This is a genomic window from Arthrobacter sp. Soil736 (assembly GCF_001428005.1).
In the GTDB taxonomy this organism is placed as follows: Bacteria; Actinomycetota; Actinomycetes; order Actinomycetales; family Micrococcaceae; genus Arthrobacter.
In genome coordinates this window covers 115,257-171,100 of the sequence record NZ_LMSB01000012.1, presented here as the reverse complement: position 1 = coordinate 171,100, position 55,844 = coordinate 115,257, and the positions used below count along the sequence as shown (strand labels likewise).

Here is a 55,844-nt window from a genome sequence, read left to right as displayed (position 1 = left end):
ATCGTCCTGCGCCCGCAGGATTACGCCTGGCTCCGGGTTGTGCCCGCCGGCTAGGCGCCGGCCTTGCTGCGCGCCTTCCTCACCTTGCCGGCCGCAAACACGGCAACCAGTGCCGCCGTCGCGGCAATCACCACGCCCTGAAGCACACCGGCGTACTGCTCAACCAGCGGCCAGCTCTCGCCCGGAAGTATCCGGCCAGCACGAGCACCGAATTCCACACCAGGCTCCCGGCCAGGGTCAGCCCCAGGAAGGGCAGGAGCGGCATGCGGTCGATGCCGGCGGGAATGGAAACGAGGCTCCGGAAGAGCGGAACCATCCGGCCGAGGAAGACCGCCTTGTAGCCGTGGCGGGCAAACCACGCCTCCACCTTGTCGACGTCTTCGACGGCGACGAAGGGAATCCTGCCGATGAGCGCACGCGTCCGGTCCCGCCCGAGCCATCTGCCCAGGATGTAGAGCACGTACGCGCCCAGCAGCGATCCGGCAGTCGTCCAGAAGATCGCTTCCAGAAGGGTGAAGCCGCCGCGGCTGGCGGTGAGGCCGGTCAGCGGAAGGACAACCTCGCTCGGGATGGGCGGGAACAGGTTCTCCAGGGCGACGACGAATCCGACCCCCGGCGCGCCGACCGCCTCCATCACGTTCGACAACCCACCGGGAGATCCCGTCCAGGCCGGAGGCAGCGCCGGACGCCGCGGCCACGGCAACGGCCATCACGCCCGCACCTCCGTGCCTGCCTGCGTGGCTTCGGCGCCGAAGGCCGCGGTGCCCAGGAAGGCGGCAGCAGCCATGGCGGCAAGAATCGAGCGGAGCGTTCCGCTGCCAACAGTCAACGGCGCAATGGGACGGTACGTGATCATGGTGGTTTCCTCCAGGCGGATCGGGCTTATGCGTCCACTCTCCCGCCCGGAGCTAGCCGGAGACTTTCACTGGTCTGTGTGCAGGCTGTGCACGCCAATCCGGCATTATTGACTCATGCCCATCGCTGAATTCCCCGTCACCATCGCCGTCGGTGACGTCCAGGTTTCCGGAGCCTATGCCCGGCCGGACGCCCCCTTCGCCACCCTGGTTGTTGCCCACGGAGCGGGCGCCGGCATGGAGCATCCGTTCCTGCGCGGCTTCACCCGCGCGCTCAACGACGACGGCGTCGCCACCTTGCGCTTCAACTTTCCGTACCGCGAAGCGGGCAGGAAGTTCCCGGACCGGCCGCCGACGGCGATCGCCGCGTGGCGGGCGGCCATGGACGAGGCCGCGGCCCGTTCAGCCGCCTCTTCCGAAGCGGAGCCGCTCTGGGCCGCCGGCAAGTCGTTCGGCGGGCGCATGGCGTCGATGGCGGTAGCCGAGGGCATGCCCGCCGCCGGCCTCGTCTACCTCGGCTACCCGCTGCATCCGCCCGGCAAGCCGGAGAAGCTCCGCGACGAGCACCTGTACGGACTGACGCCGCCGATGCTGTTCCTGCAGGGGACGCGGGACACCTTTGCGACGCCGGCGTTGCTCGAGGACGTGGTCTCGCGTATCGGCCCGGCCGCGACGCTTCAGTGGTGCGACGGCGGCGACCACTCCTTCGCAGTCGCCGGCACCAAGCGCAGCGCCGAAGAGATCGGGGCCTCGCTGGCAGGTCCGGTGGCGGCGTTCATGCGCGCCAACAGCTGAGCGCGGAGTCACACATTCGCCGCCGCCGGCGCCACATTGCCCGGGACGGGTTCGTGCCGCAGGTACGTGCGGCGGAACCGGCCGGTACCTGACGTCAGCCCGCGCAGCTGGACGGCGTAGCGCAAGAGTTCCTCGTCCGGCACCTCGGCGGTGACTTCCGTGATTTCCCCGCCGGCCGACGTCGTTCCCGTCACCCGCCCCCGGCGGGAGGACAAATCACTCATCACGGAGCCGACGTACTCGTCCGGGGTGCTGATGGTCACCGCCGAAACGGGTTCCAGCAGCTGAATCCGGCCGGCGGCCGCGGCCTCCCGCAATGCGAGCGCACCCGCCGCCTGGAACGCGGCATCCGATGAGTCAACGCTGTGGGCCTTGCCGCCGACGAGCGTCACGCGGATGTCCACCACCGGGAATCCCGCCGAGACGCCTTTCTGCATCTGGGCACGGACGCCCTTCTCGACCGACCCGATAAACGTCCCCGGTATGACTCCGCCCACGGTCTTGTCAATGAACTCGAAGCCGGCGCCGCGTTCGAGCGCCTCGACTTCGATGTCACAGATCGCATACTGGCCGTGGCCTCCGGACTGTTTGACGTAGCGCCCATGCCCGGCGGCCGGCTCCGCAAACGTCTCCCGCAACGGCGTCACCACCTGGACAGTCTGGAGCTTCACGCCCTGATCGCGCAGCCGGTCCAGCACCACCTCGCCATGGGCCTCGCCCATGCACCACAGGATGAGCTGGTGGGTTTCCGAGTTGCGTTCCACGCGGAGGGTCGGATCGCCGGCGGCAACCTTGCCCAGGCTCTTGGCGAGGGCGTCCTCGTCGCTGCGGGTGGCGGCTTCGACGGCAACAGGCATCAGCGGCTCGGGCATTTCCCAGGCCGCCACCAGCAGCGGTGTTTCCTTGGCGGAGACAGTGTCGCCCGTCTCGGCGTTGCCCAGTTTGGCGATCGCGCAGATGTCGCCGGCCACGCAGTACGGCACCGGCCGCAGGCTCGCCCCCAGCGGAGAGTACAGGTGTGCCAGCCGCTCGTCGCTGTCGTGGTCCTCATGGCCCCGCTCCGCCAGTCCGCGGCCCCCCACGTGCACGGCCGAGTCCTCCCGCAGGGTGCCCGAGAAGATGCGCACCAGGCAGACCCTTCCCAGGAACGGGTCGATGGTGGTGCGCACCACCTCCCCCACGAGGGGCCCGCCGGGGTCGCAGCTCAGCGGGCCGGCCGCAGAGCCGGCAAGATCCGTCACGGCCGGCAGGTCACGCTCAAGCGGCGGCGGGAACGCCCGGATGAGCATGTCGAGGAGCTCCGTCATGCCCAGGCCGGTCTCTGCAGAGGCGGCCAGCACGGGAAAGAACGATCCGCGGGTAACGGCCGTTTCCAGGTCGCCCACCAGCACGTCGACGTCGATCTGCTCGCCGCCGAGGTAGCGGTCCATCAGCGACTCGTCCTCGCTCTCGGAGATGATCCCTTCGATCAGCGTTCCGCGCGCTTCCTCCGAGGCGGCCAGTTCCTCCGGGGTGGCGTCGCGCACGGCCGGCTCCGCACCGTTCTGGGCATAGTCCGACACAGTCCCGGAGAGAAGCCCGAGCAGGCCGGTCATCGTGCCGTCCGTGCGGACGGGCAGGTAGGCAGGCACCACCGAGTCGCCGAAGGCACGCTGGCACGCGGCGACGGCGGCTTCGTAGTTTGCCCGCGGATGATCCAGCCGGCTGACCACCACCGCCCGGGGCGTCCCGAGCTGATCGCACTCCGCCCAGAGGGCAGTGGTGGCCGCGTCGATGTCATCAAGGGCCGACACCACGAACAGGGCGGCGTCAGCGGCCCGCAGCCCGGCGCGCAGTTCGCCGGTGAAGTCCCCGTAGCCCGGGGTGTCGAGCAGGTTCACTTTGATGCCGTCGAAAACGAGGGGCGCCACGGAGAGGACCACGGAGCGCTGCTGGTGAACCTCGGACGGTTCGGAGTCGCTGACGGTGGTGCCGTCAACGATCGAGCCCATCCGCGTTATGGTTCCGGCGGCAGCGAGCAGGGCCTCGAGCAGCATCGTCTTGCCGGCACCCGAGTGCCCCACGAGCGCCACGTTGCGGATCTTCTCAGGTCTGTCTGCCGGTGCACCCGCGGACGCATCGGGCCGCCGGAGATCGGAACTGCCGCGGCCGGGGCCCTTGCCCCGGCCATTTGCGCCTTTCACAGACATCGTCGTCTCCTGGCATCTTGGTCGTCAGCCGCCGTGCGGCCTTTGTAAAAGATTCGACACCCTCGGACGGCGTTGAGCAAGAGGGGAACGTTGTGTACGCTCGTACACATGGCTGATTACTTCGCGGATGATCCGCGCACAAACCGGGAGCGCATGCTCGCAGGGGACCTTTACATTTCCGATGACCCGGACAACGAGCGCGAATCCAAACGGGCCGTGAAGCTGCAGTCGCAGTACACGGCTGCCTATGCGGAGGACCCGGACGGGGCGCGGCCCATCCTGGCGGACCTGCTGGGTTCCCTGGGCGAAGACGCCCATATCAAGCCGCCGCTGTACGTCGACTACGGCACGTTCGTCACGGTCGGGGCCCGCACTTTCATCAATTACAACCTCACGGCCCTGGACGTGGCCCCGATCATCATCGGGGAGGACTGCCAGATCGGTCCGAACGTGCAACTCCTGACCCCGACGCACCCTGTCGAACCCCGGCCGCGGCGGGACCGGCTGGAGGCCGCAAAGCCGATCACCATCGGCGACAACGTGTGGCTCGGCGGCGGCGCGATCGTCCTTCCCGGCGTCACCATCGGCGACAACTCGGTGATCGGTGCGGGAGCCGTTGTCACCAGGGACGTCCCGGCGAACTCGATTGCGGTAGGCAACCCCGCCCGCGTAGTCCGCGAAATCTGACCGCGGTGCCAACGCGCCGGTTTGATCCGGACAGGCGGGACCGGATCATTGATGCAACCCTCGAGGTGATCGCTGCCCGCGGAGTGGCGGGCACGTCGCACCGCAAGATCGCGGACCACGCCGGCGTGCCCCTCGGCTCCATGACCTATCACTTCACGAACATGGACCACCTTCTGGGAGAAGCATTCAGGCGCTTCGCGGATGCGATCGCCGACAGTTTCGAGGTCCGGCTAAGCAGCGCCGCCAGCGCCGATGCGGCACGGCAGGCGGTGGTGGACCTGATTCACGTTGACCTGCTGGATAGCCAGCGGGACCTGGTCCTCACCCTCGAGCTCTACACCCTCGCCGCCCGCGAACTGGTCTTCCGCCAGATCACGCGGGACTGGATGAGCCGGAGCCGGCACGCCCTTGAACGCCACTTTGACCCTGCCACCAGCCGGATGCTCGACGCGCTGATCGAAGGCCACTTCATCCACGCCGCGCTCGATACCGAACCCCATGACCGCTCGATCACGGTGGACGCCGTCAACCGCATAACCGCCGTACCGCCAGGCCCACACGTCTCCGCGAAAGTTCTGACCGAATGACCCTCACCTTGAACACCAAACACCATCCGTGGCGCCGGACTGCTCGCGGCCGCCGCTGGGCGGGCATCGCGTTCGCCCTCATGGCCGGTTCCGTGGCCGCCACTGCCGTGGCCCTTTTCTTCTACGGGGTGGGGATCGGGCTGTGGGACGTGACCCAGAACATCGAAGGTGCCGACGTTGAGCGCCCACTGGGCCGCACCGTCATGCCCCAGTTCCATGCCGCCTTCAGCGGCGGAGCCTTCCTCGGCGCCGTGATCGGGGCGGGCCTGTCCACCCTTGGCGTCGGGCTTCCGGAGCACCTGCTGGTCATCGCAGTCATCGTGGTTGTCCTGACCCTGACCGCGCCGCACTACTTCCTGCCCGCTCAACCGGCCAGCGTTCCCGACCCTGCCGCGGCGGACACCGTAACGCGGCCCGGCAAGGCCCCCACCGCCTGGAAGGACGGCCGCACCCTGCTCATCGGCATCGTGGTGCTCGGCGCCACGCTCACCGAGGGCGCCGGGAACGACTGGATCGCCAAGGCCGCCGTGGACGGCCTGGGCGCCATGGAGTCCACCGGCGCGCTGCTGTTCGCCCTGTTCGTTGCGGCAATGACGCTCATGCGCTTCCTCGGCGACCTCACCGGCATCCACCTGGCCCTGCTGGCCATCGGTGCGCCGATCCTCCTCGCCCTGTGGCTGGCCCGCGCGGCGGAGCCGCTGGCCTCCGAGGCAGCCGTACGTTGACGCCGGCCTGACCGATATCCCGGCCTGACGCAAACGGCTCAATGCGCCCGCCAGGACGCTGAAATCCCGCGCTGAATACCGTGTTGACACCCCGTGTGCACGGGTCAAGACTGATCTTAGATCGGCGTCCTGCGGCGTGCCGGACGTCCGGCCCTAAGGGGTGCATTGTGCAGATTCCGGCTGCATTTGACTATGAGCGCGCGAGCGATGTGGCGAACGCGCTGGCACTGCTAGAACGCCACGGTCCCGAGTCCAGAGTCATTGCCGGCGGACACAGCCTGCTGCCGATGATGAAGCTGCGGCTGGCCCGGCCAGACTGGCTGATCGACATCAACGACCTCACAGAACTGGACTTCATTCTCCGTGAAGGGGACCAGTTGCGGGTGGGCGCCCTGACCCGGCACACGGCGCTGCTGGAGTCCACCGACGTCGCCGGTCTCTTTCCGATAATTAGCGACGCCGAGCGGGTGATCGCGGACCCTGTGGTCCGCAACCGTGGCACTATCGGCGGGTCGCTCTGCCAAGCGGATCCGGCCGAAGACCTGTCTACTGTCTGCGATGTTCTGCGCGCCCACGCCGTGATCCGCGGGCCTAGCGGCGAACGGATCGTCTCCATGTCGGATTTCCACCGCGGCCCCTACGAAACCGCCGTGGCGCAGAACGAGCTGTTGTACGAGATCCGCTTTACGATCCGCCCGCGCTCGGGCAGCGCCTATGAGAAGGTGGAACGCCGGGTCGGCGACTGGGCAGTCGTCGCGGCCGGGGCCGCCGTCACGCTTTCCGCAGACGGCACAGTCGAAGAGGCCGCGATCGGGCTGACGGCGGCTGGGCTGGACGGCACCGTCCCTGAGGCCGAAGCCGTGCTCCGCGGACGGCAGCCGCATGAAGACCTGTTCGTCGAGGCCGCCCGCATTGCAGCCGCCGCCTGCGACCCTGTGGCCGACCAGCGCGGACCGGTCGACTACAAACGGCATCTGGCCGACGAACTCACACGCAGGGTCCTGCGGCGTGCGTGTGCGCGCGCTGCCGGTGCACAGGAAGGCTGAAAGCGATGCAGATCAGCATGACGGTCAACGGGGACAAGGTGACCCGGGACATCGAACCCCGCGTGTTGCTCGTCCACTTCATCCGCGAGAACCTTGGACTGACCGGCACGCATTGGGGATGCGACACCAGCAACTGCGGAACTTGCGTCGTCCTCATGGACGGACAGCCGGTGAAATCGTGCACCGTGCTGGCAGCCATGGCCGACGGACACGACATCCGGACCGTCGAGGGTCTGGCCGTCGGCGGCACGCTCGATCCGGTGCAGCAGGGGTTCATGGAAGAACACGGCCTGCAATGCGGATTCTGCACGCCGGGCATGATGCTCACCGCCAGGGCTCTGCTGGACCGCAACCCCCATCCCGACGACGCCGAGATCCGCCAAGCCATTTCCGGCCAGATTTGCCGGTGCACCGGGTATGCGACCATTGTCCGTTCGGTGCAATGGGCCGCCGCCCACCCGCTCGGTACAGACACTGAAGCGGATGGCGCCGGCGCCGAGGCGACCACTTCTGAAGAGGTGACGGCATGACCACCACGCAGGAGCATGCACCCAACCCGGCGGCCGGAGACCCAAGCCGCCCGATCGGGTACGGCCGCATCCAGCGCAAGGAAGACCCGCGGTTCGTCCGCGGCAAGGGCAACTACCTCGACGACATCGTGCTGCCCGGCATGCTGCACGGCGCCGTCCTGCGCGCCCCGGTTGCCCATGCCCGGCTGGTTTCAATCGACACCACCGAGGCGCTGGCCCACCCCAAGGTGCTGGCCGTCATCACGGGCAAGGACCTGCAGGCCCTCAACCTCGCCTGGGCACCCACCCTGTCCGCCGACGTCCAGGCAGTCCTCGTCACCGACAAGGTGCGCTTCCAGGGGCAGGAAGTGGCGTTCGTGGTCGCCGAAGACCGCTACGCCGCGCGCGACGCCCTGGAGCTGATCGACGTCGAATACGACGTGCTGCCGCCGGTGATCGATGCCCGCCGCGCCCTGGACCCCGACGCCCCCGTCATCCGTGACGACATCGAGGGACGGACGGACAACCGGATCTTTGACTGGGAGATAGGCGACGCCGCCGAAACGGAGGCGGTGTTCGCCGCCGCCGACGTCGTGGTGTCCCAGGAGGTGGTGTATCCGCGGGTGCACCCCGCGCCCATGGAGACCTGCGGTGCCGTGGCGGACTTCGACCCGGTCGACGGCAGGCTGACGCTGTACGAAACAACACAGGCCCCGCACGCGCACCGGACGCTGTACGCGATGGTGGCCGGCATCCCGGAACACAAGATCCGCGTCGTCTCCCCCGATATCGGCGGGGGCTTCGGCAACAAGGTGGGCATCTATCCCGGCTACGTCCTCGCCGTGGTCGGTTCGATCGTCACGGGCAGGCCGGTGAAGTGGGTAGAGGACCGCTCCGAAAACCTGATGTCGACGTCGTTCGCCCGTGACTACATCATGCAGGGCGAGATCGCGGCCACCAAAGAGGGCAGGATCCTTGCCGTCCGGACCAGCGTGCTGGCCGACCACGGCGCGTTCAACGCCACGGCGCAGCCCTCGAAGAACCCGGCAGGATTCTTCTCCATCTTCACCGGCAGCTATGACCTGAAAGCGGCCTACTGCAAGGTTACGGGCGTCTACACCAACAAGGCGCCTGGCGGTGTGGCATATGCCTGCTCCTTCCGCGTGACGGAAGCGGTCTACCTGGTCGAGCGCATGGTGGACATCCTGGCCAGGAAACTGGAGATGGACCCCGCGGAACTTCGGCTGAAGAACTTCATCAAGCCGGAGCAGTTCCCGTATGCCAACAAGACGGGCTGGATCTACGACTCCGGCAATTACGAGCCGGCCATGCGGCTGTCCATGCAGATGGCCGGGTACGACGAGCTCCGGCGCGAGCAGCTCGAAAAACGCGAGCGCGGCGAGCTGATGGGCATCGGCGTGTCTTTCTTCACGGAAACCGTCGGCGCCGGCCCGCGCAAGCACTTTGACATCGTCGGACTCGGGATGGCCGACGGCGCCGAACTCCGCGTCCACCCGACCGGCAAGGCCGTGGTCCGGATCTCCGTGCAGACCCAGGGACAGGGGCACGAAACCACGTTCGCCCAGATCGTGGCCGAGGAACTCGGCATCCCGCCGGAGAGCATCGACGTCGTCCACGGCGACACCGACCAGACACCGTTCGGCCTGGGTACCTACGGCAGCCGCTCGACGCCGGTCAGCGGCGGGGCGGTGGCGCTGGTGGCGCGCAAGGTCCGCGAAAAGGCGAAGTTCATTGCCGCCGCCATGCTTGAGGCGCGGCCCGAGGACCTCGAATGGGAAAAGGGCCGGTGGTTCGTCAAGGGCGATCCGGGCGTTGGCAAGACCATCGCCGAGATCGCCTTGGGCGCCCACGGCACCGTGGCGCTGCCCGAGGGCATCGACGGCAACCTGGACGCCGAGGTGACCTATGACCCGCCCAACCTGACGTTCCCGTTCGGTGCCTACATCTGCGTGGTGGACGTCGACGCCGGGACCGGCGCCGTCAAGGTCCGGCGTTTCATTGCGGTCGACGACTGCGGGACGCGGATCAACCCGATGATCATCGAGGGCCAGGTGCACGGCGGGCTGACCGACGGCGTCGGCATGGCGCTGATGGAGATCATCGCCTTCGATGAGGACGGCAACTGCCTCAGCGGCTCCTTCATGGACTACCTCATCCCGACGGCGATGGAAGTCCCCGACTGGGAGACCGGCTACACCGTCACGCCGTCGCCGCACCACCCCATCGGCGCGAAGGGCATCGGAGAGTCAGCCACGGTCGGGTCGCCGCCGGCCATCGTCAACGCCATCGTCGATGCCCTGGCCCCGTACGGCGTCACCCACATGGACATGCCCTGCACGCCCGCCCGGGTCTGGGAGGCCATGCAGGGGCGGCCGAGGCCACCGGTCTGACATGCCGGCGCGCGGAGAAGCCCTGGCGGCGAGGGCCCGGGAACTCACGGAACGCCGGGAGCCGTTTGTGCGCGCCACGGTGGTGCGCGCCCAGCATCCCACCAGCGCGCACGCCGGAGACACGGCCCTGGTACTGGCCGACGGGGAAATCGACGGGTTCCTCGGCGGAACCTGCGTCGAGGCCTCGGTCCGCGAGTACGGCCTGCAGACGCTGTCCAGCCAGGAGCCCCTGCTGCTGCGCGTCGTACCCGGCGAGCCCTCCCGCATCCGGGAAGATGGCGCCGTGTCGGTCGCAAACCCGTGCCTCAGCGGCGGCGCGGTGGAGATTTTCCTTGAGCCGCAGGTGCCTGCGCCGCGGATCCTGGTGGTCGGGACCACCCCCGTGGCACAGGCCCTGGCCGCGCTGGGCGCCGTCCTGGACGTCGACATGGTGCTCACGAACGGGACTGCCGCGGAACCGCGGCCCGGCGACGCCGCCCTCATCGTCGCCTCGCAGGGCCGGGACGAGGAGCCCGCGCTGGAGGCCGCCCTGCGCGCCGGCGTGCCGTACGTCGCCCTCGTCGCCAGCCGCACGCGCGGCACCGCCGTGCTGGCCTCCCTCGACGTCGACGACGAACAGCGCTCGCGGGTGCACAGCCCCGCGGGCCTGCCGCTGGGAGGACAGACAGCCGGCGAGATCGCCTTGTCGATCCTGGCTGAACTGGTGTCGCTGCGCTCCGCCCGCCGGGTAGCCGCGGCATCGGCCGCGGACACGGCGGCTTTGGCTGCATCTGCGGCAAATGCGTCGGCGGCGAGCGCCGTGGATCCGGTCTGCGGAATGACTGTTGCCGCCGTGGACGCCACGCCCCATGCCGACTACGCCGGGGCGACCTTCTACTTCTGTTCTGCCGCGTGCAGGACTGCCTTCCTCGCTGATCCGTCTCGCTATGCCACTGCCTCCTGAGCCGCGGATCGCCGGAGTTATCCTGGCCGCCGGAGCGTCGCGGCGCCTGGGCCGGCCCAAACAGCTCCTCCCCTACGGTGACGGGGTGCTGCTGGACGCCGTGCTGACTACCGCCCGCGGATGCGGCTTTTCGCAGATTGTCCTGGCGCTGGGAGGCTCCGGAGACGACGTGCGCCGGACTGTCGACACCGGCGGCTGCGACGTGGTGGACAACCCCCGCTACGAGGACGGATGCTCGTCGTCGATCGCTGCCGCGATTCCGGCACTTCACCCGGGGACCGACGTCGTGGTCCTGCTCCTGGGCGACCAGCCGGGCGTCCGGCCGGAGACCGTTCGCCGGCTGCTCAGCGGCCGGAACGGTGCTGCCCTGGCGGTATGCCGCTATGAGGACGGCATCGGCCATCCCTTCGCTTTCGCCCGCGCGCTGCTGCCCGCACTGTCCCGGTTACACGGTGACAAAGCCGTGTGGAAGCTCCTGGAACAGCGGGCGGGAGAGGTTGCCGAAGTCGCGGTGGCGGGCCGGATCCCTCCCGACGTCGACACCGAGGCTGATTACGCGCAGATCCTCGCCCGGCTGGAGGGCGTCCCGTGAGCACTGCGGCCCGGGCGGGCGCGGAGGACGATGTGCGGCGGCTGGTCCCGGACGTTGCCGCACTCATGACAGCACTGGACGACGCCGACTACCTGGCCGACGCCGGGCTGGCCACCGCCCTGTTTCTGTCCGTCCGGCTGCCGCAGCCCATCCTGCTGGAGGGCGAGGCCGGCGTCGGGAAGACCGAGGCGGCCAAGGCCCTGGCCCGTGTGCTCGACACGCCCCTGTACCGGCTGCAGTGCTACGAGGGCATCGATGCGGGCGAGGCGCTCTACGAATGGAACCACCAGCGCCAGCTGCTGGGGATCCGGCTGGCGGAGGCGCGAAACGTGAACGTGGACGAGGCCGATCTCTTCGCGGAGCAGTACCTGCTGCGCCGGCCGCTGCTGAAGGCGATCGAGCATCCCGGCCCGCGCCCGGCCGTCCTGCTGCTCGACGAGATCGACCGGGCCGACGCCGAGTTCGAGGCGTTCACCTTCGAGCTGCTGGCCGAGGCCGCCGTGACCATCCCCGAACTGGGCACCATCCGCGCCACGCACCCGCCCGTCGTCGTCCTGACATCCAACCGGACCAGGGACCTGCACGACGCACTGACCCGCCGCTGCCTCTACCACTGGATTGACTACCCCCGGCCCGAACGCATCGCAGCGATCGTGCGCCGCAAGGTGCCCGGCAGCGCCGAACCGCTGGCCCTGGACGCGGCCTCCGCCATCACCCGGCTGCGGTCCCTGGACATGGCCAAACCGCCCGGCATCGCGGAAGCCATCGACTGGGTGTCGGCACTGACGGTGCTCGGCGTCGAGCGCCTCCACCCCGCCGCGGTAAAGCAGACCTGGGGAACGGTCCTGAAGAACCGCGACGATCTGGAGCTTGCCTGGGCCCGCGGGCCCGCCTGGGTGGCCGGCGGCGGCCATGACTGAGGGCGCGCCCAGGAACGGCCGGACCGGCATCGACGCCGCTTCGCTGGCGGTCGGATTCAGCACGGCCCTGCGCCGGGCGGGGCTGCCGGGCTCGCCTGACCGGGCAGCATGGCTGGCCCGGGCACTCAGGATCGTCCCGCCAACCGCCCGCGACGCCCTGTACTGGACCAGCCGCGTGGTGCTGGTCTCGTCGCGGGACCAGCTGCCCGTGTTCGACGCCGTCTTCTCGGCCGCGTTCGACGGGACTTCCGATCCCGCTGACAGCCGCGGCGATGCCAACAGTCCGCCGGCAATCGGCGCCGAGGAGCGGATACGGGCGGCGCCGGCCGACCAACGCCCCGCCACCACGGCCGGAGAGGACGGCGAGCTGCGGGCTCCCGCCACGTCCGCCGCCCGCGGGAGTTCCGACCTGCCCCCGGAACCCGGGCGGGACGCCATATTGGCCATGGCCTCGGCCGAGGAGCACCTGCATGGGAAGTCCTTCGCCGAGCTGACCCCCGACGAAGCCGCCCACATACGGCGGCTCGTGCGGCGCATCGTGCTGTCCACGCCGGAACGCCGAAGCCGCCGCACACGCCAGTGGGCGCACGGCGGCGCCACGCTGGACATACGCCGCACCATCCGTGCGGCACGGCGCACCGGCGCCGATGCCGCCTGCCTGGTCTACGCCCGCCGTCGTCCGCGTCCGCGCCGGCTGGTGTTCCTGTGCGACGTGTCCGGCTCCATGGAACCGTACACGCAGGTTTTCCTGTCACTGCTGCAGGGCGCTGTGGCCGGAGCGCGGGCCGAGGCATTCGTGTTCTCCACCCGGCTCACCAGGCTGACCCGGCAGCTCTCGAACCGGAATCCCGACCACGCCCTGGCGCTCGGGGCTGCCGCCGCCCCGGACTGGGCCGGCGGAACGCGGCTGGCGGAGAGCCTCCGCCACTTCATTGATGGGCACGGCCGCCGCGGGCTCGCCAGGGGCGCTGTCATCGTGGTGCTCTCCGACGGCTGGGCTACGGACGAGCCGGACCAGGTGGATGCCCAGATGGCACGGCTGCGGCGCCTGGCCTACCGGATCGTCTGGGTCAATCCGAGAAAAGCCGGCACGGACTTCCAGCCGCTGGCGGGAGGCATGGCCGCGGCGCTGCCGTACTGCGACGCCTTCATCAGCGGCCACAGCTACGCCGCACTGGCCGAAGCAGCCGCCGCCATTCGCGCCGACCGGACAGAATCAGACCGGGCAGACACCGCCCGGACACATTCAGCAGGGAAGCAGGGGAAAAGAAATGCAGCTTGAAAGCACCTTCTCCGTCGTCGCACCGATCGGCAAGGCCTGGGACACCCTGATGGACTTCGAGCGCGTGGCCGGCTGCCTCCCGGGCGCGGAGGTGCTCGCCAAGCTGTCCGACGACGCCTACAAGGTGGGCATGAAAGTGAAGCTGGGGCCGGTGACGCTTCAATACAAAGGGCAGCTGAACGTGATCGAGCGGGATGCCGCCGAGCACCGGGCCGTCCTGCAGGGCCGGGCACAGGAAACCCGTGGCCAAGGGACAGCGCAGGCCACCGTTACCCTCCGCCTGTCCGAAACCGGCGGCAGCACGACAGGCGCGGTCAGCGCGGACCTGGCCCTCTCGGGGAAGGCAGCGGCCATGGGCAAGGGCATTATCGGCAGTGTCACCGACCAAATGATGGCCCTGTTCGCCGCGAACCTGCAGGCCATGGTGGCGGAGCCTGCGTCGGCACCTGCCCAACCCGGCGGGGAAGCGGCGGCTGCGCAACCCCACGATCGAGCGAACGCAGAGCCGCCGGTAGCGGCCGCGGAACCGCCGGGCGCGGCACCGGCTCCCCCTCCGGCACCGGAGCAGTCCCGGGAGGCCCCGCCGGACACAGCGGCTCCCGGGCCGCTGGCCCCGCCGGCGCCGCCTGCCGGCAGCAGCCTCAACGGGCTGGCGTTGGCCAAGGACGTGATCGGGCAGCGCCTTCGCAGCCCCGCCGTGTATCTCGGGCTGCTCGTCGCCGTCGCGTTCATCGCCTTTCAGCTCGGGCGCAACGCGGCCCGGTCCCGCCGGCGCCGCCCGGCGGGCAAAAGAGGCTGACACGGCATGCGTGACGTCCTGGACGCCCTGGCATCAGGCTGGTTAAGCGGGACCACTGCCGGCCTGGCCACGGTGGTGCGCACGTTCAAATCGGCCCCGAGACCGCCCGGCGCGGCCATGCTGGTCACCGCCGACGGCAAAGCCGTGGGCTCGGTGTCCGGCGGCTGCGTGGAGGGCGCGGTCTACGAACTCGCAACCGAGGTGATGTCGGACGGCCAGCCGGTGCTGGTTCGCTACGGCATCAGCGACGATCAGGCCTTTTCCGTGGGCCTGACGTGCGGGGGCATCCTGGATGTGTTCGTGGAGCCGGTCTCGCGGCAGACCTTCGGCGAGCTTGACGAGGTTCGGGCAGAAATCGAAGCCGCCCGTCCGGTGGGGGTGGCCACGGTCATCGAGCACCCGGATCCCCGCTGGCTGGGCCGGCACCTGGTAGTGAGGCCCCATGGAGTCACGGGGAACCTGGGCTCCGACCGGGCCAACCAGGCCGTCGGGGACGACTCGCAGGGTCTGCTTGCGGCCGGCCGCAACACCACGCTGACGTACGGCCCCGACGGCCAGCGCCGCGGCGAGGGCATGCGCATTTTCTTCTCCAGCTTCGCGCCGCGGCCCAGGATGCTGGTGTTCGGGGCCATCGATTTTGCGGCGGCCCTGGCACGCCTGGGCGCTTTTTTGGGCTACCGCGTCACCGTCTGTGACGCGCGGCCGGTGTTTGCGACGCCGGCCAGGTTCCCCGACGTCGATGAGGTGGTGGTCGCGTGGCCGCACCGCTACCTCTCCGAGCAGCTTGCCCAAGGACTCGTGGACGAGCGGACCGTGATCTGCGTGCTGACCCACGATCCCAAATTCGATGTGCCGCTGCTGGAGGTGGCCTTGCGGTCCCGGCCCGTTGCCTATATCGGTGCGATGGGTTCACGGCGCACGCACAAGGACAGGATAGCGCGGCTTCGCGAAGCGGGCCTGGCCGAGCAGGAACTGGCGAGGCTGCACAGCCCGGTAGGCCTCGATCTGGGATCACGGACGCCGGAGGAGACCGCCGTTTCCATCGCCGCGGAGATCATTGCCGCGCAGTGGGGCGGAAGCGGCGAGCCGCTGGGACTCCTGAGCGACCGCATCCACCACGATGAACTCCACGAGCCCACGGACCTTCCCTGATCCGGCCCGCGTCCGGCCCGCGCTGATCCGCCTCCCTGATCCCGCCTGGCCCTATCCGCCGATGTACGACATCTCGATCCTGCGGGCCGCGGTGTCCGGGGCAACGGGGGTGTTGGCACTGCGCAGCACCGAGTAGCGGTCGGCGCGGCCGCCCCACAGGGCAGACAGTGCCGCGGAAAGATCGGCGTCGGAGGCGCCGCCCCGCAGCAGTGCCCTCAGGTCCGTGCCGGCCGTGGCAAACAGGCACGTGAACAGCTTGCCGTCGGCGGACAGCCGGGCGCGCGTGCAGCCCCGGCAAAAGGCCTGGGTGACGCTGGAGATGACGCCGATTTCGCCGCTGCCGTCACGGTAGCGCCAGCGCTCGGACGTCTCGCCGGGGTAGTTCGGCGCCACCGGGTCCAGCGGGAACACCGCGCTGATGCGGGCCAGGACCTCGGCGGAGGGCACAACTTCATCCATTTTCCAGCCGTTGGAGGCTCCCACATCCATGTACTCAATGAACCGGAGGATGAACCCGGATCCCTTGAAGTGGCGGGCCGTGTCAATGATGTCGTGGTCGTTCTGACCGCGCTTGACCACCATGTTGATTTTCACGGGCCCCAGGCCTGCCGCCTGGGCGACGTCGAGGGCGTGCAGGACCTTGGCCACGGGATAGCCGGCGTCGTTCATGGCCTGGAACGTTTCCTCCCGGACGGAGTCCAGGGACACGGTGACGCGGTTCAGCCCGGCATCCTTGAGAACCAGGGCCTTCTGCGCCAGCACCGAGCCGTTGGTGGTCATGGCCAGATCCGGCGCCCGCCCGTCGGGGGTCCGCAACCGGGCCAGCATGCGGACCAGTTCCTCAATGTCCTTCCGCAGCAGGGGCTCCCCGCCGGTCAGCCGGATCTTCAGTACGCCGTGCGCCACGGCAATCGACGCCAACCGGGTGATTTCCTCAAACGTCAGCAGCTGCTCCCGGGGCATGAAGACGTAATCCCTGCCGAAAATCTCCCGGGGCATGCAGTAGACGCACCGGAAATTGCACCGGTCCGTGACTGAAATCCGCAGGTCCCGGAGAGGCCGGTGGAAGGTGTCGGTGATGGATGTGGCGTCCATGTAGCGCCCTTTCCAAGCGGCAGCAGCGTCCACCGCTCGTATATGTCCCAGCGTATGCCTGGCCGCCGGCCCCCACAATGACCGCACCCGAAGCGGAGCCGAGTCACATCCTGCGCTTTGTCCTTGCCGTCGCCGGCGCCGTCCACGGATCCTCCGGCCAGGGGTGCTTGGGATAGCGCCCGCGCATCTCGGCACGGACCTGCGCGTAAGGTCCGGACCAAAAGGAGGCGAGATCGTCCGTGACCGCCAACGGCCGCCTGGCCGGCGACAGCAGGTGGAACAGCACCGGCACCCTCTCCCCCGCCAGCCGCGGCGTCGCTGCCCAGCCGAAGCATTCCTGGAGCTTGACCGCCACCACCGGCCGGCCGCCGTCGTCTGCTACGTCCGGATAGTCGATGCGCACCCGCGAACCGCTGGGCACCTCGAGCCACTCCGGCGCCAGCTCGCCCAGCCTTGACGCCTCGGGCCACGGCAGCAGGCGCCGCAGCGGATCGGCCAGATCGATGCGGTTCGTTGCGGCCCCGCCGGCCAGAGCCTCCAGCTCCGGCGCCAGCCACTCGTCCAGCCTGCCCAGCAACGCCTGGTCGGAAACGTCCGGCCAGGGTTGACCCAGTTCCCGGTGCAGCAGGGCGAGGCGGCGGCGCAGGCCATCCGCCGCCATCGACCATCCGATGGTCCCCAGCCCTTCCCTCTCGAGCGCGCGGGCCACCGCGGCGCGTCCCTCCTCCACGGATGGCCTGACCGGCGTGGACGACAGCGCGATCGCTCCCAGCCGGCGTTCCCGCCGGGCCGTCACCCGGCCCTGGCTGAACCCCGCTTCCACCGTTTCCGCCAGGAGGTGCCGGGCAGCGGCCTCGGCCGTGTCCGCCGTCAGCGGTGCTGCGGACCGGATGACGGCGCCGGTCCCGGCGGCGTCGCGTCCTTCGGCGCGCGACACCTCCGCGACCGCCAGCCACTCGTGCCCGGTAAGCGGGCTGCCGGCAGGGAGCCCCGCCCGCGTGCCTGAGGACAGCAGGTAGCGCTCCGGTCCCTGCCCCGGGACGCGGCGCGCCACTCGGTCCGGGAATGCGAGGGCGACGACGAACCCGACGGCCTCTGCGCCGGTCACCGGGGCATCGGGGTGGACAGGCGCGACGCCGGTGGCCTCCTGGCGTGCGATCGCCTCCATCCGCCGGACATCCTCCGCCCAGCGCCGCGCCGCCGGGTCTTTCCCCGCCCGCAGGGTGTTCAACAACCGAGTCAGGTCGGCGCCGGGGGCGCGCTGGTCCCCGGCAACGACGGCGACGGCCTCCGCCGCGGTCCGGTGGCCCACGGCGGCGGCGCCGTCCAGCAGGGCGCGGGCCAGCCGCGGGTCCGCCGGAATCCTGGCCAGGGTTTTACCGAGGTCCGTGGCGTGCCCGTCCGGTTCCACCGCCCCGAGCTCGCGCAGCACCTCGACGGCGTCGTCCATCGCGGCCTGCGGCGGGGCGTCGGGAAGGGCCAGTCCCCGGCCGCCCGGCGCTCCCCAACAGGCAAGGACCAGGGCGGCGCCCGTCAGGTCGGCCACCGCGATCTCCGGTGTCCTGTGGGCCGGCGCGGCTCCGAACGTCTTCTGGTCGTAGCAGCGGACCACCTGTCCGGGGCCCTGCCGCGCGGCGCGTCCGGCGCGCTGATCGGCGGACGCCCGGGAGCAGGACACTGTCACCAGGCCGGACATGCCGCGCGCGGAGTCGCGCCGCGGCTCGCGGGAAAGCCCTGCATCGATGACCAGCCGGACTCCCGGAACCGTCAGGGAGGATTCGGCGAGCCCCGTGGAAACGATCATCCGCGGCGGACCGCCCGGGTCCCGTCCCGAGACGGCGCGGTCCTGCGCCTCCGGGCTGACCTGGCCGTGAAGCTCCAGCACCTCGGTGCCCGAACCAACCCGGCCGCGCAGGCGGCCCGCGACGTGGGAGACCTCCCACGCACCGGGGAGGAACACCAGGGCGTCAACGTTCATGTCCCGCGCCAGCGCTTCGGAGTGCGCGGCCGCGGCAGTGTCGGCCACATGGTCAAGGAACGCGCGCGTCACGCCCCGCATGTCCAGCCTCGGCACCGCCGGGGGCGCCCAGCTCGTTTCCAGGGGGTACAGCGCGGAGGGGCAGTCGACGACGGGAGCCGGGCCGCCGCCGTCGTTCCCCCCCGTCTCCGTCTCACCGATCAGGGCCGCGAACCGCGGCGCGTCCAGGGTGGCCGACATGGCGACGAGCGTGAGGTCGCCGCGCAGCTGGCGGACCTCGGCGAGCATGCCGAGCAGCAGGTCTGTCTCCAGCCCGCGTTCGTGCACCTCGTCGAGGATGACGGCGTCCACTGCCTCCAGGCCCGGGTCCGAGAGCAGGCGCTGCAGCAGGATGCCGGGGGTGACGAATTCGATCACCGTGTTGGAACCGGCCTGGCGTTCGCCGCGGACCGTGTACCCCACGCGATCCCCGAGCCGGCTGCCGTCCAGGGTGGCAAGCCGCCGGGCCGCGGAACGCGCCGCCACGCGGCGTGGCTGGGTCACGACGATGCGCGGGCCCTTCTCCCGTACGGCGCCGGTCGCGAAGTTGGAGGCCGCGATGGTGGAGGCCGCGATGTTGGCGAGAAGGGGCGGAACCAGAGTGGTCTTGCCCGTGCCCGGGGGCGCCTGCACCACTGCCGTTCCGGCGGCGCCCCGCGCGCGCAGCGCTTCCTCGAGCACCCCCAGCGAATCCGCGAAGACCAGCCCCGCTCCGATGGCACCCAAATCGAAGGGCCCGCTGGCAGGAACGGGAGCAGGAGGCCGGGCCGGAGAAGTCACCCGTCCATTGTGCCTATAATCCTTGGGCGCATTATCTTCAGGCCGGTAAGCCTAGGGCCGGGTGCCCGGCGCTGCGGCCGTTCCTGTGAGAAGCCATAGCTTGCCTGAGGTAAGCTGTCCAACCACGCCCGCTGGTCTTCGTGACAAGGGAATATCGGCGCAATGGTGTAGGTTGCATATCCGTCAGAGAAGAAACGCCAGAAAAGAGAAGCACCTAAGTGGCAACCGATTACGACGAAGTACGTTCCGACGTCAAGGAATCCCAGGACAACTCCCTGGAGGCGCTGCAATCCGCAAACGCCCCTGACGCCCGCAGCGTGGTCCGTGAGCTGGATGAAGCCGATGCGATGGACGACTCCATCGTTCCGGGCGGTGAATTTGTGGCCGAGGAACTGGTGGTCCAGGTGGTCCCCCAGGCGGAGGACGAGTTCACCTGTTACTCCTGTTTCCTGGTCCGGCACCGCTCCCAGATCGCCCGCGAAAAGAACGGGCACGCTTACTGCATTGAATGTGAAGGCTAGCCTCCAGCTGGCGCGGCTGCGAATTGTCAGCCGCACCGGAGGGTAGTTCGTGCGGGCCGCCTCCCCTGGGAAGGCGGCCCGGATCCACGTGGCTCCGATGCCTGCCGCCGCGGTCATCGGCCGCCGCTCCAGCAACCCCGAATAAAGTGCACCCCGGCCGGCGAGGGAATAGAACCGGCCGGTGCCGCCCCCAACGAGTTGCCCGCAAAATACCGGGCGGCTACTCCTCATCTGCGGAGTCGAAGGCCTGCGAGGCCTCCTCCTCAAAGCTATGGAACTGGCACGACGAGGCCTCGACGCTGCCATGCAGCCCGCGCGCAAGCATCTCGACGACGAACTCAACGCGGCTAACACGGCCCTGTGTCAACTGTTTCTGGCCCCGGCCGGACGGGGCGGTTTCAAACGAACGACGCAACACCGACCTGACGGGGTTTAGTCGGCGAGGATGTGATAAAGCGCGCGGCGGGTTTCATCGATTTTTTCCACCGCGGCATTGCGTTGTTCCTCGGTTGCCGCGAAGCGGAATTGGTGGATGACTCCCATGAGCTTTGCCACGCTCTGATGAAACGCGGGACCGGATCCCTGCGGATCGGTGTTCCACGCGTTGTCCAGTTCTTCGGCGTGGTCGGCCACATACGCCCGCCCCGCATCCGTGAGCGTGAACTCGGTGCGCCGGCCTTCTCCTACGGGTGCGATGAGATCTTCATCAACGAGTTGCTGGAGTGTCGGGTAAACCGAGCCCGGGCTGGGGCGCCAGGCTCCGGAGGTTTTCTCCGCAATGGTTTTGATCAATCCGTACCCGTTGGATGGTGATTCGGCCAGAAGGGACAGAATTGCCGAACGGACGTCGCCCCTGCTTGCCCGACGCGAACCACCTGGACCAAAGCCCGGTCCAAAACCAGGTCCAAAGCCCGGCCCGAATCCGCGGCCGGGCCCGAAGCCGCCGTGTCCGTGCGGTCCGCGGCGGCTCCTGCTGCGCCCGAAGCGTCCCATTGCCGGTCCGCCACCTGTCAATCTGTTGTCGTGAATGCCTTTCATAGCGGCATCGTCCTTCCTTTTCAGTGAGTTTTGTCCGTATCGACGATCTTTCGGCGATAGTTAACGATATATCGCCGAGTATCGCCGGTCAAGACCCATCGCCGTGGCAAACCTTTGGAGCCACGTCATACCCTGTGAGCCACGTCATGGAAAAAGCTTGACAAGCTTGTACAACTGTTTCCATACTTGAGGGGCAAGGGTTTCAACGAGGCAACTGGAGGACCAATGGCGGCCAAACTCACGGACGTCGCAAAGCTGGCGGGCGTCTCGCTCGCCACGGCGTCACGGGCGTTCGGAGACCCCGGCCGGCTGGCGGCAGAGACCCGCCAGAAGGTGATGGACGCCGCTGTTCAGCTCGGCTACGAAGTGCCTGGCCTCACGGGCAGCCGGACCTTCGGCGTCGTCGTGCCGGACATCTCCAACGCGGTGTTCGCCGCCCTCATCAAGGCCATCCAGGACCAGGCCTGGCACGGCCGCCACCGGATGGTGCTGGCCGACACCGCCGAGTCCTCCGCCCGCGAGCGCGACCACCTGGCAGCCTTCGCCACCGGAGTGGACGGCATCATCCTGTGCTCGCCCCGGCTCCCCTCGGACCAGATCCACAACCTGGCGGGCAACGCACCGCTCGTGGTCATCAACGGCGAGGCCGACCACGCGGCACGCGTCCTGATGGAAGCCGGCGAAGGACTCCGCCAGGCCGTGGAACACCTCCACGCCCTCGGCCACCGCAAGCTCGCCTACATCCCCGGACCGGCATCGTCATGGGCCAACGGCCAGCGCCTTTCCGCCATCACGCGCTTCTGTGACGAGTGGGGCATCGAACTGGTCACCGTGGGCAACCAGAACGCCACGGTCGACGGCGGCCTGGCAGCCGCTGCATCGGTCGTCGCCAGCGGCGCCACCGCCGTCATCGCCTACAACGATCTCGTGGCAATCGGCATGCTCGCCGGCGCCCGGACGCTCGGCTACCACTGCCCCGAAGACATCAGCGTGGTGGGAATCGACGACCTCGACATCGCCGCCGCCGCCGAACCCGGACTCACGTCCGTCCGCGTGCCCATCAGCCGCAGCGGCTCCCTCGCCCTCGAACTCCTCCTCGAACAGATCGCCGGCAAGCCGACGGCCACCGAGGCCGTCCACCTCAATTCACAGCTCATCGTGCGCGGCTCCACCTTCGCCGCACGCACCGCCGACCACACCCTCCAGGGAAAGTAACCATGAGAATCGTCATCACAGACCCCAACCTGATGCCCCACCGGGCCACCTTCGAGGAAGCGCTCCCGAACGGTACGGTCACGTCCTGGCACGACAGCTGGAACGAACACTCGGTCCTGACCGACCTCAAGGACGCCGACGTCTACGTCGGCCCCAAGTTCACCGAAGCCATGGGCGCCGAGGCGCGGAACCTACGCCTCGTGCACGTCGCAGGTGCCGGCTACGACGGCATCGACGCCGCCGCCCTGCCCGCCGGGGCGGTCTGCGCCAACACCTTCCACCACGAGGGCTCCATCGCCGAACATATCGCCACCGTGCTCGTCGCCCTCCGCCGCAACCTGCTGGGCCAGGACGCCGCCCTGCGCACGGGAGTCTGGGCCTCGTCCGTCTACTCCCCTGAGATCCCCCAGCCGGAGACACTGCGCGGAGCCGTGGTGACCTTCCTCGGGTTCGGCCACATTGGCAGCGCCGCCTGGAAACTCCTGCAGGCCTTCGGCGCGGAGGGCATCGCCATCACCCGCAGCGGCTCGGTCAACCCCGACACACACACCCTGCGCTGGGCCGGCACCACAGACCGCCTCAGCGAAGCCCTCAGCGAGTCCGACGTGCTCGTGGTCAGCATCCCGCTGGACGCCGGGACCACCTCACTGATCGGCGCCGCCGAACTGGACGAACTCGGCCCCCACGGACAGCTCGTCAATGTCGCCCGCGGACCCGTCGTCGACGAAGCCGCACTCTACGAGGCTTTGAAGGACCGCCGGATCGCCGGCGCCGCCATCGACGTCTGGTACCGGTACCCCGGCACCGACGGACGCGGCGAGCCGGCCACCAGGCCGTTCGGCCGGCTCGACAACATCATCATGACCCCGCACTCCTCCGGCGTCACCGCCGAAACCTTCCGCGGCCGCGCCCGCGAGATCGCCGAAAACATCACCCGCCTGTCCACGAACCAGCCCCTGAAGAATGTAGTGATTTCCCGATGACCCGAAAAATCGTCGACGTCGACGTCCTCATCACCAGCCCCAGCCGCAACTTCGTCACCCTGAAAATCACCACCGACGACGGCATCGTCGGCTGGGGCGACGCCACCCTGAACGGCCGCGAACTTTCCGTCGCCAGCTACCTCCGCGACCACCTTGCCCCGGCACTGCTGGGCAGGGACGCGGACCGGATCGAAGACACCTGGCAGTACTTCTACCGTGGCGCCTACTGGCGCCGCGGGCCGGTGACCATGGCCGCCATCGGCGCCATCGACCTGGCACTCTGGGACATCAAGGGCAAGGCCCTGGACGTCCCCGTCTACCAGCTCCTCGGCGGTGCAGCCCGCGACAAGATCCTCACCTATACCCACGCCACCGGCTGGGACCTCCCCGAGCTCCTCGACTCCGTGGAACAGCGCCGCGAACAGGGGTTCCGGGCAGTCCGCGCCCAGTCCGGCGTTCCCGGCCTGGACAAGGTCTACGGCGTCACGAGGGGCGCCGCCAGCTACGAACCCGCCGGCCGCGGCGCCGGACCGGTGGAAGAAGACTGGGACACCTCGGCCTACCTGCGCCACGCCCCGAAGATCCTCTCCGCGGTGCGCGAGCACGTGGGCCCTGAACTGAAGCTGCTCCACGACGTCCACCACCGGCTCAACCCCACCGAGGCCGCCCGCCTGGCCAGGTCCCTCGAGGACGTGGACCTGTTCTGGCTCGAGGACGTCACGCCGGCCGAAAACCAGCGGCTGCTGCGCACGCTGCGCCAGCAGACCACCATCCCGCTGGCCATCGGCGAGGTCTTCAACACCGTCTGGGACTGCGAACAGCTCATCACCGAACGGCTCATCGACTTCATCCGCACCGCCGTCGTCCACGCCGGAGGCATCTCCCACGTCCGCAAGATCCTGGCACTGGCTGAGGTCTACCAGATCAAGGGCGCCCCGCACGGGCCGTCCGACGTCTCGCCGATCAACCTCTCGGCGTCGCTGCACCTTGGCCTGGCCACCAGCAACTTCGCAATCCAGGAATACATGGGGTACGACCCCCTCGTGTCCGAGGTCTTCCGGTCCAGCTTCCGCTTCGAGGACGGCTACCTCCACCCCGGGGACGAGCCCGGCCTCGGCGTCCAGGTGGACGAAGCAGCCGCCGCCCGCTTCCCGTACAAGCAGGCGTACCTGCCCATCGCCCGGGAACTCGACGGCTCCATGAAGGACTGGTGACCGTGACTTCATCGCTCCCACAGCTCTCCGCCAAGACACCGGGCATCCTGCGCCGGCCGGAAGCCCCGTCCCCGGGCATAGTGCACTTGGGACTGGGTAATTTCCACCGCGCCCACCAGGCCGTCTACACCGACGCCGCAGTCGCCGCGAACGGCGGAGACTGGGGCATCATCGGAGTCTCCAGCCGATCCTCGGCCATCCCGGACGCCATGCACGCCCAGGACATGCTCTACACCGTCGTGGAAATCTCGCCCGAGGGCTCCACGTTCAGCGTTCCGCAGGTCCACACCGACGCCTTCACGGCGGCCGGCAACCCGGGCCGGGTCATCAGTGCCATCGGCGACGCCGCCACCCGCATTGTGTCCCTGACGGTCACGGAGAACGGCTACAACTACACGCCGGCCACCGGTTCACTGAACCTGCAGGACCCCGCAATACAGCACGACCTGCTGCATCCCGAGGCGCCGCGGACCCCGATCGGACAGATCGTCCGCGGCCTGCAGCACCGGTCCCGCACCCACGCGGAGCCGGTGACCATCCTCAGCTGCGACAACCTGGCTGACAACGGCCACCACACCCGGCGGCTGGTCAGGGAATTCGCCTCCCTGCTGCCGCCGGCCGAAGCCGCCGATACCCTGGCCTTCATCGACACGTGCACAAGCTTTCCCTCGTCCATGGTGGACCGGATCGTGCCGGCCACCACCGATCACTACCGCAAGCTGGTCACCGCCCGGCGCGGCTACACGGACCGCATCCCGGTGCCGGCAGAACCCTTCACCATGTGGATCGTCGAGGACAACTTCATTGCGGGACGCCCCGTGTGGGAGGCGGGCGGCGCCGTGTTCTCCGACGAGGTGGCCGGCTACGAGCAGCTCAAGGTCCGCCTGCTCAACGGCACCCATTCCCTCATCGCCTACCTCGGGGCCCTGTCCGGCACGGTCACCATTCCCGAGTCCGTCTCCGACAGCCACATTGAACTCGCCGCGCGCTCGGTCCTGAGGAGCGAGTACCTGCCCAGCGTCTCGGTGCCGGCCGGAGTGGACGTCGCCGCCTACGAGGAACAGCTCTTCTCCCGCTGGCGGAACACCGCCCTCGGCCACCGCACCAGCCAGGTGGGCTCCGACGGCTCCGTGAAGCTCCGCCAGCGGATCCCGCTGCCGGCGCTGCAAATGCTCGACGACGGCCGGATGCCCCAGCTTCTGGCGCTCACCGCCGCGGCCTATCTGTCATGCATCGCCCCGCTCGCAGGGTTCGACCCCGGCCCCCAGGCCGAAGCGATGGAAGATCCGGCCCGGGGCCTGCTGGCCGGCCTGGCCGCAGGCGCCCGCTCAGGCCGGGAGCTGGCCGGCAAGGTCCTCGGCGACCACCACCTGCTCGGCGAGGAACTGGCCCAACGCAGCGAGTTCCTCGAGCGCACCGGCGAATTCATCGACATCATCCGTTCCGCGGGCCCGCTGGCCGCGATCGCCGAAGCCAGCGCTCCCTCCTCCCTTACTGCCGCCCCAATCCTTCAAACCACAAAGGGCACGCCATGACCACCCAAACCATTCCCGCAGCAGACACCGCCGGGCTTCCTTCCGGCACCCAGGCAGCAGTGCTGCACGGCGCCCGCGACCTCCGCATCGAGCACAAGCCGCTGGCGGCCCTCGGCCCGAACGACGTCCTGGTCGAGATGCGCTCCGGCGGGATCTGCGGCTCCGACATGCACTACTACGCCGACGGACGCAACGGCACCAATGTGCTCCGCCAGCCCACGGTCCTGGGGCACGAGGGCGCCGGGGTGGTCATCGCCGCCGGTGCGCAGGCCACCGTCGCCGCCGGCACCGCCGTCGTCATTGAACCGGCCCTGCCCTGCGGCAACTGCCCCACCTGCCTCTCGGGACGCTACAACCTGTGCCCGGCCGGAACCTGCTTCGGCTCCCCACCCACGGACGGCCTCTTTGCCCGGCACGTCGTGGTGCCCGAACGGGCCGTGCACGTGCTTCCGGACAGCATTCCGGCAGAAATCGGGGCCGCGATCGAACCGCTCGCCGTCGCCGTCTGGGCCGTCGAACGCGCCCAGGTCCAGAAAGGGCAGCGCGTGCTGATCACCGGCGCCGGACCTATCGGCCTGCTGGTCTCGCAGGTCGCGGCCGCCAAGGGCGCCGCGGAGATCGTGGTCACGGACGTGAATGACCACCGGCTCGCCGTCGCCACGAAGTTCGGGGCCACCCGCACCATCAACACCGCAACCGAGCCGCTGGACCTGACCAACATGGACCGGCTGATCGAATGCTCCGGCAACACCAGGGCCCTTGCTGACGGCATCCGGACGCTGGCGCCGGCAACCCGCGCCACAGTCGTCGGCCAGGCCCGGCCAACCGTGGACGGCATCCCGCTCGGATTCCTGCAGCGCTACGAAATCGACCTCGTGACCGCCTTCCGGTACGCCCACGCGTTCCCGACGGCGATCGGACTCGCCTCATCCGGGGCGGTGGACCTGCCGTCCATCATTACCGGCACCTACCCCCTCGAAGACGCCGCGGCCGCGCTCACAGCCCCCGTGACTGACCCGACCAACCTCAAAGTACTCATCACCTACTAATTCACCAGCACGAGACCCGCTGGTTGAGCCTGTCGAAACCAAGAAACCGGATCTTCCCAGGCTCGATCACCATCGGACATCCATTCAAAGGAGTATGGAAATGACCTCAGCAGCGTATGTTCCCCCAGGGGAAGTGGATCAGAGCAAGGTCCGGAAGGCCGCCGTCGCAGGCCTCATCGGCACCACCCTTGAGCTGTACGACTTCGTCATCTACGGCACCGCCTCGGCGCTGGTCTTCAGCAAGCTGTTCTTCCCCAACGTCTCCCCCACGGCCGCGCTAATCGCCAGCTTCACCACGTTCGCGGTCGGGTTCCTGTTCCGCCCCCTCGGCGGCATCTTCTTCTCCCACTTCGGAGACCGCCTCGGCCGGAAATGGATCCTTGTGGTCACGCTCCTCCTGATGGGCGGCGCAACGCTTGTCATCGGCCTGCTGCCGACCTTCGACCAGGTGGGCCTGCTGGCGCCCATCCTGCTGTGCGTGTGCCGCGCGGCCCAGGGCTTCGGTGCCGGCGCCGAACAGTCAGGCGGCGCCACCCTGCTGACCGAATCGGCGGCTCCGGGAACCCGCGGCAAGCTGGCCTCGCTGATCATGGTCGGCGCCGCCGCAGGAACCGCCCTCGGCGCGCTGGTGTGGATCGCCGCACAGTCACTGGCCCCCAACGACATGCTGACCTGGGGCTGGAGGCTCGTCTTCCTCTCCAGCATCTTCGTCACGGTTGCCGCGCTCATCATCCGGCGCAAGCTGGACGAATCCCCGGTCTTCGAAGAAATCAAGCAGGCCCGCACCGAACCCCCCGCCCCGCTCAAGGAGGTCGCCAGGAACGGCAAGGCCAACGTCCTGCGCGTGATCCTCATGAACTTCGGCGTCAGCACCCAGTCCTACACCATCCAGGTGTTCATGGCGTCCTACCTGATCACGGTGGTGGGAACCGACCCGAAGTTCATCCCGCCGGTGCTGCTTATCGGCGCCCTCTGCGGCGGCGTCGCGGCCGTTTCCTTCGGAATCCTGTCCGACAAGATCGGGCGCCGCCGCGTCGTCTCGCTCATTACCGCAGCGCTGGTCCTTTTCCCCGCGCCGGCCTTCATGCTGCTGACCACCGGTTCTCCCGTGGCCATCGTGCTGGTCATCATCGTGGGCTTCATGCTTGCCTGCCAGGGCGTCGTAGGCGTCCACATGAGCTACTTCCCGGAGATTTTCGGCAGCCGCTACCGCTACGCCGGCGTCACGTTGGGACGCGAGTTCTCCTCGATTATCGGCGGCGGCATCGCCCCGATGGTCTGCGCGGGGCTCCTGGGACTCTTCAGCAATTCCTGGATCCCGGTCGCCATTTACATGTCCGCCACCATGCTCGTCAGCTTCATCGCCACCAGGCTTTCGCCCGAAACACTCAACCGCGACCTGACCGACCCGGACGACGCCGACAGCCACAGCCGCGCCATCGCGGCGCCCGAGACGGCGGCCGAGTTAGCCACCACCCGCACCGCCAAGTAAAGGATTCCCATGCTCCGCCTTGCCCACCCCGGCACAACTTCACGGCCCGCCCCGTCCGCTATCCTTCGCGAAACCCGGGCAGTGGCAGTCCTGCGGGCCCGCCACGCCTCGGACTACGCGCCCGTGATCGAGGCGCTGCAGCGCGGCGGCGTGCTCAGCATCGAGCTCACGCTGAGCACGCCGGGCGTCTGGGACGAACTGCCCGCCCTCCGGGACCGCTTCGGGGACGCCCTTGAGATCGGCGTCGGAACCGTCACCGAGGCAGCAGAGGCCGAGGCGGCCCTCGACCTGGGCGCCGCCTACATCGTCACGCCCGTGACGGACCCGGGCGTCATCACCGCCTGCGTCGGCCGCGGCGTGCCGGTCTACCCCGGCGGACTGACCCCCACCGAGCTGCACGCCGGCTGGAAACTGGGTGCCACGGCGGTCAAGGTCTTCCCCGCCTCCACGGTCGGTGCCGGCTACGTCGCGCAGCTCCGCGGCCCGTTCCCGGACATCGAGGTGATCCCCTCCGGCGGCGTCAACATCGAGGACGTGCCGGGCTGGATCATGGCCGGCGCCCTGGCCGTCAGCCTCGGCGGGCCGCTGCTCGGCGACGCCTTCAAGGGCGGCGACCTGCAGGAGCTCACGGCCAGGGCGCGGCGTGTCCGCGAGCTGATCGACCGAACGGCAGGCCAGATGGGTGAAAACCAGTGAGCACGGCGCCCTACGTACTGACCTTCGGTGAAACCATGGCGCTGATGCGCGCCGATCAGGTCGGCCCGCTCGCCCATGCGTCCACCATGAGCCTCGGCATCGGCGGCTCCGAATCCAACGTCGCCATCGGGCTCCGGCGCCTCGGCGTGCAGGCGGTATGGTGCGGCCGCGTCGGGGCGGATGCCCTCGGCCAGCTCGTGGAACGCGAAATCCGGGCCGAAGGCGTGGACGTACGCATCGCCGTCGACCCCTCCGCCCCCACCGGTCTGATGATCAAGGAACGCCGGACCCCGGCCACCCAGAGCGTCAGCTACTACCGCGCCGGCAGCGCCGGCTCCCGGATCGCCCCGGAGGACATCGACGAAGCACTCATCACCCGGGCCGGCCTGCTCCACGTCAGCGGCATCACCCCTGCCCTGTCGCCGCAGGCGGAAGCGACCCTGAGGTACGCGATTGACACCGCCAGGGCAGCGGGCGTGCCCGTGTCCTTTGACCTCAACTACCGCGGAAACCTGTGGTCGCGCGAAGGTGCCGGAAGCGTCTACCGCGACATCATTCCGCTGGCGGACATCGTGTTCGCAGGTGACGACGAGGCCGCGATAGCGGTGGGTGCCGGCGGGCCGGAGGAGCTGGCCCGCCGGATAGCGGCCCTCGGGCCCGGCCAGGCCGTCATCAAACTCGGTGCGGAAGGGGCCGTGGCGCTGATCAACGGCCGGTTGTTCCGCCGGGAGGCGGTCGCCGTCGGCGTGGTGGACACCGTTGGCGCCGGCGACGCGTTCGTCGCCGGCTACCTGGCTGAATTCATCGGAGACCGCAGTCCGGAGGACCGGCTGAAAACCGCGGCGGCAACCGGCGCCTTCGCCTGCCTGGTCCCCGGAGACTGGGAAGGCTTCCCGCGCCGCAGCGAACTCAGCCTGCTCGACGCCGGTGATCCCGTCTCCCGCTAGTACGTGCGGATTATCGCCTGACTACGACGTCGTCGACGTAGCTGTCTCCCATCTGGCGCGGGTGCTCGGCGCCAAATTGGACCTTGCTCAGGCTCGTGGTCCCAAGACCCACCTCTTTGGAGAAGATGGATGCGCCGTCGAACCAGACTTCGATGGATGACCTGGCCCCATTCGCCCTGACCTGCATCTGGACCCGGTGCCACGTGTTCAGCGGGATGCTTGTGGCCGAGAGCCTGGTGTACGTAAAGGTACCGTCGGGATTCGTGATCCGCAGCCACAGCTTTCCGGTGGCGTTGTCCCGGAACACATCCGCGATCCGGGTGGCACCGGAGAAGAACCGAACATAGGGCACGTTGTTCCCGGGCAGCCCGGCAGTCGCGATGTTAATCCAGGCGTCCGCGCCGGCCCTCCTGGTCCCGGCGGGCAGCGCCAATCCCATGTTGGCCACAGAACCGACAGCCGCCGTGGCGTGAAGCCTGGCCGAACACGTCCCGGAGTGCGCCGTCGGACTGGCGACCGTTGCCGTGCCATTGCCCGAGGTCGTAGCGACGAACGGGGAGAGCGAGTTGCCCTCGAAGGTCGTGGCGGTCAGCATCCTGCCCGACAGCGGGCTGGTAGGGGCGGCCGTTCCCGGGCTGCAGGTCGCCGACACAGCCGTGTTTGCGGAACCGAATACGAGGGTGGTGGAAACCAGCAGCCCGAGGGTTCCGATCGCACCCAGTTTCCTTAGTTTGCTCATGGCAGATCCTCACTGTCTTGTTCCGGTCCTAGTCGCAACCGTTGCAGAGCGAAGTGCTTGAAGACCCGGGACGTCGTGTGGCTTTGGAGATGACGGGGTAACGCTAATGCTCGATCCGCCACCTTGGAAAAACCTTGGAGTTTCCGTGGGGTACCCCCCGCCCTGAGGGGGCTGTATTTGGGGGTGACCGCAGCTCTCAACGCCCGACGGCGATCAGGGCCAGCGCCGCGTCGCGAGGTTTCTGGAGATCCAGGCCGGTGTAGTTCTCGAACGCCGACAGCCGGTTGACAATGGTGTTCCGGTGGCAGGCCAGCCGCTCCGCGGTCGCCACGAGGCTGCCGAGCTCGAGGAAGACGCGTGCGGCCTCCAGGAGGCGTTCGCGCTCCGCGGCGGTGCACCGGCCCAGCGCGGAGGAGACGAGCAGTTCCGGGTCGCAGCCGACCTGGGCCAGGCGGTGGGCGGTGATGGACAGCCAGCGGTCCCGGAGCGTGAAGACGCCCTTGCTGCCCATGGGCAGGTCTTTCATGATCTCGCGGGCTGCACTGGACGCGGTGCGAACTCCCCCGATTCCGCTGGCGTGGGGCGCCACGGCCACGGCCATGCCGTCGAACAGGGAGGCCTCGGGAAAGCTCAACCGCTCCTCGGCGGAGACATTCCGCGGCCGGATGACCAGGGTGTGGTGCCCCTGGTCATAAGTGAAGACCGGGGTGTCCCTCGGCGGACGTGCGCGCAGGCGCCGCCTGACCGTCAGGCTGTCGTTCCGGTCAATGGCCGCGACCAGGAACGCCGAGCGGGAGTTAACGCGCAGGGCGCCGGCAATCCGGGACAGATCCGCGGCCGAGGGTTCGGCCGGAGCCAGCAGTTGCGTGAGGTACTGCTGCTGCAGGTCGGCGTCGGCGCCTTCAATCTCCTCCAGCTCCGCCAGATACTTCTCCTGGACGCGGGCGGCGAACCGGTCCACGGTTGCCCAGACGACTTCCGCTTTCTTTACCAGCAGTGCCGGATCGGCGCCCAGCCCCGGGGCGGACAGGGCATCCCACAACACGGAGAAGTCGAGCCGTATCGCCCGGACCAGGCTCTCCAAGGGCACACCCTGGCGTGCCCTGCGGGCGCCAAGCTCCGAAGCGAAGGTCTCCAGGGCGTCGACATCGGGGCCGCTTTCACCAAGGACCGCCAGCATGGCCGAAAAGGAACTCAGGCTGCTGCTGCGCAGGTCCTCAAGCGTCAGGCCCGACTCCGCGTAGGCGGGGTCCGGAAGGATCCGGGTCAGGAACTTCTCCACGAGTTCGGGAAGCTGCCCGCCAACAGCGTCAACCAGGCGATGCCACAGCTCGTCGTCCGTCATGTCAGTTTGTCCGTCATGTCAGCCTCCCGTTTTGACCCTTCACCCATCATCGCCGACCCCGCCCTCCGCCGGGATGTACGTTCATACATTTATTGGCGGCTTTTCCAGTCTTTCCCGTCATGGGCAAGTGCCCGTCGCCTTGGGACGATCGAAGTCAGCTGCTCCTGCGGCAGCTCCCACACTTTCACCGGCCAGGAGTTTCCATGACCACTATTGACCCAGTCGAGGAGCGGACAACGGCTGTCCGCCCCGACGAGCAATCCGGATACAAGAAGGGCCTGTCCAACCGCCAGGTCCAGATGATCGGCATCGGCGGCGCCATCGGCACCGGCCTGTTTCTGGGGGCAGGCGGACGGCTCGCCTCGGCCGGGCCCGTGCTCCCCGTCGTGTACGCAATCTGCGGCGTGTTCGCGTTCTTCATCCTCCGGGCGCTCGGCGAACTTGTTCTTCACCGCCCCTCGTCAGGCTCTTTCGTCTCATATGCACGGGAGTTCTACGGCGAAAAAGCCGCCTATATCTCCGGCTGGGTTTACTCGCTGTCCTGGGCGCTCACGGCGATCGTGGACATCACCGCCGTCGCCGTCTACCTGAACTACTGGACCGCGTTCAGCAGCGTCCCGCAATGGATCCTCGCACTGGCCGCACTCATCGTGGTCACCGGCGTCAACCTCATCTCCGTGAAGCTGTTCGGGGAGCTGGAATTCTGGTTCGCCATCATCAAGGTGGGTGCGCTCGTGGCGTTCCTCCTGGTGGGCGGGATCTTCCTCGCCGGCAACTTCCCGGTCGCGGGGCATCAGGCCGGGCTCTCCCTGATCACCGACCACGGCGGCCTGCTGCCCAACGGGCTCCTGCCCGCCGTCGTCATCGTGCAGGGCATTGTGTTCGCCTACGCAGGCATCGACATGATCGGCGTGGCCGCGGGCGAGACCAAGGACCCTCAAAAAATCATGCCGAAGGCGGTCAACGCCGTCATCTTCCGGATCGCCATCTTCTACGTGGGCTCCACCGCACTGCTGGCGATGCTGCTTCCGTACAGTGCCTATAAAGCCGGCGAGTCCCCGTTCGTGACCTTCTTCGCCAGCATCGGCGTGCCCGGCGCCGGTGACGTGATGAACTTCGTCGTCCTCACCGCCGCCCTGTCCAGCCTCAATGCCGGGCTGTACTCCACCGGCCGGATCTACCGCTCCATGGCCCAGACCGGAACCGCCCCGAAGTTCATGGAACGCATGAGCCGCGGCGGTGTACCCTACGGCGGAATCCTCTTCACCGCCGCGTTCACCCTGCTCGGCGTGGGACTTAACGCAGTGGTACCAAAGATGGCCTTCGAGATCACCATCAACGCCACCGCCCTGGCCATCCTCTGCACCTGGGCAACCATCATCCTGTGCCAGCTCAAGCTCTACAAACTGTCCAAGGCCGGGCTGATGCCCCGGCCCGCCTTCCGGCTCTTCGGCGCGCCCTGGACCTCCTACCTCACCCTGGCCTTCCTGGCCGCGGTGCTGGTCCTGATGCTATTCGATTTCCCGATTGGAACCTACACGGTCGCCTCCCTCGCGATCATCATCCCGGCCCTGATTGCCGGCTGGTACTCGGTGCGCAAACGCGTCAACGAGCTCGCTCACACCCGGCCGCTGACCGGCGCCATCCCGGTACCAATGCCGGCATCCCAGCTTTCAACCACGCGGTACAACAACAAGGAGCACACACCATGACTGCCGCAGCAACCCGTCCCGCCACCACCCGGGCCCACGAATCCACCAGCCAGCCGGGAACGGCAGGCGACGCCGCGGCGTTCCTCCGCGACTTCCGCAGCCTCTCGGCGATCGGCGAAACACCCGGCCACGGCGTGGACCGCCAGGCCGCCACTCCGGCAGATGCACAGGCACGCGCCTGGTTCACCTCCCTCGCCGCCCAGTACGGGTTCCGCACCGAGACGGACAGGATCGGCAACCTCTTCGCGCTGATCGAATGGAACCCGGGCGCACCCTACGTTCTCGTCGGTTCGCACCTGGACAGCCAGCCGACGGCCGGAAAGTACGACGGCGCGTACGGCGTCGCCGCTGCCCTTCACGCCGGCCGCCGGCTGGCGGACCGGGCAGCCTCCCAATCGCCCGACGGCGGCACCCCGCCCGCCGCGCCCAAATACAACCTCGCCGTCGTTGACTGGTTCAACGAGGAAGGCTGCCGCTTCGCCCCGTCCATGATGGGAAGTTCGGTCTACACTGGAAAGCTCCCCGCCGACGTCGCGCTGGCCGTCACAGACACCGCCGGGACCAGCGTGCGCGACGCCCTCACGGAAATCGGGCACCTCGGCAGCGGCTTCGGTCCCACGGCAGCCGCCTACGCCGAGATCCACATCGAACAGGGCCGTTCGATGGAGGACTCCGGCACCACGATCGGCCTGGTCCACGCCTGCTGGGCCGCCGCGAAATACACCGTGACCGTCCACGGCGAACAGGCCCACACGGGTTCAACCGTCATCGCCGACCGCAAGGACGCGCTGCTCGGGGCCTCCCGGCTGGTGGTGCTGCTGCGTGAAATCGCTGACCACTTCAGCGGCGCCGTGCTGCACACCTCCGTGGGCCAGCTGACCGTCTACCCGAACTCGCCCGTCGTGGTGCCGTCCCGGGTGGAGCTCGTGATGGACCTGCGGACCGCCGACGAGGACATCCTGGCCTCCGCCAAGGCCCTGCTCCGCGCCGGCATCGCCGCCATCGAGGCGGAGGCCAACGTCAGCATCGACGTCGCCGAGTCCCACGCCTGGGGCATCAACCCCTACCAGCCCGCGGGTGTGGCCCTGGCCGCCGAATGCGCAGCCGAACTGGGCCTCAGCCACCGTCAGGTGTTCACGCTCGCCGGACACGACTCCATCAACATGAAGGACGTCGTCCCCACCGTCATGCTGTTCGTCCCCAGCGTGGACGGCATCTCCCACAACGAGCGTGAGTACACGAACGACGACGACGCCTGCGCCGGCGTGGACATGCTAACCCGCGTGGTGGAACGGCTGTGCAACGGAGACCTGGACGGTGCCGCGGCGCCCGAAGCCGGCGCCCGGCCGGAGGGCACCAAGTGACCGGCCGGATCAAAGTGGCCGTCCTGCAGGCCACCGGCCTGGTCAACTCACCGCAGCAGAACCTGAACATGCTCGCCGCCCGCGCGCAGGAAGCCAAGGCGCAGGGTGCAGACCTCCTCGTGACCCCCGAGCTGTTCGTCTGCGGTTACGCGCCGAGCCTGGTCCACAGCACCGACGGGACGGCCCAGCGGCGGCAGCTCGCCGACATCGCCGTGTCCGCCGGCCTGGCGGTCGTGGGCTCCACGGTCGAGCACGACGGGGGCCGGCGCTACATCTCGGCGTCCTTCTTCGACCGCGACGGCGCCGAGCTGACCCGCTACCGCAAGCAGCACCTGTTCGGGGCCGCCGAAAAAGAGGCGTTCGACGCCGGCGGGGCGCCGCCCGCCGTCGTCCGCTTCAACGGCATCAACGTTGCCCTCGGCATCTGCTTCGACATCGAGTTTCCCGAGTTTGCCCGCGCCGCTGCGCTCGCCGGCGCGGAACTGCTCTGCATTCCGACGGCGGTCCCGCTGCGTGAGGGCGGCCAGTCCGATGCCCACCCCTTCGATACCCGGCTGATTCCGGCGATGGTGGTGCCCACCCGCGCCCTGGAAAGCCAGCTGTTCATTGCGTACGCCAACCACGCCGGCCCGCATTTCGCCGGCCTGAGCACCATCGCCGATCCGTACGGGCGCCGGCTTGCGGCGGCCGGTGACGACTCCGCGCTCATCGTCGCGGACATTGCGGTGTCCACCCTTCGCCAGGCCCGGCTGGACACCGACTACCTTTCCCGCTTCATCCACAGCGCAGCCAGCGCCCACCCCCAGTAAGGACGCCCGTGACCATCGCAGCCACCAGCACGCCGACTGCAAACCTGAGCATGCTCATCCCCGACTTCCCGTTCCCCTACGACGACTACATCTCCCATGACGCGGGAATCGGCTCCGTCCCGGCCGACATGTACGGCACGGAAGTGGCCGTTGTGGGCGCCGGCCTCTCCGGCCTTGTTGCTGCCTACGAACTCATGAAGATGGGACTCAAGCCTGTTGTGTACGAGTCCTCCCGGATCGGCGGACGCCTGCGCGGCGGCACCCAGCCGGGCCAGTCCGGCCCGGTGGCGGACCTCGGCGGGATGCGCTTCCCGAAGACCGGTGCCTCGTTCTTCCACTACGCGGACCTCGTCGGCATCGAAACCCAGCCGTTCCCCAACCCGCTGACCCCCGCGGCCGGCAGCACCGTGATCGAGCTGGGTGGCAAGGCGCACTACGCCGAAACGCCCGCAGACCTGCCGGGGTTCTTCCGGGAAGTCTCCGGCGCCTGGGACGACTGCCTCGAGGAACGCGCCCACTTCAGCGCCATGCAGGAAGCCATCCGCACCCGTGACCTGGGCACCATCAAGAGGCTCTGGAATGAGCTGGTGCCGCGCTTCGACGATGTGTCATTCTCCGGCTACCTGGCGACCTCCAAGGCGTTTTCCTCGCTGCCCTTCGAATACCGCGAGGCCTTCGGCCAGGTCGGGTTCGGCACCGGCGGCTGGGACACCAACTTCCCGGACTCCATCCTCGAGATCCTCCGCGTCGTTTATGTCGACGCCGACGCCGACCAGCACCGGATCATCGGCGGGGCCCAGCTCCTGCCCGAACGGCTCTGGAACCATGCCCCGGCAGGTCTGGCGCACTGGCCGGAAGGCACCAGCCTAGCCTCCCTCCACGGCGGGCACCCGCGGCCCGGCGTCGCCGCCATCCGGCGCGCTGCTGGCGGCGGGAGTCCGGCGGGTCCGGGCGTGAGCCCGGAACCTATCACCGTCACCGATAAATGGGGACAGTCGCGGCAGTACCAGGCCGTCATTGCCACCTGCCAGAGCTGGCTGCTTTCGGCGCGCATCGACGTGGACGAATCCCTGTTCAGCCACAAGCTCTGGACGGCGATCGAGCGCAGCCACTACATGCAGTCCTCCAAGACGTTCGTCGTCGTCGACAGGCCGTTCTGGAAGGACCGCGACCCGGTTACCGGGCGCCAGGTCATGAGCACCACACTCACAGACCGGCTCACCCGCGGAACCTACCTGCTGGACAACGGCCCGGACCAGCCCGCCCTGATCTGCCTGTCCTACACCTGGAATGACGACGCGCTCAAGTGGCTGCCGCTGGATGCCGACGAGCGAGTCCGGCTCATGCTGCACTCGCTGAAGCAGATCTATCCCACCGTGGATATCGCCTCGCACATCGTCGGCGACCCCATCACGGTCTCCTGGGAGGATGACCCCAACTTCATGGGCGCCTTCAGCGACAACCTGCCTGGCCATTACCGGTACCAGGAGCGCCTCTACACGCACTTCATGCAGGACGGGATGGATGCGGCCCACCGCGGGATCTACCTGGCCGGAGACGGTGTGTCCTGGACCGGCGGCTGGGCCGACGGCGCCGTCACCACCGGCCTCAATGCGGTCTGGGGCGTCATGACGCAGCTTGGCGGCAAGACCAGCCCCGGCAATCCCGGACCAGGTGACCGGTTCGACGAGCTCAGGCCACTGCGGCTCCCCTGACCGAGGCCGGTCCGGCACCGAACTCAGGACGGGACAACGATGCACGGCCGGGCAGTGGTAGCCACTGCCCGGCCGTGCATTTGTGCGATCAGATTTCGTTGGGCTCCAGGAAGCCGATGCGTGTCCACAGGCAGGGCCGGCCGGAGTCACCCGGGAAGAGCTGGCCCTCGTGTAACGCTATGTGCACTCCCGCGGGGCCCTGCCAGACCCCTGACAGTTCGCAGTGCGTGCCGGTGGCTTGCTGCCGTGGCCCCGATGCCCTGACTACTCCTTGGGCCATCCGCTCGGCCGCCGGAATCCTCTTTTTCACTGGCTATTCATCTCCCGCTGATTCCCGGTAGCTGCTTTCGGGAACATCAGTGATGAACATGTGCCCGGGCGCATGGCTGATCGCGAACGGGGGCCGGGACGCCATCACTGCGCTCTGAGGTGTCACGCCGCAGGCCCAGAAAACGGGCACTTCCCCCGGCCGGATCTCCACGGCATCTCCGAAGTCGGGGCGGTTGATGTCGGCGATACCCAATTCCTCGGGTGTTCCGACATGAACCGGGGCGCCGTGGACCTTCGGCACCTGTGAGGTGACCCTGATGGCCGTCTCGACCATCTCGGCCGGCATCGGGCGCATGGAGACAACCATGGGGCCGTGAATGCGTCCCGCAGGGGTGCATTCCACATTTGTCCGGTACATGGGAACGTTGCGGCCGGTTTCGGTGTGGCGAAGCGGGATGCCCTCGCTGGCAAGTGCGGCCTCAAATGTGAAGCTGCAGCCAATGAGCACGGCCACCATGTCGTCGCGCCAGAACGACGCAACGTTAGGGACTTCGTCGGCGAGGACGCCGTCCTTCCACAGGCGGTACGCAGGAATGTCGCTGCGGATATCAGAGCCGGCCGCCAGGGCACTTTCGTAGCTGCCCGCGGGGATGATGTCGATGACGGGGCAGGCCTTTGGGTTGAGCCGGCAGAACTCGATGAATTCCTCGGCGTAGTCGGCGGGCACTGCGATGAGGTTCGCCTGGGTGAAGCCGTCGCTCCATCCGGATGTGGGTACGACGAGGCCGTTGCGGAACTGCCGGCGCGCTTCGGACGGTGCCACAAGGGAGTTCGGCCGGTTCATCGCGTGCCGCTCTCCACGAGTTCACCGGGGGCCTGCAGGTATTCCTCGTCCTCGGCGACATTGGAGTCCCTGCCGAGCGCGAGGCCGACCAGGGTCAGCAGGCACGCGACGCTGAGGTAGATTGCGACCGGGACCCAGCTGTGGAAGGTGCTCTGCAGCAGGGTGAACATGAACGGCGCGATGGCGCCGCCGATGATTCCCGCGAAGGTGTAGGCCAGCGAGCTGCCGGTAGACCGGAGCCGCGGCGAGAACTGCTCAACAACGAAGGCTGCCTGCGGCCCGTACATGAAGGAGTGGCAGAGCAGGCCCAGGACCGTGCCCACGATCAGCATGACCGGCGAACGTCCTTCGAGGACGATGAAGAACAGGAACCCCCACACCGCGGCCGCCGCAGCGGCGATGCCGTAGACGAGCCGGCGGTTGATGCGGTCAGAGATGTGGCCGGCGAGCGGCATGGTGAAGAGCTGGAGTGCCGAACCGATGAGTACGGCCACGAGCACCTGGCCGCGGTCGAAGCCAAGCTGCTGAATGCCGTAGGTGAGTGTAAAAACTGTGCAAAGGGCGTAGGTGACGTCCGGGCCGATCCGGCTGAGCATGGCGGCCAGGAGGGGACGGCGTTGGGTGGTGAGGACTTCCCTAATCGGGGCCTTGGGCTTGTCTCCCCTGGCCTCCATGGCCTTGAAGATGGGGGTGTCTTCGAGCTTGAGTCGGATCCAGAGGCCGAAAGCTACCAGCAGGGCTGAGATCAGGAACGCAATTCTCCAGCCGTAATCGAGGAATGCTTCCTCCGACAGGGCCAGCGTCAGCACGGCAAGCGCACCGTTGGCCATCAGGTTGCCGGCGGGCGGGCCGATCTGCGCCGCCGACGCCCAGAAGCCGCGGCGGTTCGGGTCACCGAATTCGCTGGAGAGCAGAACCGCGCCGCCCCATTCGCCGCCGACGCCCACGCCCTGTGCGAACCGCAGGAACACAAGGATGGCCGGTGCGAGGATGCCGATGTTGCCATAAGTGGGCAGCAGGCCGATGAGGAAGGTCGCGACGCCGATCAGCATCAGCGTGATTACCAGGATCTTCTTGCGGCCGATCTCATCCCCGAGCCGGCCGAAGATAATGCCGCCGACCGGGCGGGAAATGTATCCCACGGCGTACGTCGAGAAGGCGAGCAGGGTGCCCGTCACCGGGTCCGAGGCCGGGAAGAAGATGAGCGGGAACACGATCGCCGCGGCGGCGGAGTAGACGGCGAAGTCATAGAACTCAAGAGCAGTGCCTGTCAGGCTGGCGGCGAATGCCTTGTACATGCCCTTGCGCCCTACAGAGGGTGCCTGGGTCCCGGAGGCCACTACGGGTTGGTTGGCCATTTTTTCCTCCATGAAGAGTGTGGAATTCATCGGCTGGTGCGACGGATGATGCTTGCTGCTTGTTTGTCCGGGCCTGCGACGATGACAGGTGGGGCACAGAGGCAGTTTGTGTGAGGCTTGCCGCCAGCGTGGCCGGAAACCTAGCGTTGTGTTGAATTGTCGGATCGTTGAACAATTCATTCTTGTTGAACAATTTACGCGACGCAGGTCACACCGTCAAGGTTCGTCGAACATTTGCCGCGCGGGCAGGGAGGAACCCGGCGCGGACAGGCGGGATCAGGGGCTGGTCCCGGGCGCGCATGGAGGGACATCGCGCAGAGGATGCCGGCGGCCAGCCCCTGGACAGTCAGGGAAGTTCCTGAAGTAGCGGCGCCGGGCAACGCCGCAATTCCTGCTAGTGGTGTGTCTACAAAATAGTTAGTAATTTGCTTGTTAAGCTTGTGGTATGGCGAATGTTGCTCCTGCTTTGGTGGTCTCTGATTCTCAGCGCGCTCTGTTGGAGGCGCTTTCGAAGTCCCGGACGGCGTCGCACCGGGAGGTGCAGCGTGCCCAGGTGTTGCTGATGGCCTCCGAGGGGCTGGCGAGCGAGTGGATTGCCCGGGTCGCCGGGACGAGCCCGGCGACGGTGCGGTCCTGGCGGGCCCGGTTCGAGGCAGAAGGCCTGGCCCACCTGGGCGAGGTGCGTGCCGGGCGGGGCCGGAAGCCGGTCATTCCGCAGTCCACGATCGATGAGATCGTTGATCTGACCCGCAATTTCAGGCCCGAAGGGCAGACGCACTGGTCGGTGCGGACGATGGCCGCGAAGGTCGGGGTGTCCCCGGCGCAGGTGCAGCGGATCTGGGCGGCCAGGGGCTTGAAGCCGCATCGGGTGGATGCGTTCAAGCTCTCCAACGATCCGCGGTTTGAGGAAAAACTCATTGATGTCGTCGGCCTGTATCTGAACCCGCCGGAGAAGGCGATCGTGCTGTGCATGGATGAGAAGTCGTCCATCCAGGCGTTGGACCGCACCCAGCCGTCTCTGCCGATGAAGAAGGGCCGGGCGGAAACGATGACGCATGACTACAAACGCAACGGCACGACGACCTTGTTCGCGGCCTTGGACGTGGCGACCGGGAAAGTCATCGGTTCCTGCCTGCCCAAGCACCGGCACGAGGAATTCCTGGTGTTCCTGAAAACCATTAACAAGGAAGTCCCGCAGGGCCTGGGTGTCCACCTGATCCTGGACAACTACGCCACCCACAAGCACCCGGACGTGAAGGCGTGGCTGGCGAAAAATCCCCGGTTCCAGCTGCATTTCACCCCGACCTCGTCCTCGTGGCTGAACCTCGTCGAGCGCTGGTTCCGGGAGCTGACGGACAAGGCCCTGCGCCGTGGAGCGTTCCACTCGGTCCGTTCACAACACCGAACCCAAACCCCTGGTCTGGACCGCGACCGCAGACTCAATCCTCAAAAAAGTAGCCCGCGGCCGCGTCGCCCTCGAATCCATCAACCAAAACTGAGACACACCACTAGGAGGTGTGAACCGCGGTTTGGTGCTCTTCTGACCTGTCGAGGTAGGACAGCAGGCGTTCGGCAGCCAGTTCGGTGTCGCCGGCTTCGAGGGCTTTGCAGATCTGTTCGTTCTCTTCCAGATAGTCCTGGTAGAAGCCGCCGTCGACAGATGCCTTGTGGAAGAAAAGCCTCATCTCGGCGAGCACCTGCGACATGATGGTGTTTAGGCGCTCGCTGGACGCCATAGCCACGAGGGCGCCGTGGAAATGCTGGTTGGCGCTGCCGAGGCCTTCGCTGTCCCCCGCTGCGGCTGCGCGCTTTCCTTCCTCGACGGCCGCCCGCACGGACGCGATGCTTTCCGGGCTGCCGCCGCCGCGGACGGCGCTGACCTCGATGGCCCGCCGCACGGTGTAGACGTCATGTATGTCGTTGGCGCCCAGGCTGGCCACGAAGACACCGCGGTTGGGCTGACGGACAACAAGACGCTCGCTGGCAAGTTCGGCAAACGCCTCGCGCACGGTGTTGCGGGAAACGCCGAGCTCTTCGGAAAGGGCCTCCTCCTTGAGCTTCGTTCCTGGCAGCAGGGCGCCTTCCGCGATCTGGAGGCGCAGCTCAGTGGCGACGCGGGTCGCCACTGACGGAACCGCCACGCGCAGCCGGGATGTTCCGCCCGGCGATGCCGATCCGCCCTGAGGAACAGCCGCAGGTTCGTGGAAGCGGGAATTCCCGGCGTTCGGGTTCACAGATGCCATAACTCCGAATTTACACGAGCTTCACCACAATCCGATTGCTGAATCGTTGAACGTTCCCAAGTGGCTGGGCGCTTACTCCGTGGGTTTGTGCCGCGCTTCCTGCTGATGCTTCTCAAGCTTTTCTTCAGAATCCCTGCGACGCTGGCCCACGGTCCGTATCTGGCCGGTGGACGGCGCCGAATGTTCACCTTTGGCTTCGCCTTGCGCCTGCTTTTCCGCTGCGTCAGGGGCAGGCGGCTCAGGGCTGGAACCTGTATTTTCGCTCATACACAAATCCTCCCACCCGTGCGGCAGGGGGACCACAGCCTTCGCCGCCTGGGCAGGACGTCTGAAGCATGTTCGTAGCGCCGAGTTCCGTGTGTCGGAAACGGTGGGAAAATAGTGCATGTGAACGCAAATGTCTCATCCAGGGAACCGGTCGAGGACACTTCGCCGGAGTCAACGCTTCGGGTGTCATCCGTCGTTTCGGTTCCGCGCGAACTCTATTCGGGCACGGCGCCTGCCAGGTACATCGTCTCGGCCCGCTTCTCCCGAAGAGTCAATCCGGCCGAGTCCAAGATGATTCCGGGACCGGTCATCCACGAGCGTCTCGCGGAACAGGGCTATGGCCACGTCAGCCTCGGCATTGACGACCTGCGACTGGAAATCCGGAATACCAACCTGGAAGAACTGAAATCCGGATTGTCCACGCTGATCGGCTCTCTAGTCAGGGAGATTAGTGAACAGTCACGTCACGAGCGGGAGCAACGAAACGAAGATGCTCTGCTAAAAAGTCAGGCGGACGAAGCCCGCCGCAAGACCATTGACGCCTTGGCCCGCGACATTTCCTTCGACTAGACGTTCCAGGCCACCCCAACGTTGGCTAGTCGAAGGAATAACTCCATGGACGCTTCCTCGCCCCCGGTACCGTTTGACCGGATCATCTTGATTTATAACCCGGTCAGCAGCCGGAATCCTGCCCACCTGGCCGAGCAGCTGCGCGCTGAAGTGACCCGCCGCCTACCGAATATGCCCGTTCGTTTGGAGCCCAGCAAGTTCCCCGGCCACGCACGTGAACTCGCCCGGACGGCGGCGGCCTCGGGCCGACCCCTGATTGTGTCCGTCAGCGGCGACGGGGGGTATAACGAGGTTGTCAACGGGGTAATGGACGTAGCTGAAAGCCGCGCCGTCTGCGCGGTACTGGCAAGCGGAAATGCCAACGACCACCACCGCAGCACGCCTCGGATTCCGCTGATCGAAGCAATCATCCGGGGCGAGGTCAGTCGAATCGATCTGCTGCGGCTGACCCATGGCGTGGGAAAGGCTGCTTGGACGCACTACGCCCACTCATACATAGGCCTGGGACTGACACCGGCCATGGCCATCGGAATTGAGCGGGGCAACAAAGGAGCGCTGAAGGAGCTGATTTCTGTCGTACGCACTTTGACCCGGTTACAGCCGTTCGAAATCACCCGTGACGACGGGGCCCGTGCTGTGTTCGACAGCCTCATCCTGGCCAATGTCCCGGTCATGGCCAAGTACGGCAGAATCAGCGAGACCGGCCACCCTGACGACGGGCTGTTCGAGGTCATCATGCTGCCCCACGCCAGTAGGTGGCGGATGGCGCTCATGACACTTCGTGCCGTGACGATTGGGCTCGGCGTCCAACCCGGCGTCAGCCGCTACAGCTTCCGGACGATGGAATCCGTTCCCGTGCAGTTCGACGGCGAAGTGAAGACGCTGACGGCGGGCACGCCGGTGGTTGTGGAATCCGCACACCGCGCGCTCGCCACCCTCGGATAAACGGCCGACCCATCCCGAGGAGTTGGTCATGCCCGAGCTCCCGGCCGAATTCCCCGGACCGGAGGATAATTGCATCGAGAGTCAACGGTCAGCACGGGCAAGAGGGAGAGTCCGGATGCACATGGTTCCGCGCATCACGGTGGAGGTGCCGGTGCTCAGTGTTGGGTCCGGGACCGCGGACTACGAGAAACTGGGCAGCTACGTGCGCTCGCTGCGCAAGCAGCATGGCCTGCACATGACGCTGCTGCACATCGGGGTACTGGACGACTTCTCCCAAGATGTCTCGGAGTGGACCAAAGGCATCACGAGTCCCGCCACGGCCGCCAGCAGGACGTCGGCGTGGCTGCAGCGGCTGCCGGTGATGGGAGGCTTCTCGGGACAGGCCGAAAGGCTGATCGTCCTGGGCGGCGGCAGCGTATGCGGACTCGAAGTGGATGTGCCTCAGAGCGTGCGTGACTTTCAGGTCTCCCTCGTGCAGGCGCTGCACGAGCTGCTGGCCGAGCTGCTCGTTGACAACGCCGATGACTTTATTCTCAGCTCACGCGCTCTTGGCTTCAGGTACCCGCGCTGGACGCCCCACGTTGCCGTGGGAATTCCACAGTCGAGGCGCAGCGGCTCCTGGGAGATCCAGCCGGTAACGATCGATTTCGGTGCATCGCGCATAAGGAACCGCCAGCTCCTGCCGGCCATCGATGCCGAGGAGGGCATCCCTTCCGCTGATTGAGGGCGGGACCTACGCTGGTGATATGTCCCGACTTAGCGTCAACGGCGTGGATCTGTACTACGAGGAACGCGGCGAGGGGATCCCCATTTTGGGCGTGCACGGGACGCCCAGTTCAGCCGTGATGTGGGCGGATGCCGCCGAGGAACTCGCCCTGCATGGCCGGTGCATCATCTATGACCGCAGGGGCTTCCACCGCAGCGCTCCCCCGGCGCCGTTCGCCACTCTTGACCTGGTCGACCACGTCGACGACGCCGCGGGCGTCCTGGCCGCTCTGCACGCTGGCCCGGCAGTAGTGATCGGCCGCAGCACGGGCGGCCTCATCGCCATCGAGCTTGCCCGCCGGTTCCCAGACAAAGTAAAGGCGCTGGTGCTCCTGGAGCCGGCTTTGTTCACCATCGACCCGGAGGCCGACGCATGGGCCCGCAGCCTTCGCCTCAGGGTGCTGGAGCGCTCGGCCGGCCAGCCCGGGCTGGCCGCGGAGACTGTGATCCGGGAGTCCCTTGGCGACGCAACCTGGGAGTCGCTGCCGGAGGATCTCAGGGAGATGTTTGCCGGGACGGGGCACGCCGTCCTTGCCGAGATCAACGGCCACGGCATGGACCTCAGCGAGGACGCCCTGGAGCTGGACGAGGACAAACTGGAGGGGATCCGCAGGCCCACGCTCATAGTCTCCGCAGAGGAATCGCCCGAGGCGTGCCGGCTGGTGAACGCCCGGCTGTCAGGCGCCTTGCCGTTCACCCGGACGGTGCTCGTGACGGGCGGACACATCATCAACCCCGCCCATCCCGCGGTACTGGACTTCGTGGACGGCATCGCCGCAAGTAAGGACGCGTGGGCCTAGCCCGCTTAATACAGTGCCCCAACTGCTGGGGCGCTGCGCCGCGCGTCGCAAACTGCTGCGCTAGAAGAGGTTCTCCAGGACGACGTACGCGAGCGTTCCCAGCCCGACGCTGAGCAGCGTGCGCCTTCCGCCGAGGAGATGCGCGGCCGCGGTGACTGCCACAGCAACGGCCGCGGGGAGCGCGTTGCCCGAACCGGCCGTCAGGGTGGTGCGCAGCGTGGACACAGCGAGAATCCCCAGGATGCCGACGGGCATCCACACGGACAGCTTCCTGACCAGCACGGACTCCCTGAGTGTGCGCAGGGCGGCGAAAGGCAGCGCTCGCAGGGCCAGCGTGACAGTAAAGACGATCGCCAGCACGGCGAGGATGTACGGCGTTTCAGGCATTGAGGACTCCACGGCGCCGGTCCATGACGAACCGTACGATCAGCAGGACAAGGAAGATCACCAGGCCAACAAACAAAGACGCGTCCGGCGCCACGACGAGCGCGGTACCAAGGCTGAGTGCGGCCAGAAGCAGCGGAGGGACCTGCTTCCGTGTCCTGGCCGCATCGAGTGTCAGGGTGACAAACAGCACACAGAGGGCAAATTCCAAGCCCTCCACGTGAGCGGGCAGCAGGGCCGAGGCCCACACACCGGCCAACCCTCCTCCGACCCAGTAGGCCTGAAAGGCCAGCTGCATGCTGATCAGCCGCCAACCTGTCCAGTTCTCCTTGGAGGCAGCGGTGACGGCGTAGGCCTCGTCGATCATGGCGTACACGGAATACGCCTTCGCCACCGGGTTCTTCACGACATGCAGGGGGAACGAGAAGCTGTAGAAGACGTGCCGGAAGTTGACCAGGAACGTCGTCAGGGCGATGGTCGCCAGCGGGGTCACAGCCACCATCATCCCGATGAGAAGGAGCTCCAGCGACCCGGCGAAGCCGGCAACGGACAGGGCCGGCGCAACCCACCAGGGCAGCCCGGCCTGTACAACGAGCAGGCCGAAAGCGATGCCCAGCGGAAACATGCCCAGCCCGGCGGCCAGCGAATCACGAAGGCCGGCCGCGATCTCGCGGCGGGCCGAGCTGATGCGGGACGCCCGCATTCCCAACGTGAACCTGGCCGAACGTGTCCACCTGACGCCGGGACCGTGCCTGCGCAGGGTGCAGCGCCTGGAGCAGGAGAAAGTCATTCTCGGATACCGCGCGGTGGTCGACCCCACGGCCATGGGGCGCAGCTTTGAGGTGATCCTCGACGTCGAACTGACCGCGTTCGACCGCCAGAGCGTTCTCCGGTTTGAGGATGCCATGGCTGCCTTTGATGAGGTCGTCGAGATGCATCGCATGTTCGGATCACCGGACTACTTCGTGCGGATCGGGGTGCAGGACCTCCCCGCTTACGAAACGTTCCTCACCGAGCGGGTCCTGACGCTTCCCGGCATCCAGAAAGTCGTCTCCCGCTTCACGATGAAGACCATCAAATCGCCGCGTTGAAGTAGCCGGAAGCGCCTCCGGATTTTGTCCGCCAGTGGCTCAGAAGGTCAGCTGAGCCGCTCCGAATGACACGCTGAACTGAACGCACCAGAGATCAACGGACTTGTACTTTTTCAGATCAACCCCGGCCGGGATGGCGTAGACCTGATTGCCTTGGTTTCCCTTGATGAGGCCTAGGTCATGATGATCAGCACCACCAGCCGTAAACCAACCGCCCGTTCCCTCCACGACATCGGCAGCACTCAGCCAGACGTGCACATCCGGCCCGTTCGACGTGTCGAGATTCTCGAGGATCAGTAGCCGGTCGCCGTTTGGCTGCCCCAGGATCCGGACACTCCCCGACGTCGCGTGTTCGTGGCTGATCAAGGAACCTGCAGCAAGCTGGACCGGACCGGCAGGCGCCTGCCGCGTGGGCGCGGCGCCGGGTGGCGACGGGGCCTCTAATGATGCGGACGGCGAGGGTCGAGCAATATCGGAGGATGCAGCCACGGTCGGGATCTGTTCATCCACGCGCACGTCGATAAAGAGAAGCCACGGTTTGAACACCGCCAGCCCTATGGCGAGCAGGACGACGGCCACCCCCGCCACCACGATGGACCACAACCGCCTGCGACCACCGGCCTTCATGCCGAACACTCAGCACCCCGCAAAGTTCCGGAGACGAAGCCTGTTGTTATTTCCGCCCATGCAGCAATCGTCCGCGCTCCACCGGCTGACGGCAATGGCAGAAACTGCGCGAGGCCGCGATAGCCTGTCCGGATGCATCGAGATGATCGTCTTGCCCTCGTCCGGTCGGCCTATGACGTGGTCGCAGAGAGCTACGCGAGATTGCTGCCCGATGCCAGTTTCGAGGCGCCGGCCGATCGCGGCATGATCGAAGCGTTCGCCACTTACGTGATGGAAGGAAACGTCCGGTCAGTGGTCGACGCGGGCTGCGGCGCCGGCCGGATGACCCGGCTGCACCCCTCGATCTCCCCGGCGTATTTGCAGAGTTCTTCCGGGTCCTTGCTCCCGGCGGATACGCCTTGATCAGCTTCCAGGTGGGTGAAGGCTCTCGCCAGATATCTCGCGCCTATGGTCACGACGTGTCGATGGACGCCCAACTCTTCCCGCCAGCAGCCGTCATCGAAGACCTGGCCAATGCCGGCTTCACCATGGTTGCTCAGATGTCACGCGAACCCGGCCCCCGCGAGACGTCTCCCCAAGCAGTACTCCTCGCTCAGCGACCAGCGTAGGGCCGCTGGAATTGCGGGATAATGGGACTATGACCGATCAGGACCGGGACCTTTGGGACGAGTTCGACAGGCTCAAGCCCGCAGGCCCCGACCGCGTTGAGGGGTACCCCGGAGGAGAGCCTTTGGGCTTTGGCTTCCGGACAGGTGTGCGCAGTGCCAGGGTGGCTTTCGGGTTCGCCGTTTATGCGCTGGTCCTCGGAACCGTGCTCGTCCTCGTCGGTGCCATCGCCTTCATCGGCAGCGGCCAGTGGTTGTTGCTCGGATTGATGGTGCTGATCGAAGCGGTCTTCGTCTTTGCCTTCACCCGCCTGGCGGCCCAGGCGCGCAACCGGCGCTCCGCCCGGTAGCGGCGCAGCTGCGCCAGGCACGACGACGGCGGCAGCGAACCCCCGCGGGCTCCCTTGCCTGCGTGCCCTGCCGCCGGAGACAAATAGCTTGATTTGGGATGTCCTGGTGGCTGGTAGGAGTAAGTTCTGAGGCCACTGATCGGAAGGTCCCGGCAGCAGCCCAGTGAAGGGTGACCAGCGGGACAGAGCCCGCACCGGCGTCGGGCGTTTTCCCGGGCGAACCCCGAGCGCGAGACGCCGCTACTCCTGCAGAGTGGAGCAAACATGGAACTCGGCGCCTTCTCGCTCAGCCTTGCCGTCAAGGACATCGCTGCTTCAGCTGCGTTCTACGAAAAGCTTGGATTTAGCAGCCACGGGGGCGACATCACCCAGAACTGGCTGATCCTGAAGAACGGTGAGGCTGTCATAGGCCTCTTCCAAAGGATGTTTGAGAAGAACATGCTGACCTTTAACCCGGGTTGGAATCAGGACGCGCAGGCGCTTGAGTCATTCACCGATGTGCGCGATCTCCAGCGGCACCTGAAAGCCCAGGGCACGCAGTTCCTTTCGGAAGCAGACGAGGCGACGACGGGGCCTGCGAACTTTGTGGTGCTCGATCCGGACGGCAACCCGGTTCTCGTCGATCAGCACGTCTGATTTCCGCGGGCCACGGCCCCCACTACCGAGCCGGCGTCAGAGGCCGGTGTTTATGAGGGCTTCCTTCAACTGGTCAACCGTCGGCAGGCCGGCCACACCGTTCGGCGTCTGATAGATACGGCACGAGAGGTCGGAGGCCGGGTTCGCGCCCGGAAAAATATCCCTTCCGTCCACGCTGATAGTCGGGGAACCGGCGAACGGGGTTCCCTTTGTATCCTCTGCTGTCCGCATCTCCCGCATATGAACCGCAACCTTTCCCCACCCCAGGGCGGCGAGGGCGACTTCTGTGCGCTGGCAAGCCTCCGCGGAATTCGGACACCCCTCGAAATACAAGACTTCGATTCTCATGGTGCCATTGTCCTCCCGGCAGCCGGCTCCGGTTTCTCTCCGGGACCGTCCCGGTCCGGACCGCCGAGCGGTCGCACGCAAGGGCGGCAACCCGACCAGTCGTTTGAGGCCTCAGGTGAAGACGATTCGTTTGTCGGAGTCGATCTCCTGGATGGTCATGGGAAATTCGTTAGTGTTCACTAACGCATTCTGCAAGCCCGCGATTGGAACGCGGCCGGCACTTCGTCAGGTCCACATCAGGGGTGCCGTGTGCTTCAGGACTTTCCGCCGGTAGTTGTGCGCCTAGAACGCTGAACGAGCCATTAGGCTCTTGTTTACGGCTCAGCCTGATGATGGTCGATTTCGAGATGGGAACCAACGTTGAGTAAGGAACGACGCAGCCAGACCGACGAAGGTGTCGGCAGTGGACTGAATCAGGACCGCTTCGTCGGCGGCCGTGACCTCACCCGGGCGGACGACCGGCCCAACGGTGTCCTTGCCAGGGCGGTCCGAGGGAGCAGCGATTTCCTCGGCCCGCACGGGGCGCTGATCCTGACCCTTCTGCCGGGTGCTGCCATCGTCGCCGGAATGACCGCAGTCTTCGTCCGCGTCTGGGAATCCATGGTCGCAGCCGACGGAGTAGCCGAGCTGGACCACCCGGCGCTTGCCGCGGGAAAGAGTCTCCGCTCCCCCGCCTTTGATCTCTTCGTCACCGCCTACGCTTACATCGGCGACACCGTTGGCATGCTGGTTCTTGCCCTGACCGCCACGATAGCCCTGACGATCAAGCGGCGGTCTTGGACCCCCGTTATCCTCATCGTCATCGCAGGCACCGGTTCACTGCTCATGACCATCGCCGGCAAGCGGCTCATCGGCCGTACGCGCCCCGATCTCAACGATGCCGTGCCACCGTTCGACCATTCCGCCTCGTTTCCAAGCGGACACTCCCTGAACTCAGTGGTCATCGTCGGCATCATCGCCTACCTGATAGTTCTCCGGCTCCAGACGACCCTTAGCCGTTGGCTCACCGTGTCCGCGGCAACCGCCTTTGCCGCGACCATAGGCCTGAGCGGGGTTTACCTGGGACACCACTGGCTCACCGATGTCCTGGCGGCCTGGGCCCTCGGCGCGGCTTGGCTGGCACTGGTCATCACCTCCCACAACATCTACCTGACCGTGCGGAAGCAACGGTCCCTAACGCCCCTATGAACTGCAGTGCGTTAAGGAATGGCCAGGACACCCATCGTTCGTATCGGCTTGTGCGGCAACGCCCTGTTCAGAGAACGGCCAATTAGCCACGATTCAACCTTCTAAAGCGCCTGCCAGTCAAAAACTTACGGGGACCATTCGGACTTGTGTAACCTTTCGGGCCGTTCCCGACACTACAGGGCATGGGGAACGATGAGAATGATGATGACGGGCTGTGGTCCCGCAGCCTCCGGGGCGACGGCGAGGCGTTCGGGGCGTTGTACGACAGACACCGCGACCGGGTCTTTCGCCACGTGTACCGGCTCTCCGGGAATCATCACGATGCTGAAGACATCATGGCCGCAGCTTTCCTTGAACTCTGGCGGCGGCGGGCGAAGGTGCGGATCGTGCACGGATCAATTGTTCCCTGGCTGCTCGTCACAACCACGAACATGGCACGCAACAACGGCCGGGCAGCCCTGCGCTACCGCAGGCTGTTGGACTCCCTGCCGCGCACCGAAGAGTCCCCAAAACCGAACAAGTAGGGGCGGCTTGTGAAAAAGTGAAATATCCAACGCTAAGGTTTTGCCGTGCGGCGCAATGGCCTGTAGTTGCCGGGTTTGATCTGGTTGGCGCGGGGCCAGGTGTAGTCGCCGGTGGGGTTGATGTGTTCCCACCCCAGGGGTGAGAGGAACCGCAGGAGGTCAGGATCCGTCGTACCGCCGTTGCTGTTCAGGGTGGTGATGGTGCGGTCAAGGTAGACGGTGTTCCAGAGAACGATGGCGGCGGTGAGGAGGTTCAGCCCGCTGGCGCGGTAGCGCTGTTGTTCGAAGGAACGGTCGCGGATCTCGCCGAGCCGGTTGAAGAATACTGCCCGGGCCAGGGTGTTCCGGGCTTCGCCCTTGTTCAGGCCGGCGGTGACTTTCCGGCGGAGGTCAGGGTCTTGGAGCCAGTCCAGCAGGAAGAGGGTCCGTTCCATTCTTCCGAGTTCGCGCAGCGCGAGGGCTAGCCCATTTTGGCGGGGGTAGCTGCCGAGCTTCCGCATCATCAGGGACGCCATCACGGCGCCGGTTTTGATGGACGTGGCAAGCCGGAGGATCTCGTCCCAATGCTGGGCGATCGTTCTCGTGCTGATAGCCCCGCCGATCAGCGGAAACAACCTTGAAAGTTCTGGATCGTTGGTGGGCGTGTAGAGACGGGTGTCACCGATGTTGCGGATACGTGGTGAGAACCGGTAGCCGAGCAGGTGCATGAGGGCGAAAAGATGGTCTGTGAATCCTGCTGTGTCGGTGTAGTGTTCCTGGATTTGCAGTTCGGATTCGTGGTAGAGCAGTCCGTCCAGGACGTAGGTGGCGTCGCGGTCTCCGACGTTGATGAGTTTGCTGTGGAATGGCGAGTACTGGTCCGAGACGTGCGTATAGACGAGTCGTCCCGGCTCGGCACCATATTTCGGGTTCACATGGCCGGTGGACTCGGCCTTGCTGCTGGCACGGAACCGCTGGCCATCTGAAGAAGACGTGGTCCCATCTCCCCATTGCGTGGCGTAGGGGTGGCCGTGCTGGGTGTTCACGAGCTGCGCGAGAGCAGCACTGTACGTTTCATCGCGAATGTACGAGGCTTGGTGGCGGTCCAGCTGGGCGTACGTGACGCCGGTGCACGACTCGGCCATCTCGGTCAGTCCCAGGTTGATGCCGTCGGCCAGTATTGCGGTGAGCAGGAGCTGCTTATCTTTGGAAGGTTGGCCGGATTTGAGACTCGTGAAGTGTCGGGTGTTCCAGTGGGCATTGCCAGGATCTGGCCACGCTCGGCAGCCGTGAGTAGGGGACGTAGGGCCAATTCGGAAGTCCTTATCTACGAGACAGCTGGGCCTCACGGGGCATGCCGTCGTTCTGATGTGACATGCGCGGCCCGTCGTTCATGGTTTCGCGAGGTGCCGGTAGATGGTGGGCCGGGTAACGCCGAATTCCTGGGCGATGTGCTCGACGGTATGAGCCCGTCTCCCGTCGGGGCCCTTCTCTTCATACATTTCGCGGGCCAGCTTGACCTGGCGGGGGCCGAGTTTTGGTTTCTGCCCGCCGGTCCGGCCCCGTGCACGTGCGGCGGCCAGCCCGTCACGGGTCCGTTCGGACATCAAAGAATGCTCGAACTCGGCGATTGAGCCGAGGATCTGGAAGAACATCCGGCCGATGGCGGTGGATGTGTCGATTCCTTGGTCAAGGACGACGAGGTCCACGCCGCGCTCCTGCAGCGTGTTGGACAAGTCGATGAGGTGTTCCAACGACCGCCCGAGCCGGTCGAGTTTGGTGACGACGAGCTGATCACCTGCCCGGTTGGCCGAGAGCAGCGCTTTGTCGAGTTCGGGCCTGCGGGCCAGCTTCCCCGAGGCCGTGTCGAGGAAGATCTGCTCGCAGCCAGCCGCGCGCAGGGCGTCGTGTTGGGCCTCGGGGTGCTGTTCGGGTGTTGAGACACGTCCGTATCCGATTCGCATCACCAAAACGTATCACCAACCGGGTTGGACGTTACACAGGCGCGTACACGGGAAGCATTACAAGGTCCGCCGCGTGGTTCCGCCACTCTGCAAAAATTCCGCGCAATGGTCCCGGACCCCCGTATCAGTTTGCAGTTGCCCCAGTCATTACCCGGTATCCGAGTTCGTGGTTGTATCCGTGGATCTCACGGGTGTCCAGTGCGGACATGAATGCCAGGATCCCGGCGGTGATGACCTGGCCCGGTACCAGGATGGGAAATCCCGGCGGGTAGGGAGTAACGAATCCGGCGGAGACCACCTCGTGGCCCGCCGCTACCCGCCGGGTCAGCTCGGCCGGGGAAAGGTATTCGCATGATCCCGGCTTGTAGCTTTCGAAGTAGGCCGCTCGGATGTTTCCGTCCGGGGTGTGCGGGTCGCGTCGGTAGCGGTCCGCGAAATGGCTGAAGTCCGGCAGCGGCCGGGGTTCGCTGGTGAGCGCTGCGCCGCGGGCCGCGTGGGCTCGTTGGCCGAGCGGGCTCAGTGCGGCCTGCTCGTCTTCGAAGCTTTCGGCCAGTTTGACGAGAACCTCGATGAGGTAGGCGACGGAGCTGCGGCTGGTGCCGATGTTGGTCATGAACAGGACACTGTTTCTGGAGGTCTTGTTGACCTGGATCCCAAACTTGTCCATGAGGTATTCGTGTTTGAAGGTGTCGCCGTCGACGCCGGTCAGGCCGATATATAGGGTCAGTCGGCTGGGGTCAACGACGAATTCGTCCCGCCGCCAGGCCTCGTCCATGGCCGCGAGCCCGTCCCGAAGCGGCATCGGCCTGTCGCTTTCGCGATACTCCTCCGGGATCAGGTCCCGGGTGGTGAGGGTGCGGAAATACTTCTTCAGGAGGGGATGACGTGCCACTGCCTGGGCGATGCTGACGGCGAGATCGGCCTGCTTTTGTACCAGTTCGAACCCCTCGAATTCGACCTGTCGGCGTCCGATGTCCAGTGAGGCCAGGATCTGATAGTTCGGTGAGGTCGAAGTGTGCGTCATATAGGCTTCGCGGAATGCTTCCTCGTTGAGGTGGCTGAAGTCCTGGTCGAAGACGTGGATCATGGAGCCCTGGCGCAGCGAGGTGAGGGTCTTGTGCGTTGATTGGGTGGCGTAGACCCGCAGACGGGCGGTTGCCGGATCCGGCACGAGTCGGGTCTTCATCCACACTTCGTCGGCGAGGGGCTCGTTCGTGTCGGGATCGTAGAGTTCCTTCACCTGCGCCGCATGGCGAAGCGTGTAGGAGGGGTCCTTGAAGGCCGCCTCCAGTTTTCGTGCCGCGGCCATCGCGGTCCGGCGGCGATAGACATGGTGGAAGCCGGCGAACCCGAACCAGGCCTCGTCCCACAGGAACACCAGGTCCGGTTTGATCGCCAGGCACTCTTCCATGACCCGCTCGACGTCGTAGACGATGCCGTCGAAGGTGCAGTTCGTCAGCGCGATCATCTTGACCTCCTCCAGCCGTCCAACCCGGCGGTAGTCCAGCAGCATCGCCTTGATGCTGGCCAGCGGGACGGCGCCGTAGAACGAGTAATCGTGCAGGGGGTAGGCATCCAGGTAGGCGACCTGGGCGCCGGCCAGCATGAGCGCGTAGTGGTGTGACTTGTGGCAGTTACGGTCGACCAGGACCACATCGCCGGGGGCAATGATCGACTGGTGGACGATCTTGTTCGCCGTTGAGGTGCCGTTGGTGACGAAGAACGACTTCTGGGCCCCGAACGCGCGGGCCGCCAGCGTCTGGGCCTCCTTGATGGACCCGTGCGGGTCAAGCAGCGAGTCCAGACCTCCGGAGGTGGTCGAGGTCTCCGCCAGGAGCAGGTTGAGGCCGTAGAACTCGCCCATGTCCTTGATCCATTTGGAGTTCACCACCGACCCGCCGCGGGAGACTGGCAGCGCGTGGAAGACGCCCGCGGGCTTTCTGCTGTAGTACTGAAGGGCGGTGAAGAACGGCGTGTCGTAACGGTCCGTCACTCCGCGCAACAGCGACAGGTGCAGCTCCAAGCTGTCCTCCCGGCGGAAGATTCGGCTGAACCTTCGGGTCAGTGACCCGGCGAGCTCCTCGATCGAGACGCCCGCGACCAGGTAGAGATCGAGTTCGGGCCGCAGCTGCGCGATCTTGTCCGCCAGGCCAAGGATCCGCTCGATGGGCCGCAACGGGGCAATGTCCTCTCCGGCGAATCCGGGAAGGAAGTCGCGCAGGTCATGGCCCAGCCGCTGTCGCGTGGTGGATCCGAACCCCGGCCGAAGAACACAGGCCTGAATATCTGGATTCAACAACACCGCCACGAGCGCGTCCTCAACGCTCGA

General features: G+C 67.0%; 55 protein-coding genes and 3 pseudogenes (2 of these 58 cut by a window edge). 38 read left to right on the top strand and 20 right to left on the bottom strand.

Annotation, left to right across the window (positions count from 1 at the left end; genetic code table 11):
- A protein-coding gene (locus ASG92_RS09195) for an amylosucrase (protein ID WP_056626993.1) crosses the window boundary here: on the top strand, positions 1–54 show its end. 1,857 nt of this gene lie to the left of the window's left edge; 54 of the gene's 1,911 nt are visible here — the last part of the coding sequence; the start codon falls outside the window, past its left edge; the stop codon is at positions 52–54.
- A 73-nt stretch (positions 55–127) separates the two neighbouring features.
- Here ASG92_RS09195 and ASG92_RS09190 read toward each other — a convergent pair whose 3' ends face one another.
- Both ASG92_RS09190 and ASG92_RS28235 read right to left on the bottom strand, forming a co-directional pair.
- Positions 128–634, bottom strand: coding sequence for a DedA family protein (locus tag ASG92_RS09190; protein WP_346762987.1), 507 nt, complete (start codon positions 632–634; stop codon positions 128–130).
- Positions 635–709: 75 nt separating this feature from the next.
- The gene (locus ASG92_RS28235) at positions 710–856 is read right to left on the bottom strand and encodes a hypothetical protein (protein WP_157372160.1); all 147 of its coding nucleotides are present in this window, start codon (positions 854–856) and stop codon (positions 710–712) included.
- 115 nt (positions 857–971) lie between these two features.
- Here ASG92_RS28235 and ASG92_RS09185 point away from each other — a divergent pair, with 115 nt between their 5' ends.
- On the top strand, positions 972–1,649 hold the full coding sequence (locus ASG92_RS09185) for an alpha/beta family hydrolase (RefSeq protein WP_056626991.1): 678 nt from the start codon (positions 972–974) through the stop codon (positions 1,647–1,649).
- A gap of 8 nt (positions 1,650–1,657) precedes the next feature.
- Here ASG92_RS09185 and ASG92_RS09180 read toward each other — a convergent pair whose 3' ends face one another.
- Complete coding sequence (locus ASG92_RS09180; protein ID WP_056626989.1) at positions 1,658–3,838, bottom strand: elongation factor G-like protein EF-G2; 2,181 nt, start codon at positions 3,836–3,838, stop codon at positions 1,658–1,660.
- A gap of 108 nt (positions 3,839–3,946) precedes the next feature.
- On the opposite strand from ASG92_RS09180, the gene ASG92_RS09175 reads away from it, so the two are divergent.
- From ASG92_RS09175 to ASG92_RS09120, 12 genes and pseudogenes are all read left to right on the top strand, one after another.
- Entirely contained in the window at positions 3,947–4,525 is a 579-nt protein-coding gene (locus tag ASG92_RS09175) for a sugar O-acetyltransferase (protein ID WP_056626987.1), read from the top strand.
- 5 nt (positions 4,526–4,530) lie between these two features.
- Positions 4,531–5,112 (top strand): TetR family transcriptional regulator, encoded by a 582-nt coding sequence (locus tag ASG92_RS09170; protein ID WP_056626985.1) that lies wholly within the window; start codon positions 4,531–4,533, stop codon positions 5,110–5,112.
- Positions 5,113–5,124: 12 nt separating this feature from the next.
- A pseudogene (locus ASG92_RS09165) lies at positions 5,125–5,837 on the top strand (MFS transporter); the annotation flags it as partial.
- 167 nt (positions 5,838–6,004) lie between these two features.
- The gene (locus ASG92_RS09160; protein ID WP_056626981.1) at positions 6,005–6,883 is read left to right on the top strand and encodes a xanthine dehydrogenase family protein subunit M; all 879 of its coding nucleotides are present in this window, start codon (positions 6,005–6,007) and stop codon (positions 6,881–6,883) included.
- Positions 6,884–6,888: 5 nt separating this feature from the next.
- Complete coding sequence (locus tag ASG92_RS09155; protein WP_056626979.1) at positions 6,889–7,413, top strand: (2Fe-2S)-binding protein; 525 nt, start codon at positions 6,889–6,891, stop codon at positions 7,411–7,413.
- Positions 7,410–9,803, top strand: a complete 2,394-nt coding sequence (locus ASG92_RS09150) for an aerobic carbon-monoxide dehydrogenase large subunit (RefSeq protein ID WP_056626977.1) — start codon at positions 7,410–7,412, stop codon at positions 9,801–9,803. Before ASG92_RS09155 ends, ASG92_RS09150 begins: the two co-directional genes overlap by 4 nt.
- Position 9,804: 1 nt before the next feature.
- Complete coding sequence (locus ASG92_RS09145) at positions 9,805–10,746, top strand: XdhC family protein (protein WP_056626975.1); 942 nt, start codon at positions 9,805–9,807, stop codon at positions 10,744–10,746.
- Positions 10,730–11,338, top strand: coding sequence for a nucleotidyltransferase family protein (locus ASG92_RS09140; protein WP_056626972.1), 609 nt, complete (start codon positions 10,730–10,732; stop codon positions 11,336–11,338). Before ASG92_RS09145 ends, ASG92_RS09140 begins: the two co-directional genes overlap by 17 nt.
- Positions 11,335–12,258, top strand: a complete 924-nt coding sequence (locus ASG92_RS09135) for a MoxR family ATPase (RefSeq protein WP_200951924.1) — start codon at positions 11,335–11,337, stop codon at positions 12,256–12,258. The genes ASG92_RS09140 and ASG92_RS09135 overlap by 4 nt, the downstream gene beginning before the upstream one ends.
- Entirely contained in the window at positions 12,251–13,540 is a 1,290-nt protein-coding gene (locus tag ASG92_RS09130; protein WP_056626971.1) for a VWA domain-containing protein, read from the top strand. Before ASG92_RS09135 ends, ASG92_RS09130 begins: the two co-directional genes overlap by 8 nt.
- Positions 13,530–14,339 carry an SRPBCC family protein gene (locus tag ASG92_RS09125; protein WP_056626969.1) on the top strand — a complete coding sequence of 270 codons (810 nt, stop codon included), beginning with the start codon at positions 13,530–13,532 and terminating at the stop codon, positions 14,337–14,339. The genes ASG92_RS09130 and ASG92_RS09125 overlap by 11 nt, the downstream gene beginning before the upstream one ends.
- A 6-nt stretch (positions 14,340–14,345) precedes the next feature.
- Complete coding sequence (locus ASG92_RS09120; protein WP_056626966.1) at positions 14,346–15,491, top strand: XdhC/CoxI family protein; 1,146 nt, start codon at positions 14,346–14,348, stop codon at positions 15,489–15,491.
- 51 nt (positions 15,492–15,542) lie between these two features.
- On the opposite strand, the gene moaA is transcribed toward ASG92_RS09120, so the two are convergent.
- Positions 15,543–16,586, bottom strand: a complete 1,044-nt coding sequence (moaA, locus tag ASG92_RS09115) for a GTP 3',8-cyclase MoaA (protein WP_056626964.1) — start codon at positions 16,584–16,586, stop codon at positions 15,543–15,545.
- A 103-nt stretch (positions 16,587–16,689) separates the two neighbouring features.
- Positions 16,690–19,383, bottom strand: coding sequence for an ATP-dependent helicase HrpB (hrpB, locus tag ASG92_RS09110; protein WP_056626962.1), 2,694 nt, complete (start codon positions 19,381–19,383; stop codon positions 16,690–16,692).
- 218 nt (positions 19,384–19,601) lie between these two features.
- Between hrpB and ASG92_RS09105 the strand changes: the two genes are divergently transcribed.
- Positions 19,602–19,904, top strand: coding sequence for a DUF4193 domain-containing protein (locus ASG92_RS09105; protein WP_056626960.1), 303 nt, complete (start codon positions 19,602–19,604; stop codon positions 19,902–19,904).
- A gap of 432 nt (positions 19,905–20,336) precedes the next feature.
- On the opposite strand, the gene ASG92_RS09100 is transcribed toward ASG92_RS09105, so the two are convergent.
- Positions 20,337–20,942: a PadR family transcriptional regulator gene (locus ASG92_RS09100; protein WP_056626958.1), complete on the bottom strand. Its 606-nt coding sequence runs from the start codon at positions 20,940–20,942 to the stop codon at positions 20,337–20,339.
- A 225-nt stretch (positions 20,943–21,167) separates the two neighbouring features.
- On the opposite strand from ASG92_RS09100, the gene ASG92_RS09095 reads away from it, so the two are divergent.
- The 8 genes from ASG92_RS09095 (at position 21,168) to ASG92_RS09060 (ending at position 30,073) form a co-directional block, all read left to right on the top strand.
- The gene (locus tag ASG92_RS09095) at positions 21,168–22,157 is read left to right on the top strand and encodes a LacI family DNA-binding transcriptional regulator (RefSeq protein ID WP_056626957.1); all 990 of its coding nucleotides are present in this window, start codon (positions 21,168–21,170) and stop codon (positions 22,155–22,157) included.
- Positions 22,158–22,159: 2 nt separating this feature from the next.
- Entirely contained in the window at positions 22,160–23,140 is a 981-nt protein-coding gene (locus ASG92_RS09090; RefSeq protein ID WP_056626956.1) for a 2-hydroxyacid dehydrogenase, read from the top strand.
- Positions 23,137–24,354 carry a D-mannonate dehydratase ManD gene (gene manD / locus ASG92_RS09085; RefSeq protein WP_056626955.1) on the top strand — a complete coding sequence of 406 codons (1,218 nt, stop codon included), beginning with the start codon at positions 23,137–23,139 and terminating at the stop codon, positions 24,352–24,354. Before ASG92_RS09090 ends, manD begins: the two co-directional genes overlap by 4 nt.
- 2 nt (positions 24,355–24,356) lie before the next feature.
- Entirely contained in the window at positions 24,357–25,889 is a 1,533-nt protein-coding gene (locus ASG92_RS09080; RefSeq protein WP_056627417.1) for a mannitol dehydrogenase family protein, read from the top strand.
- Entirely contained in the window at positions 25,886–26,938 is a 1,053-nt protein-coding gene (locus ASG92_RS09075) for an NAD(P)-dependent alcohol dehydrogenase (protein ID WP_056626953.1), read from the top strand. Before ASG92_RS09080 ends, ASG92_RS09075 begins: the two co-directional genes overlap by 4 nt.
- Positions 26,939–27,038: 100 nt before the next feature.
- Positions 27,039–28,430 (top strand): MFS transporter, encoded by a 1,392-nt coding sequence (locus tag ASG92_RS09070; protein WP_056627414.1) that lies wholly within the window; start codon positions 27,039–27,041, stop codon positions 28,428–28,430.
- Between the two features lie 9 nt (positions 28,431–28,439).
- Positions 28,440–29,126: a bifunctional 4-hydroxy-2-oxoglutarate aldolase/2-dehydro-3-deoxy-phosphogluconate aldolase gene (locus ASG92_RS09065; RefSeq protein WP_082579405.1), complete on the top strand. Its 687-nt coding sequence runs from the start codon at positions 28,440–28,442 to the stop codon at positions 29,124–29,126.
- Complete coding sequence (locus tag ASG92_RS09060) at positions 29,123–30,073, top strand: sugar kinase (RefSeq protein WP_082579404.1); 951 nt, start codon at positions 29,123–29,125, stop codon at positions 30,071–30,073. Before ASG92_RS09065 ends, ASG92_RS09060 begins: the two co-directional genes overlap by 4 nt.
- Before the next feature lie 10 nt (positions 30,074–30,083).
- Here the strand turns inward: ASG92_RS09060 and ASG92_RS09055 are convergent, their stop codons facing one another.
- Entirely contained in the window at positions 30,084–30,812 is a 729-nt protein-coding gene (locus ASG92_RS09055; RefSeq protein WP_056626951.1) for a hypothetical protein, read from the bottom strand.
- Between the two features lie 196 nt (positions 30,813–31,008).
- Positions 31,009–32,157 (bottom strand): helix-turn-helix domain-containing protein, encoded by a 1,149-nt coding sequence (locus tag ASG92_RS09050; RefSeq protein ID WP_056626949.1) that lies wholly within the window; start codon positions 32,155–32,157, stop codon positions 31,009–31,011.
- 203 nt (positions 32,158–32,360) lie between these two features.
- Between ASG92_RS09050 and ASG92_RS09045 the strand changes: the two genes are divergently transcribed.
- The 4 genes from ASG92_RS09045 to ASG92_RS09030 are packed head-to-tail and all read left to right on the top strand — an operon-like array spanning position 32,361 to position 37,757.
- On the top strand, positions 32,361–33,869 hold the full coding sequence (locus ASG92_RS09045) for an amino acid permease (RefSeq protein ID WP_056626947.1): 1,509 nt from the start codon (positions 32,361–32,363) through the stop codon (positions 33,867–33,869).
- The gene (locus tag ASG92_RS09040; RefSeq protein WP_056626945.1) at positions 33,866–35,233 is read left to right on the top strand and encodes a M20 family metallo-hydrolase; all 1,368 of its coding nucleotides are present in this window, start codon (positions 33,866–33,868) and stop codon (positions 35,231–35,233) included. Before ASG92_RS09045 ends, ASG92_RS09040 begins: the two co-directional genes overlap by 4 nt.
- Complete coding sequence (locus tag ASG92_RS09035; protein ID WP_240987065.1) at positions 35,230–36,042, top strand: nitrilase-related carbon-nitrogen hydrolase; 813 nt, start codon at positions 35,230–35,232, stop codon at positions 36,040–36,042. The genes ASG92_RS09040 and ASG92_RS09035 overlap by 4 nt, the downstream gene beginning before the upstream one ends.
- Before the next feature lie 50 nt (positions 36,043–36,092).
- Positions 36,093–37,757, top strand: a complete 1,665-nt coding sequence (locus ASG92_RS09030) for an NAD(P)/FAD-dependent oxidoreductase (protein WP_082579425.1) — start codon at positions 36,093–36,095, stop codon at positions 37,755–37,757.
- Positions 37,758–37,845: 88 nt separating this feature from the next.
- Here the strand turns inward: ASG92_RS09030 and ASG92_RS09025 are convergent, their stop codons facing one another.
- Genes ASG92_RS09025 through ASG92_RS09015 form a run of 3 tightly spaced genes read right to left on the bottom strand, consistent with a single transcriptional unit; the run spans position 37,846 to position 40,229 of the window.
- Positions 37,846–38,067, bottom strand: coding sequence for a hypothetical protein (locus ASG92_RS09025; RefSeq protein WP_056626939.1), 222 nt, complete (start codon positions 38,065–38,067; stop codon positions 37,846–37,848).
- A 3-nt stretch (positions 38,068–38,070) separates the two neighbouring features.
- Entirely contained in the window at positions 38,071–38,871 is an 801-nt protein-coding gene (locus ASG92_RS09020) for a putative hydro-lyase (protein WP_082579403.1), read from the bottom strand.
- Positions 38,868–40,229 carry an MFS transporter gene (locus ASG92_RS09015; RefSeq protein ID WP_056627397.1) on the bottom strand — a complete coding sequence of 454 codons (1,362 nt, stop codon included), beginning with the start codon at positions 40,227–40,229 and terminating at the stop codon, positions 38,868–38,870. The genes ASG92_RS09020 and ASG92_RS09015 overlap by 4 nt, the downstream gene beginning before the upstream one ends.
- A 445-nt stretch (positions 40,230–40,674) precedes the next feature.
- Here ASG92_RS09015 and ASG92_RS09010 point away from each other — a divergent pair.
- A pseudogene (locus ASG92_RS09010) lies at positions 40,675–41,728 on the top strand (IS630 family transposase).
- Between the two features lie 9 nt (positions 41,729–41,737).
- Here the strand turns inward: ASG92_RS09010 and ASG92_RS09005 are convergent.
- Positions 41,738–42,472, bottom strand: coding sequence for a GntR family transcriptional regulator (locus ASG92_RS09005; protein ID WP_082579402.1), 735 nt, complete (start codon positions 42,470–42,472; stop codon positions 41,738–41,740).
- Positions 42,473–42,544: 72 nt separating this feature from the next.
- Positions 42,545–42,739: a hypothetical protein gene (locus tag ASG92_RS09000; RefSeq protein ID WP_056626936.1), complete on the bottom strand. Its 195-nt coding sequence runs from the start codon at positions 42,737–42,739 to the stop codon at positions 42,545–42,547.
- A 120-nt stretch (positions 42,740–42,859) separates the two neighbouring features.
- Here ASG92_RS09000 and ASG92_RS08995 point away from each other — a divergent pair, with 120 nt between their 5' ends.
- The 4 genes from ASG92_RS08995 to ASG92_RS08980 all read left to right on the top strand — a co-directional run bounded on the left by ASG92_RS08995 (position 42,860) and on the right by ASG92_RS08980 (position 45,819).
- Positions 42,860–43,309 carry a hypothetical protein gene (locus ASG92_RS08995; protein ID WP_157372159.1) on the top strand — a complete coding sequence of 150 codons (450 nt, stop codon included), beginning with the start codon at positions 42,860–42,862 and terminating at the stop codon, positions 43,307–43,309.
- 45 nt (positions 43,310–43,354) lie between these two features.
- The gene (locus tag ASG92_RS08990; protein ID WP_056626931.1) at positions 43,355–44,254 is read left to right on the top strand and encodes a diacylglycerol kinase family protein; all 900 of its coding nucleotides are present in this window, start codon (positions 43,355–43,357) and stop codon (positions 44,252–44,254) included.
- 115 nt (positions 44,255–44,369) lie between these two features.
- Positions 44,370–44,978: a hypothetical protein gene (locus tag ASG92_RS08985; protein WP_056626930.1), complete on the top strand. Its 609-nt coding sequence runs from the start codon at positions 44,370–44,372 to the stop codon at positions 44,976–44,978.
- Between the two features lie 22 nt (positions 44,979–45,000).
- Positions 45,001–45,819: an alpha/beta hydrolase gene (locus ASG92_RS08980; RefSeq protein WP_056626929.1), complete on the top strand. Its 819-nt coding sequence runs from the start codon at positions 45,001–45,003 to the stop codon at positions 45,817–45,819.
- Between the two features lie 60 nt (positions 45,820–45,879).
- Here ASG92_RS08980 and ASG92_RS08975 read toward each other — a convergent pair whose 3' ends face one another.
- Positions 45,880–46,206 (bottom strand): AzlD domain-containing protein, encoded by a 327-nt coding sequence (locus ASG92_RS08975; RefSeq protein WP_056626928.1) that lies wholly within the window; start codon positions 46,204–46,206, stop codon positions 45,880–45,882.
- Positions 46,199–46,906, bottom strand: a complete 708-nt coding sequence (locus tag ASG92_RS08970) for an AzlC family ABC transporter permease (protein WP_056626927.1) — start codon at positions 46,904–46,906, stop codon at positions 46,199–46,201. Before ASG92_RS08970 ends, ASG92_RS08975 begins: the two co-directional genes overlap by 8 nt.
- Before the next feature lie 7 nt (positions 46,907–46,913).
- Here ASG92_RS08970 and ASG92_RS08965 point away from each other — a divergent pair, with 7 nt between their 5' ends.
- On the top strand, positions 46,914–47,294 hold the full coding sequence (locus tag ASG92_RS08965) for an Lrp/AsnC family transcriptional regulator (protein ID WP_240987064.1): 381 nt from the start codon (positions 46,914–46,916) through the stop codon (positions 47,292–47,294).
- A 39-nt stretch (positions 47,295–47,333) separates the two neighbouring features.
- Here the strand turns inward: ASG92_RS08965 and ASG92_RS08960 are convergent, their stop codons facing one another.
- Positions 47,334–47,921 (bottom strand): DM13 domain-containing protein, encoded by a 588-nt coding sequence (locus ASG92_RS08960; RefSeq protein WP_200951942.1) that lies wholly within the window; start codon positions 47,919–47,921, stop codon positions 47,334–47,336.
- Positions 47,922–48,053: 132 nt separating this feature from the next.
- Here ASG92_RS08960 and ASG92_RS29205 point away from each other — a divergent pair, with 132 nt between their 5' ends.
- From ASG92_RS29205 to ASG92_RS08940, 3 genes are all read left to right on the top strand, one after another.
- Positions 48,054–48,323, top strand: a complete 270-nt coding sequence (locus ASG92_RS29205; protein ID WP_056626926.1) for a hypothetical protein — start codon at positions 48,054–48,056, stop codon at positions 48,321–48,323.
- 235 nt (positions 48,324–48,558) lie between these two features.
- Positions 48,559–48,876 carry a hypothetical protein gene (locus ASG92_RS08945; protein ID WP_056626924.1) on the top strand — a complete coding sequence of 106 codons (318 nt, stop codon included), beginning with the start codon at positions 48,559–48,561 and terminating at the stop codon, positions 48,874–48,876.
- Positions 48,877–49,140: 264 nt separating this feature from the next.
- Entirely contained in the window at positions 49,141–49,512 is a 372-nt protein-coding gene (locus tag ASG92_RS08940) for a VOC family protein (protein WP_056626923.1), read from the top strand.
- Between the two features lie 36 nt (positions 49,513–49,548).
- On the opposite strand, the gene ASG92_RS08935 is transcribed toward ASG92_RS08940, so the two are convergent.
- Entirely contained in the window at positions 49,549–49,860 is a 312-nt protein-coding gene (locus ASG92_RS08935) for a hypothetical protein (RefSeq protein WP_056626922.1), read from the bottom strand.
- Between the two features lie 360 nt (positions 49,861–50,220).
- Here ASG92_RS08935 and ASG92_RS08930 point away from each other — a divergent pair, with 360 nt between their 5' ends.
- Both ASG92_RS08930 and ASG92_RS08925 read left to right on the top strand, forming a co-directional pair.
- Positions 50,221–51,048, top strand: coding sequence for a phosphatase PAP2 family protein (locus tag ASG92_RS08930; RefSeq protein ID WP_056626921.1), 828 nt, complete (start codon positions 50,221–50,223; stop codon positions 51,046–51,048).
- Between the two features lie 182 nt (positions 51,049–51,230).
- Positions 51,231–51,572 carry a sigma-70 family RNA polymerase sigma factor gene (locus tag ASG92_RS08925; protein WP_240987063.1) on the top strand — a complete coding sequence of 114 codons (342 nt, stop codon included), beginning with the start codon at positions 51,231–51,233 and terminating at the stop codon, positions 51,570–51,572.
- A 32-nt stretch (positions 51,573–51,604) separates the two neighbouring features.
- On the opposite strand, the pseudogene ASG92_RS08920 reads toward ASG92_RS08925, so the two are convergent.
- From ASG92_RS08920 to ASG92_RS08910, 3 genes and pseudogenes are all read right to left on the bottom strand, one after another.
- Positions 51,605–52,798 (bottom strand): annotated as a pseudogene (locus ASG92_RS08920) (Tn3 family transposase); the annotation flags it as partial.
- Positions 52,799–52,942: 144 nt separating this feature from the next.
- Positions 52,943–53,515, bottom strand: a complete 573-nt coding sequence (locus ASG92_RS08915; protein ID WP_056626919.1) for a recombinase family protein — start codon at positions 53,513–53,515, stop codon at positions 52,943–52,945.
- Positions 53,516–53,639: 124 nt separating this feature from the next.
- On the bottom strand, positions 53,640–55,844 hold the 3' portion of the coding sequence (locus ASG92_RS08910) for a beta-eliminating lyase-related protein (protein WP_056626916.1). The gene runs 534 nt beyond the window's last position; only the last 2,205 of its 2,739 coding nucleotides appear in the window; its start codon lies off the right edge, out of view; it ends in the stop codon at positions 53,640–53,642.

What these genes read in the sequence shown, in the direction of transcription:
- ASG92_RS09065 (WP_082579405.1), top strand. Translation starts at nt 28,440, where the DNA reads ATGCTCCGCCTTGCCCACCCCGGCACAACTTCACGGCCCGCCCCGTCC.
- ASG92_RS08960 (WP_200951942.1), bottom strand. Translation starts at nt 47,921, where the DNA reads ATGAAGGCCGGTGGTCGCAGGCGGTTGTGGTCCATCGTGGTGGCGGGG.
- ASG92_RS09090 (WP_056626956.1), top strand. Translation starts at nt 22,160, where the DNA reads ATGAGAATCGTCATCACAGACCCCAACCTGATGCCCCACCGGGCCACC.
- ASG92_RS09015 (WP_056627397.1), bottom strand. Translation starts at nt 40,229, where the DNA reads ATGGCCAACCAACCCGTAGTGGCCTCCGGGACCCAGGCACCCTCTGTA.
- moaA (WP_056626964.1), bottom strand. Translation starts at nt 16,586, where the DNA reads ATGGACGCCACATCCATCACCGACACCTTCCACCGGCCTCTCCGGGAC.
- ASG92_RS09145 (WP_056626975.1), top strand. Translation starts at nt 9,805, where the DNA reads ATGCCGGCGCGCGGAGAAGCCCTGGCGGCGAGGGCCCGGGAACTCACG.
- ASG92_RS09030 (WP_082579425.1), top strand. Translation starts at nt 36,093, where the DNA reads ATGCTCATCCCCGACTTCCCGTTCCCCTACGACGACTACATCTCCCAT.
- ASG92_RS09020 (WP_082579403.1), bottom strand. Translation starts at nt 38,871, where the DNA reads ATGAACCGGCCGAACTCCCTTGTGGCACCGTCCGAAGCGCGCCGGCAG.
- ASG92_RS08925 (WP_240987063.1), top strand. Translation starts at nt 51,231, where the DNA reads ATGGGGAACGATGAGAATGATGATGACGGGCTGTGGTCCCGCAGCCTC.
- ASG92_RS08940 (WP_056626923.1), top strand. Translation starts at nt 49,141, where the DNA reads ATGGAACTCGGCGCCTTCTCGCTCAGCCTTGCCGTCAAGGACATCGCT.
- ASG92_RS08945 (WP_056626924.1), top strand. Translation starts at nt 48,559, where the DNA reads ATGACCGATCAGGACCGGGACCTTTGGGACGAGTTCGACAGGCTCAAG.
- ASG92_RS08975 (WP_056626928.1), bottom strand. Translation starts at nt 46,206, where the DNA reads ATGCCTGAAACGCCGTACATCCTCGCCGTGCTGGCGATCGTCTTTACT.
- ASG92_RS09040 (WP_056626945.1), top strand. Translation starts at nt 33,866, where the DNA reads ATGACTGCCGCAGCAACCCGTCCCGCCACCACCCGGGCCCACGAATCC.
- ASG92_RS09150 (WP_056626977.1), top strand. Translation starts at nt 7,410, where the DNA reads ATGACCACCACGCAGGAGCATGCACCCAACCCGGCGGCCGGAGACCCA.
- ASG92_RS09075 (WP_056626953.1), top strand. Translation starts at nt 25,886, where the DNA reads ATGACCACCCAAACCATTCCCGCAGCAGACACCGCCGGGCTTCCTTCC.
- ASG92_RS09185 (WP_056626991.1), top strand. Translation starts at nt 972, where the DNA reads ATGCCCATCGCTGAATTCCCCGTCACCATCGCCGTCGGTGACGTCCAG.
- ASG92_RS08990 (WP_056626931.1), top strand. Translation starts at nt 43,355, where the DNA reads ATGGACGCTTCCTCGCCCCCGGTACCGTTTGACCGGATCATCTTGATT.
- ASG92_RS09155 (WP_056626979.1), top strand. Translation starts at nt 6,889, where the DNA reads ATGCAGATCAGCATGACGGTCAACGGGGACAAGGTGACCCGGGACATC.
- ASG92_RS09095 (WP_056626957.1), top strand. Translation starts at nt 21,168, where the DNA reads ATGGCGGCCAAACTCACGGACGTCGCAAAGCTGGCGGGCGTCTCGCTC.
- ASG92_RS08985 (WP_056626930.1), top strand. Translation starts at nt 44,370, where the DNA reads ATGCACATGGTTCCGCGCATCACGGTGGAGGTGCCGGTGCTCAGTGTT.
- ASG92_RS08980 (WP_056626929.1), top strand. Translation starts at nt 45,001, where the DNA reads ATGTCCCGACTTAGCGTCAACGGCGTGGATCTGTACTACGAGGAACGC.
- ASG92_RS08935 (WP_056626922.1), bottom strand. Translation starts at nt 49,860, where the DNA reads ATGAGAATCGAAGTCTTGTATTTCGAGGGGTGTCCGAATTCCGCGGAG.
- ASG92_RS09120 (WP_056626966.1), top strand. Translation starts at nt 14,346, where the DNA reads ATGCGTGACGTCCTGGACGCCCTGGCATCAGGCTGGTTAAGCGGGACC.
- ASG92_RS09100 (WP_056626958.1), bottom strand. Translation starts at nt 20,942, where the DNA reads ATGAAAGGCATTCACGACAACAGATTGACAGGTGGCGGACCGGCAATG.
- ASG92_RS09130 (WP_056626971.1), top strand. Translation starts at nt 12,251, where the DNA reads ATGACTGAGGGCGCGCCCAGGAACGGCCGGACCGGCATCGACGCCGCT.
- ASG92_RS09175 (WP_056626987.1), top strand. Translation starts at nt 3,947, where the DNA reads ATGGCTGATTACTTCGCGGATGATCCGCGCACAAACCGGGAGCGCATG.
- ASG92_RS09070 (WP_056627414.1), top strand. Translation starts at nt 27,039, where the DNA reads ATGACCTCAGCAGCGTATGTTCCCCCAGGGGAAGTGGATCAGAGCAAG.
- ASG92_RS08970 (WP_056626927.1), bottom strand. Translation starts at nt 46,906, where the DNA reads ATGCGGGCGTCCCGCATCAGCTCGGCCCGCCGCGAGATCGCGGCCGGC.
- ASG92_RS09140 (WP_056626972.1), top strand. Translation starts at nt 10,730, where the DNA reads ATGCCACTGCCTCCTGAGCCGCGGATCGCCGGAGTTATCCTGGCCGCC.
- ASG92_RS09125 (WP_056626969.1), top strand. Translation starts at nt 13,530, where the DNA reads ATGCAGCTTGAAAGCACCTTCTCCGTCGTCGCACCGATCGGCAAGGCC.
- ASG92_RS29205 (WP_056626926.1), top strand. Translation starts at nt 48,054, where the DNA reads ATGCATCGAGATGATCGTCTTGCCCTCGTCCGGTCGGCCTATGACGTG.
- ASG92_RS28235 (WP_157372160.1), bottom strand. Translation starts at nt 856, where the DNA reads ATGATCACGTACCGTCCCATTGCGCCGTTGACTGTTGGCAGCGGAACG.
- ASG92_RS09180 (WP_056626989.1), bottom strand. Translation starts at nt 3,838, where the DNA reads ATGTCTGTGAAAGGCGCAAATGGCCGGGGCAAGGGCCCCGGCCGCGGC.
- ASG92_RS09055 (WP_056626951.1), bottom strand. Translation starts at nt 30,812, where the DNA reads ATGAGCAAACTAAGGAAACTGGGTGCGATCGGAACCCTCGGGCTGCTG.
- ASG92_RS09005 (WP_082579402.1), bottom strand. Translation starts at nt 42,472, where the DNA reads ATGGCATCTGTGAACCCGAACGCCGGGAATTCCCGCTTCCACGAACCT.
- ASG92_RS09050 (WP_056626949.1), bottom strand. Translation starts at nt 32,157, where the DNA reads ATGACGGACGACGAGCTGTGGCATCGCCTGGTTGACGCTGTTGGCGGG.
- ASG92_RS08915 (WP_056626919.1), bottom strand. Translation starts at nt 53,515, where the DNA reads ATGCGAATCGGATACGGACGTGTCTCAACACCCGAACAGCACCCCGAG.
- manD (WP_056626955.1), top strand. Translation starts at nt 23,137, where the DNA reads ATGACCCGAAAAATCGTCGACGTCGACGTCCTCATCACCAGCCCCAGC.
- ASG92_RS09045 (WP_056626947.1), top strand. Translation starts at nt 32,361, where the DNA reads ATGACCACTATTGACCCAGTCGAGGAGCGGACAACGGCTGTCCGCCCC.
- ASG92_RS09190 (WP_346762987.1), bottom strand. Translation starts at nt 634, where the DNA reads ATGGAGGCGGTCGGCGCGCCGGGGGTCGGATTCGTCGTCGCCCTGGAG.
- ASG92_RS09000 (WP_056626936.1), bottom strand. Translation starts at nt 42,739, where the DNA reads ATGAGCGAAAATACAGGTTCCAGCCCTGAGCCGCCTGCCCCTGACGCA.